Raw genomic sequence first — 55,161 nt, 5'->3', positions numbered from 1 at the left:
CGCGCTGGCGCACCTCAAGGTCGTCATCGCGACGAAGCTCCGTCGCCAGGAATCGTTCACCATGTCGTGGAAGCACGCCGACGGCGACGCCGTCGGGCGCTCCACGATCTGGGTTCACCCGTCGATCCCTCTGCGCTTCGTGTTCGACGAGCCGGAGGCCGGACCGCTGAACGCGCGATGGATCGAAGAGCTCATGCACACCGCGAATTCGACGGGTGGCATCTCCCTGATCGATGAGGTGCTCGAGACACAGGAGTGACTCGGGCTGTGCGCAGACGCGGTGTCAAGGGGCATGGTGCCGCGGCGGCGAAGCACGAGAGTGTGGGGATGACCACGCGCTCAACGGCCTTCATCCTCCGACGGATCTTCCGCGCGTTCTTGGCCGACGGCTGTGCCGACGTCGCGGCGAGCCTCGCCTTCTACGCGATCCTCGCGCTGCTTCCGGCCACGATGGTGGGGTTCTCGGTCCTCAGCGTGCTCGGGCGCGATGACGAGACGGCGCAGATTCTCGTCGATGTCACGCGTGCGATCGCGCCGGAGGAAGCAGCGAGCGGGCTCAGCGACTTCCTCGGAGAACTCGCCGACCTGCGTATGTCCGGCCTTCTGCTCGTCTTCGGAGTGCTGCTGTCGATCTGGTCGGTGTCGCGCTACGTCGGCGTGCTCGGGCGCGGAATGAACCGGATCTACGGCGTCGAAGAGGGGCGGCGTCTCTGGACGCTCGTGCCGATCCAGCTCGTCATCGCCGTGGTCACCATCGTCTGTGCCGTGATCGCGGTCCTGCTGATCGTGGGTTCCGGGCCGGTCGCGCACGCCGTGGGGAACGCGCTGGGGCTCGGGGAGAGCGTGCTGTTCGTCTGGCGCGTCGTGAGATGGCCACTGCTCGTCGTGCTCGTCGTGTTCGTCGTCGCGTTCCTCTATTACTTCAGCCCGAACATCCGGCCGCCGCGGTTCCGCTTGATCAGCCTCGGCGCGGCGGTGGCGATCGCCGTGCTCGCAGTCGCCTCTGCCGGCTTCGGCCTCTACGTGGCCAACTTCGCGAACTACGAACGTGTCTACGGTTCGTTCGCCGCAGTCATCGTCTTCGCGCTGTGGATGTGGATCGCGAACATGGCCTTGCTGGTCGGAGTGGAGTTCGACACGGAACTGGAGCGCATCCGCGAGCTTCGTCGGGGCGTGCCCGCTGAGACCCAGGTGCAGCTGCCGCTGCGGGACGCCAGCCGGATCGCCGTGGTGGTGCGCAAGGACAGGGCCGATGTGGCGGAGGCTCGTCGGATACGGGTGGAAGAGGCGCACGACGATCAGACCCCATGAACGCCGCACCGTTGTCAAGGGCTGTGAGAGCGCCCAGGGCGGCCTCTAGATTTGGGCGATGACGAAAGAGACAGAAGCGCCCTCGAGACTGCGTCGCGCGATCACCGGACCGATGCTCTTCGCCTTCATTCTGGGCGATGTTCTCGGCGCCGGGATCTACGCGCTCATGGGAGTGCTCTCCGAAGAGGTCGGCGGGATGCTGTGGGCGCCGCTTCTGCTCGCGTTGCTGCTCGCGCTTCTGACGGCAGGCTCCTACGCCGAACTCGTCACGAAGTATCCGCGCGCCGGCGGCGCGGCTGTCTTCGCCGAGCGGGCGTTCCACAGTCGCATCGTGTCGTTCCTGGTCGGCTTCAGCATGCTCGCTGCCGGAGTGGTGAGTGCGGCCGGGCTCGCGATCGCCTTCGCGGGGGACTACCTTCAGACGTTCCTCCCGGTTCCTCCCATTCCTGCCGCGATGGTCTTCCTCGTCATCGTCGCCGCGGTCAATGCGCGCGGCATCCGCGAGTCGATGGGCGCGAACCTCGTGATGACGGCGATCGAGCTGAGCGGGCTCGTGATCGTCATCGCCGTCGTCGGTTTCTTCATGGCCGGTGGTGGCGGCGATGCATCCCGTGCCATGGAGACGCCGGAGGGCACCGGGGTCGGATTCGCCGTGCTGGGAGGCGCGATCATCGCCTACTACTCGTTCGTCGGATTCGAGACGTCGGCGAACGTGATCGAAGAGGTCAAGGAACCGTCGAAGACCTATCCGAAGGCGCTGTTCGCGGCGCTCCTCACCGCGGGCGCCGTCTACGTGCTCGTGGGGCTGGCCAGTGCGGTGGCTCTTCCCGCCGACGAGCTTCAGCAGTCCACCGGCCCGCTGCTCGCCGTCGTCGAGGCGACAGGTGTCGGGGTGCCGTCGTGGCTTTTCAGCCTGATCGCGCTGATCGCCGTCGCCAACGGCGCACTGCTCACGATGATCATGGCGAGCCGGCTGGCCTATGGGATGGCGGAGCAGGGTCTCCTGCCCGATGCGCTCGGTAAGGTGCTTCCGCGCAGGAAGACCCCGTGGGTGGCGATCTTGGCAACGACGATCGTGGCGATGCTGCTGACGCTGATCGGCGACCTCGCGACATTGGCCGAGACGGTGGTGCTCCTGCTGCTCTTCGTCTTCCTTAGCGCCAACGTCTCGGTGCTCGTGCTGCGCAGGGATCGGGTCGAGCACGACCACTTCCGGGTATGGACGTTCGTGCCAGTGCTCGGGATCGCCTCCTGCATCCTGCTGCTGACGCAGCAGCGCGGGATCGTGTGGCTGTTCGGCGCAGGGTTGCTAGTGGTCGGCCTCGGACTCTTCGCACTCGCGCAATGGGCGCGGCGGCGAAGCGGGGTGTCTCATGGCGAGTGAGCCGGAGATCATCCTGTCGCGGATCTCACCGGCCGACGCCGGTGAGGTGCTCACGGTTCAGCGAGCAGCCTTCGCCTCGGAAGCCCTGATCTACGGCACGGCCGACATGCCGCCCCTCACGCAGACGCTGGAAGAGCTGCGCGCGGAGTTGGCGGACGCGAACGGCTGGGTCGCCAGGGTGGGGCCGCGACTGGTCGGCGCGATCCGCGTCAGGGAGACGGATGACCTGCTTCTCATCGGACGGATCGCCATCGCCCCCGACATGCAGGGCTCCGGGATCGGCAGAAGCCTTCTCGAGGCCGCCGAACGCGACGCGCGAGCGCCGGAAGCAGAGCTGTTCACCGGCAGCCTGAGCGAGGCCAACGTGAGACTGTACGAGAGCTGCGGATACCGGGTCGCCGAGCGGGTGGATCAGGGTGACGGAACGGCCCAGCTGTTCATGCGCAAGAGCCTCGACGGCGGCGTGGGCTGAGTTCTATACCCTCGGAAAGAGCGGTGGTCAACCCACTCGGGCGCGGTCGACGGCGGGGCTAGCGTGAGCGCATCAGACGAAAGGATGCGATCATGTCGAACCCGAACATGGCGTCGGTGCCACTTCCCGATGACGACCGAGACGAGCAGGCGACAGTGGAGGTCGACGGCGACGCCGTGCTCGATCCGGACGTTGACGAGAACCGGATCGACAGTGCCGAAGCCGACCGCCTCGCAAGCGAGGAGGAGTCGTCGCTGAGTGAGCCGGCCGTCGAGGACCAGCCGGATGTGCTCGCCGCCGACGTACCCGCGGGCGGGGCGGGAGCGGATTCCGGGTCGGTGGACGCGGTGCAGGTCGATCCGGACGACGAGGCCTCGATCCCGGATCGCTCTCCACTGAACGACGAACCGGGCGTGGGAACACGGCGTCCTGACGTGCGCGACGGAGACTCCGCATGAGGGCGCTCGTCATCAACTGCACGCTCAAGCCGTCACCTGCGGAGTCGAGTTCAGACCTGCTCGGCAGTCAGATGTCGACGTTCCTCACCGACAAGGGCGTGACCTGCGACAGCATCCGGGCGGTCGACCACGTGATCCTTCCCGGCGTGGAGAAGGACATGGGAGAGGGCGACGAGTGGCCGTCGCTGCGCGAGAAGGTTCTCGATGCCGACATCCTGGTGTTCGTGACGCCGACCTGGCTCGGGCAGCACTCGAGCGTCGCCCAGCGCGTACTCGAGCGCCTCGACGCGGAACTGAGCGAGACGGATGCCGACGGGCGCCCGATCCTGTTCGACAAGGTCGCCGTCGCCGGTGTCGTGGGAAACGAGGACGGCGCGCATCACATCACCGCCATACTCTTCCAGACGCTGAACGACGTCGGCTTCACGGTTCCGGCACAGGGATGCGTGTACTGGAACGGCGAGGCGATGCACACGACCGACTACAAGGACCTGGAGCAGACGCCCGAGAAGGTCAGCGCGTCGATCACGACCTCGCTGACCAACGCGGTCCACCTGGCAGGACTGCTGCGCGACTCGGGGTACCCCGCCGCTTAGTCCGCACTCAGTCTTCGAGCCGCGACCTGGCGGCCGCAGGGCATGCCGCCGGGGCGATCATCACACCGGTGACGCGAGTTCGGGGACGACGTCCTCCACGAGGTTCCGGCCGCCGCGGAACTGCGCAGCGGGGTGCGTATCTGGCACCCGGGGACCCGCACCATGCACGCGTTCGCGCAGTGTCTCACCCGGAACGTACGCGTCGCGCAACCGTCCGCGGCGACGGAGTTCAGGCACCGCGTGCTCGATGAAATCCCTCGCCGTGTCGTAGCTGTGGTACTGGACGAGGTTGATGCCGTCGATGTCGTGCTCGTCCAGCCAGCTCTCGATCTCGTCGGCGACGTCGGTGGCGGAGCCCACCGCCATGAACGGCTTGCGGTGGAACCCGGTCATGCTCTTCAGGAACTCGGCGATCGTCAGATCCTTCGGCAGGAACGCTGATTGCACGTCGTCACCGCGGCCCTCGCGGCGCAGCGCTTCGCCGAGCGTGATGTCTCCGTCGTGGGCGGTCGGGTCGAATGGCAGGCTCGCATGGGCGAGGACGCCCTCGATGCTGGCGTACTCGTCGTACTCACGCAGCTTCGCTTCGGCCTCCTCCCGCGTCTCCGCGACGATGACGGTGGCGCCGACGACGAACTTGATCGCGTCGCGAGGGCGGCCCTGGCGCTCCAGCTCATCGCGGATCTTGGCGATCGTTCCGCTGACCTGCTCGAAGGACGTGCCACCGGTGAAGATCACCTCCGCGTGACGGCCGGCGAACTCGATTCCGCGCGATGACTGCGTCGCCTGGATGAGGAACGGCGTGCGCTGCCGCGAGGGCGAAGACAGATGCGGGCCCGCGACCGAATAGCGCGTTCCCTCGTGGTTGATGTAGCGGATCTTCGACGGATCGGCGTAGACGTTGTTCTCGCGATCCTCGATCACGGCGTCGTCGTCCCACGAGCCCTCCCACAGCTTGTAGAGCACGTCGAGGTACTCGTCAGCGATCTCGTAGCGGGTGTCGTGGTCGATCTCGCCGGAGAGCCCGAAGTTGCGCGCCGCGTTCGGCAGATACGAGGTGACGATGTTCCAGCCGACCCTGCCCTTGGTGAGGTGGTCGAGCGTCGACATGCGCCGCGCGAATGCGAACGGCGGCTCGTAAGAAGTCGAGAACGTGATGCCGAAGCCGAGGTGCTTCGTGACCGCCGCCATCGCCGGCACCACCAGCATCGGGTCGTTGCTCGGGATCTGGAGCCCCTCGCGGATGGCGGTCTCCGGCCCGCCGCGGAAGACGTCGTACGCGCCGATCACGTCGGCGAGGAACACGGCGTCGAACCCACCGGACTCCAGCAGCTTTGCCAATTCCGTCCAGTATTCGATGTCGTTGAACCGGGTACGACTGTTGTCGGGCAGGCGCCACAGACCGTGCGTGATGTGGCTCACGCAGTTCATCTCGAACAGGTTGAGGATGAGGCGCTTGGGCTCCGACATGGCGAGGATGCTCCTTCTGCGCTCGACGAACGCGAGCCGGTGTCGATACTGCCCTGTCTCGTGGCCGTAGCGCGCGCCGGATGGCGATCTGGCCTGTTGCATGACGAACTATGACGATTCGCGGCGCCGCATGACGCTCACTCTTCGTCTGTGAGACGCACATCGCCATGCTCGGTGTCGTCCTTCACCACAGCATCCACACCTTCTGCATCCACCACGAAAGGCATCGCGCCTGATGAGAACACTCAGCATCCGCCGGTCCACAACGATATCCGTGACCCTTGCCGCGGCGTTGATCGGCCTCACCGCCTGCGGTACCGCGTCGGCCGTCGTGCCGGCGGCCGACGCCGAGCGCGTCGACGGCGGCACGATCGTCTACGCCCACCAGCAGGAGCCGCAGTGCCTCTTCGGCGGCTGGATCGAGCAGGCGTACATCTCGTACCAGTTCCTCGACAACCTCGTCTCGCTCGATGACGACGGCCAGGTCGTTCCCTGGCTGGCCGAGAGCTGGGAGGCGTCAGATGACGGCCTGACGTATACATTGGCCCTCAAGGACGACGTCTCGTTCACCGACGGCACACCCGTCGACGCGGAGGCCGTCGCCTACAACTTCGATTACTGGGTCGCAGGCGGCAACAGCACCGCCGCCGTCTGGCTCGGCGGATACTACGCATCGGCCGAGGCGGTCGACGACCTCACGGTGGCGATCCATCTCTCCCAGCCCTACCCGCGCTTCCTCGAGAACCTCTCGCAGTCGTACTTCGGCATCCAGTCCCAGAACGCACTGGAGACCCGCACTGACGAGGAGAACTGCGAGCAGCCGATCGGCTCCGGTGCGTTCGTCGTGGAGGAATGGAACCGCGGCGAGAACGTGCTGCTCGCCCGCAACGACGACTACACCTCTGCTCCGGCGAACGCGAAGCACACCGGCGCCGCCTACGTCGACCAGATCGACTGGCGGTTCGTCGCCGACGGCGTCACCCGCGTCTCGGCGCTGCGCTCCGGAGAGGCGGATGCGATCTATGACGTCCCCTCGCTGGAATGGCAGGGTCTCGAGGACGAGCAGTGGGATCTGCTCAAGTACGTCACTCCCGGCCGTCCGCAGCAGATCTCGTTCAACACGAGTCGTGAGCCGTTCTCCGATGAGAGTCTGCGCAAGGCGTTCATCTACAGTCTCGACCGCGAGAGCATCGTCGAGACCATCGGTCACGGTGTGATCCCTTACGAGGGCAACGGCTCGGTCAGTCAGGCCACGCCCGGATACAGTCAGGCAGCCGCCGACTACTACGACTACGACCCCGATGAGGCGAACCGACTCCTCGACGAAGCCGGCTGGGCCGACCGCGACGCCGACGGCTACCGCGTCAAGGACGGCAAGACGCTCGACGTGGTCTTCCCGTACAACGCCGGCACGATCATCAACGCCGACGGTGCCGCGATCTTCCAGGCGGTGCAGGAACAGGCCAAGGCGACCGGCTTCAAGGTCGAACTGATCCCCGTACCGCCGACGGAGACCTGGGCGGGCAAGTACGCCGGCCCGGACTCCTACGACATCTCGGCTGGGTACTGGACCTCGGTCAACGCCGGCATCCTCTACATCACGTGGCGGCCGAGCACCGAGGAGAACCCGAACTTCTCGAACAGCGCCTTCTATGACGACCCCGAGCTCGAGGCGCTGATCCTCGAGGCGAACTCCACGACCGACGTCGACGCGCAGAACGCGCTCTACGAGCAGGCGCAGGAGTACATCGCAGAGCACGCGACCGCATTCGGACTGTACGACCGCCTGAGCACGCTCGGAGTCAGTCCTCATCTGAAGGACGTGTGGCAGGAGAACGCACAGGGAGGACCGACGTTCTATGACGCTTACTTCGTCGAGTGACGCCGCCGAGCTGGCGGCACCGGATGCCGGGACCGCCGCTCGCCGCCGCAGTCGCCGCACCCGCCTGATCGCGTCGCGCCTGCTCGGGGCGGTGGTGGTGCTGTGGGGCGCCGCGACCGCCGCCTTCCTCGCCCAGGTCGCCCTGCCGGGCGACCGCGCCACCGCGATCCTCAACATCCGCACCGGCCAGGCGCAGGAGCGCACCACGGCGGAGCTCGCTCCCATCGTCGATGCCTACGGGCTCGATCACCCGATCGTCGTGCAGTACCTGAACTACATCGGCGGACTCCTCCGTGGCGACCTCGGCATGTCGTACCAGCAGTTCCGGCCGGTCTGGGATCTGATCGGCGAGCAGCTGGGGGCGACCGTCACACTCAGCCTGGTCGCGATCGTGTTGGCCTGGGTGATCATGGTCGTCTGGGTCACGCTCACCGCTGGTCGCGGTCCGCGGGTGCGGACAGTGGGATCGGTGATCGACACGATCAACGCGGCACTGCCGCCGTACTGGCTCGGCATCCTGCTGCTCCTGATCTTCGCACTGTCGCTGGGCTGGTTCCCGGTGATGGGCGGCAGCGGCATCGACGGCATCGTGCTTCCTGCGCTGACACTCGCCATCCCGCTGGCCGGGTTCATGGGGCAGTCGGTGCGCACCGAGTACGAGCGAGCGCTGGAACAGCCGTTCGTGCTCAGCGCTCGGATGCGCGGCATGGGCGATCTGCAGATCCGACTGCGGCACGTGCTGCGCCACGCCGCGCTGCCGGCCATCACCCTCACCGGCTGGGCGATCGGCGCGACGGTGTCGGGCGCCGTGATCGTCGAACAGATCTACTCGCGACCCGGCATCGGGAAGACTCTGGTCGCCGCGGTCGGCGCTCAGGACATGCCGGTCGTCACCGGCATCGTGATCCTCGTCGCGCTGCTGTACGTCATCGTGAACCTGCTCGTGGACGTCGTATACACGCTCATCGACCCGAGGCTGGAGCAGTCATGACCCTCGCCGCACCGAAAGCCGTCGAGTCACCCAGATCGCGGCGCCGGATCAGCCCCGGCCTGATCGTCGCGATCGCGCTCGCCGGCTTCTTCGCTCTTGCCGCGCTCGCTCCGACGGTGCTCGCCACAGCCGACCCCACCGCGCAGAACTTCGCGGATGCCCTGCGTCCGCCGTCGCTGTCGCACTGGTTCGGCACCGACGAGTCGGGCCGCGACCTGTACAGCCGGATCGTGCACGGCACACACGAGTCGCTACTGATCGGAATCGGGGCGGCGGGGATCGCGCTGATCTTCGCGCTCGTCCTGGGGTCGCTGGCCGCCCTCGGCGACCGGTTCACCTCGGCGATCGTCAACCGTGGCATCGAGGTCGTGTTCGCCTTCCCGATCCTGCTGCTGGCACTGCTGCTCGTGTCGATCCTCGGCGCCTCAGCCTGGACGCAGGTCATCGCCGTCGGCGTCAGCACCGCCCCCGGCTACGCCCGCATGGTCCGGGGGCAGATCCTCTCGGCGAAGAACGCCGGCTACGTCGAGGCGGCACGGGCGTTGGGGCACAGCCGTGGCCGCATCCTGACGCGCCACGTGCTGCCGAACGCGATCCGGCCCCTGGTCGCCGTGTTCACGATGGCCATCGGGCAGTCGATCGTGTGGGCGTCCGGTCTGGCCTTCCTCGGTCTCGGCGTCGCGCCGCCATCGTCCGAATGGGGTGCCCTGCTCGATGCGGGACGCGCCTACATCCTGCAGGCACCGTGGCTGACGTTCGTACCCGGCCTCGTCATCCTCGTCCTCGCACTGACCGCGACGAGTCTCGGCAAGCACATCCAGAACAGTCTTGAGAAGGGCGAATGACATGAACATCGCCGAACTGGCCGAAGAGGTTCCGGTCGAGGAGCAGACCGCTCCGCCACGGCTGATCGTGAGAGACCTGCGCGTCGGCTTCGCGCACGGCGGGAACGTCCGCGAGATCGTCCACGGGGTGTCGTTCGACCTGGGCCCTGGGCGCTGCGTCGCGATCGTCGGCGAATCCGGTTCGGGCAAGAGCGTCACCGCACGCACCCTCGTCGGGCTGACGGGGACCGGCGCGGTCGTGGAGGGCGAGATCCGCCTGGGCGAGGTCGACCTCGCCCAGCAGACCGACCGATCCTGGCGGAGCATCCGCGGCCGGCGGATCGGATTCATCCAGCAGGATGCGCTCGTCTCGCTCGATCCGCTTCGAGCAGTCGGTGCGGAGATCGGCGAGGCGCTGCGACTGCACGGATGGCGCGACCGGGCCGCCCGCAAGCGCAAGGTGATCGACCTGCTCGCCAGCGTCGACGTGCCCCGTCCTGAGCAGCGAGCGCGACAGCGTCCGGATGAACTCTCCGGTGGTCTTCGTCAGCGCGCCCTCATCGCATCCGCACTCGCCCTCGACCCCGAGGTGATCATCGCCGACGAGCCGACAACCGCCCTCGACGTGACGGTCCAGGCCCAGGTGCTGTCGCTGCTCAACGACGCCAAATCCCGTGGCACCTCGATCATCCTGATCAGCCACGACCTCTCGGTCGTGGCGAGCCTCGCAGACGACATCCTCGTCATGCGCGACGGTCGGGTCGTCGAGCAGGGTGCGGCTGCCGCCGTTCTCGGTTCTCCGCAGGATCCGTACACCCAGAGCCTCGTGGATGCCGTTCCCGGCGGACACACCCGCGGTGAGCGGCTGGCACCGCACGCGAGCGCGGTGCCCAACCTGCATCTGGCGCGCGCCTCGAGCGGGGAGCGGGGCGAGCCGGTGCTCGAAGCGCGTGATCTCGTGAAGACCTTCGTCACACCGGACGGACGACTCACACGAGCCGTCGATCGCGTCTCGTTCACGCTGCACCGCGGAGAGACGCTGGGCATTGTGGGGGAGTCCGGCTCCGGCAAGAGCACGACGGCCCGCATCGCGCTCGCACTCGAGAGCGCGGATGCGGGAGAGGTACGGCTGCTGGATCAACCCTGGTCGACCGTCTCCGAGCAGCGTCGCCGGGCGCTGCGGCCGCACATCGGCGTGGTCTATCAGGACCCGCTGAGCTCGTTCGATCCGCGATGGAACGCCGAGCGGATCCTGCTCGACGCGATCCCGGCGGATGCCGGGCTGAACCGCAACCAGAAGGCGCAGCGAGTGCGCGATCTGCTCGCGCAGGTCGCGCTGCCGGCTGCCATGGCGGAGAGATTCCCGTTGCGCCTTTCCGGCGGTCAGCGCCAGCGCATCGCCATCGCGCGCGCTCTGGCGACATCGCCGGAGATCCTCGTGCTCGATGAGGCCGTCTCAGCGCTGGATGTCTCGGTGCAGGCACAGATCCTCGACCTCCTCGTCGATCTGCAGAACGAGTACGCCCTGAGCTACCTGTTCATCTCGCACGATCTCGGGGTCATCCACCACATGAGCGATCGGATGCTCGTGATGAAGGACGGCGTCGTCGTCGAGCAGGGCGATGCGGACCGGATCTTCCGCGAACCGGCGCATGCCTACACGCAGGAACTGGTCGGCTCACTTGCGCGGTTGGATAGTTCGGGCGAGTAAGCCTCCGTTGCACGAATCAGGAGGAGTAGCTCGACGCGAACCGATGTCCGGCTAACTACGGCGGTGCGGTTCCACGACCGACTTGATCGTGTCGGGATCGGTCGTCGATTCGAGCGCATCCTTTACGCGGTCGAGCGAGAACGTGCCCGTGACCATCCCGTCCAGGTCCACCCGTCCTGATGCGACGAGGGAGATGGCCGCAGGCCACGTGTTCGCGTAACGGAAGACTCCCGTCAGTACGAGTTCCTTGTTCTGGATCTGCGTGATCGGCAACGCCAGCTCCGGCAGACCCATCCCTACGAGCACGGCGCGTCCGCCCGGACGAAGCGCATCGATCCCGCTGCGCACTGCGGCCGCGGCGCCCGAGGCGTCCACGAACGAATCGGCGCCGGCGGAGCGGATCGCATCCGCGTCGGCGACCGGATCCAGAGCTGTCGTCGCGCCGAAGCGAAGCGCAGCGTGTCGCCGCGCTTCGCTGATGTCGGACACGAGTACCTCCGCGGCGCCGGATGCCCTGGCCACCTGCGCGACTGCGAGGCCGACCGGCCCCGCTCCAGTGATCAGCACGCGGTCGCCGACGGAGAACGCGGCCTTGCGGCCCGTCGCCACGGCCACTGACAAGGGCTCGAGCAGGGCGGCCGCCCAATCGCTCACCGAGTCGGGAATCGCGAAGGCGAAATGGCTCTGGATCGTGACGTACTCCTGGAACGCGCCATCCGTTCCCGGCACGGCGTAGAAGCGCATGTGCGGGTCGAGGTTGTAGTCGCCCCGCAGCGTCTCGGCGGAAGTCGTGGACGGGTGCTGCGGCTCGATCGAAACCCGCTCGCCCACGCGTTCCGGCGCGACATCCGCACCCACCGCGACGATCACACCGCCGGACTCGTGGCCGAGTACGAGCGGCTCGTCCACGACCCAGTCCCCGAGACGCCCTTCGTGAAAGAAGTGCACGTCCGAGCCGCAGACGCCCACCGCGGTGACTTTGACGAGAACCTCGTCGGGTGCCGGTGTCGGCACGCGGCGTTCCTGAACTTCGACGTGGCCGGGCCGGACGAGCACGCCCGCGAACATGTGCTCGGGAATGTGCGTCGTTGCAGTCATGAAGCGGTCTCCTCGGTGCGGTTTTCGCCGATGCCATTCGCTATCGACGGCTCTCTTGACACTCGATATTACCGCGACGTATGGTGAATGTAACGTGGTCATGGTATCTGATCACGGAAACGTAACACGAGAGTCGAACCTCTCCGGTGGATCTCCGGCACGGCCAGGAGCTGCCACCCGTTACATCGACACATCCCAACGGCGAGACAGTGTTCGCGTCGCGGGAGACGCAGATTCGGGAGCAAAGATGCGAGCAGTTGTATTCACCGCCGAGGGGCAGCTGTCCCTCGAAGAGCGGCCCAAGCCCACGCCCGGTTATAAAGAGATCCTGATCGAGACGGCAGCCGTCGGCATCTGCGGAACGGACACGCACGTCTTCGACGGCGAGTTCGAAGGCACCGTCTTCCCGCTCGTCCCCGGCCACGAGGCGACCGGCACCATCGTCGCGCTCGGTGACGGGGTCAACAGCGGTGTGTTCGACTTCAAAGTCGGCGACCACGTCGCGATCAACCCCAGCACCACCTGTGGTGAGTGCGAGTTCTGTCTCAACGGACACCAGAACCTCTGCCGATTCTGGAACGGCCTCGGCGTCGTCGCCTCAGACGGAGCTTCGCAGGAATACTTCACCGCGCCCGCCGGCAACGTCTACAAGCTCAAGCCGGAGACTGATCTCTACCAGGCCGCTCTCATCGAGCCCCTCGCCTGCGCGATCCGCGGTTGGGACGTGCTGCCCCGCCGCATCGGCGACCACGTCCTCGTCTACGGGGCAGGCACGATGGGACTGCTGATGGCTCAGCTGGCCACCCGCGCCGGCGCGGCATCGGTCAGCATCGTCGACCTGAACCCCGACCGTCTCGCAGTCGCGGAGGAATGCGGCATCGAGCTGCGGTACACGTCCGCTGATGACGCCGACCGCGAGAAGTGGGACGTCGTCATCGACTGCACCGGCAACCTGCGCGCGATCGAAGACGCGCTGACCCGCGTCAAGCCCGCCGGGTTCTTCCAGGACTTCGGCGTCGCTCCCGCCGACGGCACCGCTAAGTTCTCGCCGTTCCGCGTGTACCGCGACGAGATCTCGATCGTCGGGACGATGGCGGTCCTGAACTCCTTCGGGCGCGCGGTCGAGATGTTCGAAGCCGGTGCGATCAACGCCGAGGCGATGATCAGCCACTCGTTCATCCTCGATGATTACGAAGAGGCACTGGAGCTGTTCCGTCGCGGCTCGGGGCGCAAGCTCCAGATCCGACCGAACGACACCGAGTCCAGGGTGCTGATCCCGTGAGCGCGTCGACCACGGTGAGCCCGCCGGTCAGGAAGGCGCAGCGATCGCTGTCGCGCAATGCGAAGCGCGGCATCTGGATCGGAGTGATCGTCGTCGTGATCCTCGGCCTGGTGCTGGGGACACGAGTCGTTCCGGCCGATGACCCGCTCGCACAGGGTACGGAGAAGTTCGACCCGGCCACCTATGGTGCCGAGAACTTCCCCACGGTGCAGTCCGCCATCGTCGAGAGCGCCGTCGATGCAGACGTGCTCGCGGCAGACATCGCGACGGATCCGGCAGCGGCCGCTGAGGAGTACGCCGTGCAGAGCTCCGGCGGCCCCGTCTACACCACAACGTTCACCGGCGTCGTCGGCGAAGGACAGTCCGGGATCTACGACGTGGCGGTCGAAGGGCTTCCTGAAGGGCTCCTGATCCGGGTGCAGACCGGCCCCGCCATCAACGGCACCGAGTTGCGCGATGCGACCGGTGAGATCGAGTTCGGGCAGTTCATCAATCAGATCGACTTCCAGAACGCGGCAGCGGCGCTGAATGAAGAGCTGAAGACGCAGGTGCTCGCCGATGTCGACACTGCTGCCCTGACCGGGAAGACGATCGAGGTCACCGGTGCGTTCACGTTGATCAATCCGAGCTCCTGGCTCGTGACACCCGTCGAACTGAGCGTGCAATGAGCGACGACTTCGACGATGTCGTCCTCGAGGCACGCAACGTCGTCAAGACCTACGGCGGCACCAGGGCGCTGAAGGGCGTGAACTTCGAGATCCGTCGAGGAACCGTGACGACCCTCTTCGGAGAGAACGGCGCCGGCAAATCGACGCTCATGAAGATCCTGTCGGGTGTCGAGCAACCGACGTCCGGCGAGATCGTCCTCGACGGCGAACCTGTCGTGTTCCACTCCACGAACGACGCGCGCGATCGCGGCATCTCGATCATCCACCAGGAGCTCAGTCTTGCTCCCAACCTCTCGGTGCGCGACAACATCTTCATGGGGCGCGAGATCACCGGTCCCTTCGGGATCGACTTCGCAGAGGAGGCTCGACAGACGCGCGAGCTCCTCGCCGATCTGCTCCCCGGCGTCGAACCGGAGACGCATGTCAACGATCTGCGCGTCGGCCAGCAGCAGATCATCGAGATCGCTCGTGCGCTGTCGGTGAACTCGCGAATCCTCATCATGGATGAGCCGACCTCTGCACTCGCTGCGGCCGAGGTGGAGATCCTCTTCGGGATCATCCACGACCTCACCGCGCGTGGTGTGGCCATCGTCTACATCTCCCACCACCTCGAAGAGGCGCTCGAGGTCACCGATCACGCCGTCGTCCTGCGCGACGGATCCATGACGGCCAAGGACGAACGAGCCAATATCGATCTCGAATGGATCGTGCGGAACATGGTCGGCGATAACTTCGATCTCGGCTCGCCGCCCAGCGGTTACGAGTTCGGCGAGACCATTCTCAGCATCCGGGACCTCCGTGTCCTCGATCCGGAGAACCCGGAACGATCGATCGTCAACGGACTCAGCCTGGACGTCAGGGCCGGCGAGATCGTCTGCCTCTACGGGTTGATGGGCGCAGGCCGGACCGAACTCCTCGAGGCGGTCGCCGGGCGCGATCGGATCGATGGTGGAGAGATCCTGCTGGACGGTACCGCGCTGGGCGATGATTCGATCGCTGAGCGCATCGCGCTCGGGATCGGGCTCGTACCTGAGGACCGGCAGCGCGACGGGCTGGTGCAGACGTTCGACGTCGGTACCAACCTCACGCTCGCCAGCCTCGGGAACTCGATCGTCAACGGCGTGCTCTCGCGTCGCACCGAGAAGAAGATCGCCCAGGACCTCATCCGCACCGTGACCGTGAAGACACCCGGGCCCGAACTGCCGATCGGCTCGCTCTCCGGAGGGAACCAGCAGAAGGTGGTCATCGGGAAGGTCGTCGCGACCGATCCCCGCGTGATGCTTCTGGACGAGCCGAGCCGCGGCATCGACATCGGTGCGAAGGGCGAGGTGTTCAGGCTTCTCGCCGAGCGTGCCCGCGAGGGCCTCGCCGTCGTGTACTCGACATCCGAGGTCGGCGAGTGCCTCAGCATCGCTCACCGCATCATCGTCCTGCGACGCGGCCAGATCTCCGCCGAGTTCGGTCCGGACGCCACGAAGGAAATGATCATGGCCGCCTCCGGCGAGGCCGTGGCCGCTTAGAGAATTTGAGAACGGACCGACAATGACGACGACAACGACTGCCATCATCAACAACAAGAAGAAGTTCTCTCTCGCGCGAGTGCTCATCGAGGGCAGGGCATTTCTCGCCCTGATCCTGATCATCGTGGTGTTCTCGCTGATGTCGCCGAACTACCTCACGTTCGACAACATCCTGATCATGTCCTCCCACGTGGCGATCTACGCCATCCTCGGACTCGGGATGCTGTTGGTCGTGCTCAACGGCGGCATCGACCTCTCGGTCGGATCAACGCTGGGCTTCTCCGCGGTGATCGCCGGCTTCCTCATGCAGGGCGTGCCGATCAACATCTTCGGCGTGGTCCTGTATCCGAGCATCCCCGTGGTCGTGGTCATCTCCTGCGCCGTCGGTGCAGCCGTGGGTCTCGTCAACGGAATCCTCGTGTCCAGGTTCAAGGTCGCTCCTTTCGTGGCGACCTTGGGCATGCTGTACGTGGTGCGCGGTCTTGCTCTTCTGATGACCAACGGCCTGACCATCAACGACCTCTCGGGTGACGAGGCGCTGGGCAACACCGGCTTCGAATGGCTCGGCTTCAACCGCGTCCTGAACATCCCGATCGGCGTCATCATCATGGCTCTGATCGCGATCGTGCTCGGCTTCGTACTCGGTCGCACCCGTTTCGGCCGCTGGCTGTACGCCTCCGGCGGCAACGAGCGCGCAGCGGAGCTCTCGGGCGTGCCGGTGCGCGGCGTCAAGATCTGGGTCTACGTCATCTCCGGCGTCTGTGCCGCGATCGCAGGCCTCATCCTCGCCTCCACCCTGACCAGCGCCAGCCCGACGGCGGGCAACACATACGAGCTGACGGCGATCGCCGCGGTCGTGATCGGTGGTGCATCCCTGATGGGTGGCCGCGGCAACGTGCGCGGCACGCTGCTCGGTGCGTTCGTGATCGGCTTCCTGTCCGACGGACTTGTCATCGTCGGCGTCTCCGCCTATTGGCAGATGGTCTTCATCGGCGCGGTGATCGTCGTTGCCGTGCTCCTGAACAGCCTGCAGTACGGACGGCGCCGCCGGCCGGCCTCAACAGGCCCGAAGCCGACGAAGGCGACCGACAAGACGTCGGAGCCGGTAGGCACAAAGTGACCAGCACACAGACCCTGTAATACCCACCAAGAGAAAGGACGCATCAAATGATGCGCAAGAAGGCAATTGCCTCGATCATCGCTGCAGGCGCTCTGATCATCTCGCTCGCCGGATGCGCCGGAGGCAGCACGGACGCTGCTCCGACGGACGATGCCGAAGGCGGAGAAGCCGGCGGCCTCATCACGATCATCGTGAACGACCCGGCCAACCCCTACTGGAAGACGGAGGGCGACGTCGCCGCTGCGACCGCTGAAGAACTCGGTTACGAGTCCAGTGTCGGTGCGCACAAGGGCGACACCAACACCGAGAACACCCTCATCGACACGGCGATCGCGAACAAGTCCGTCGCGATCATCCTCGACCCGGCGAACGCCGATGGTTCGATCGCGGCTGTGAAGAAAGCCGAAGCCGCGGGGATCCCGGTGTTCCTCGTGAATGCGGAGATCAACGAGGCCGGCATCGCGAAGGCGCAGCTGGTGTCGAACAACGCTCAGGGCGCCGCGATCGGCGCCCAGGAGTGGGTGACCCAGATGGGCGAGGCCGGTGAGTACGTCGAACTGTTCGGCGCTCCGTCCGACAACAACGCGCAGACCCGCTCAAACGGCTTCCAGACCGTCATCAGCCAGTACCCCGAGCTCGTCGAGGTCGGGGAAGAGGTCGCGGACTGGGACCGCACCAAGGGTCACGACAAGATGCAGTCGCTGCTGCAGTCCAACCCGTCACTGACCGGCGTCATGTCGGGCAACGACGAGATGGCGCTCGGCGCGGTCGCAGCGCTCAAGGAAGCCGGCAAGCTCGAGGGCGTCGTCGTCGGCGGCTTCGACGGCGCACCGGATGCCGTCTCCGCGGTCATCGCGGGCGAGATGGCGTACACCGTCCTCCAGCCTGTCGCCGTGTTCTCCAAGGAAGCCGTTGAGCTCGCCGACGAGTACATCCGCACCGGCACAGCTCCGGAGACCGAGAAGCAGTCGTTCGACTGCATCCTCATCACGAAGGACAACGCCGACAAGATGACGGAACCCTTCACCTACACCGAGTAGAGCCCACCGCGCTTCCATGCGGTGAACGCGGGGGCGGAAGCCCATCAGCATCCGTCCCCGCCCACACACTTCGTCCCGATCTCAAGAGGGATTGACGAGAGGCAACATGAGTTACGTTCTGAACGACCCCGCCGATTTCGCGGACGAATCCGTGATCGGTTTCGTCGCCGCGCACAGCACACTGGTGCGGCGGGTCGCCGGTGGCGTCGCCCGGGCACAGGCCACGCCGTCCGGGGAGGTCGCGATCGTCATCGGAGGCGGATCGGGACACTATCCCGCCTTCGCCGGACTGGTCGGAGCCGGCCTCGCGCACGGTGCGGCGATGGGCAACGTCTTCGCCTCGCCGAGCGCACAGCAGATCTACTCGGTCGCCAAGTCGGTCGCCACCGAGGCGGGTGTTCTCCTCAGCTATGGGAACTACGCCGGCGACGTGCTCAACTTCGATCAGGCCGAGCAGCGGCTGCGCGACGAGGGCATCCCGTGCCGAACCGTTCGGGTGACGGACGACATCTACAGCGCTTCCCCCGAGGAGAAGTCGAAGCGTCGCGGCATCGCCGGAGACCTTGCGGTGTTCCGTGCCGCGTCGTGGGCCGCCGAGCGGGGGATGACGCTCGATGAGGTCGCCGACATCGCCGGCCGAGCCAACGATCGCACCCGGTCGATCGGCGTGGCGTTCTCCGGTTGCACGCTCCCCGGCGCGTCCGAGCCGCTCTTCACCGTCCCGTCCGGGCACATGGCCGTCGGGATGGGTATCCATGGGGAACCGGGCATCTCGGTCGTGCCGCTGCCATCGGCGCGGGAGATCGCTGCGCTGCTCGTCGAAGGGCTGCTGGGTGAGGTGCCCGACGGCGTCGCCGTCGACGGCGCGCAGGCCGCGGTCATCCTGAACGGCCTCGGTGCGGTCAAGTCCGAGGAGCTGTTCGTGATCTACGCCACGGTGACCGAGCTCCTGGGTGACGCCGGCGTCACGGTCGTCGAACCCGAGGTGGGCGAGTACGCGACGAGCTTCGAGATGGCGGGCGTCTCGCTGACCCTGTTCTGGCTGGATGATGAGCTCGAGGCAGCCTGGGCTTCGCCCACCTACACTCCGGCGTACCGCAAGGGCGCCGTCGAATCGTCCGGCGTGGACGCCGTAGTCGACGTCGTCCAGGAAGCCGGCCTCGGCGCCGACGTCATTCCCGCGGCCTCGCAGGATTCCATCGAGGTCGGCGTCGTCGCCCTCGCGATCGTGGACACCATCCGCGACATGATCGATCGTGACGTCGACGAACTGGGCCGACTCGATGCGATCGCCGGCGACGGCGATCATGGCATCGGTATGCAGCGCGGTGCACGTGCCGGCGCTGCGGCGGCAAAGGAGGCTGTTGAAGGCGGCGCAGGTGCGGGCACAGTGCTCAGCCGTGCGGGAGACGCCTGGGCCGACAAGGCCGGTGGCACCTCCGGCGCTCTCTGGGGTGCGGCGCTTCGCGCAGCGGGGGAGCGTCTCGGTGACGAGATCCGGCCGCAGGCGCAGGATGTCGCATCCGCCGTGGACGCCGCGCGTGCCGCGATTCAGGGATACGGCAAAGCCGCGGTGGGAGACAAGACCATGGTCGACGCACTCGTGCCTTTCGCCGAGGGCCTGACCGCGCGCGTCGCCGCAGGCGCGACGCTGGCGTCGGCGTGGGTGGCAGCGGCCGCTGACGCCACGAGCGCAGCAGAAGCGACATCCGCTCTTCTTCCCCGTCTCGGGCGCGCACGACCGCACATGGAGAAGAGCCTGGGCACTCCCGACCCCGGCGCGATCTCGCTCGCACGGGCGATGACCGTTGCGGGCCGGCTGCTCGCAGAGCAGGACAACAAGGTGCTCGCAGACGACAGCGGCACAGAGAAGGATTGAACATGACACGTGAATGGCGAATCGTCATCGGATCCGATGACGCGGGGTTCGAGTACAAGGAAGCGCTCAAGAAGGATCTGCAGAACGACCCGCGGGTCGCTGAGGTGATCGACGTCGGCGTCGACGCGAGCGGCGGTGCGGCATATCCGGTCGTCGCGATCGCCGCGGCCGAGAAGGTGCGCGACGGCGAAGCCGACCGTGCGCTGCTGGTATGCGGCACGGGGCTCGGCGTCGCGATCGCGGCGAACAAAGTCCCCGGCATCCGCGCAGTCACCGCGCACGACAGCTACAGCGTCGAGCGCAGCGTGCTCAGCAACAACGCCCAGGTGCTCACGTTCGGTCAGCGAGTGGTGGGGCTCGAACTGGCACGCCGGCTCGCGCGCGAATGGCTCGGATACGAATTCGACGAGTCGTCCGCGTCGGCGCAGAAGGTCGCCGTCATCAACGGCTATGAGGCCACCGGGACCTGTGGCTGACGCCGACGGACCGTCCCGCTCCTCGCAGCAGGAGACTGTTCGGCCTGTTCTGCTCGGGGCCAGCCTCAAGCTCTATCTCGACGTCGACGCGAGCGTCGCGTGGGCCACGTCTCTCGCAGAGATCGCACGCGCTCATCCCGCAGTCGTCGCGGGGGATGTTCGGCTGTTCATCCTTCCGTCGCTTCCCGCGCTGGATCGCGTGATCACCGCCGTCGCCGGCTCGCCGATCTCCGTGGGGGCGCAGGACCTGTTCTGGGCTGAGCGGGGTGCCTACACCGGCGCGGTCAGCGGCGCCGACCTCGCGCGACTCGGATGCCGGTACGTCGAAGTCGGCCATGCGGAACGCAGGCACGTCTTCGGTGAAGACGATGCGATCATCCGGCGCAAGCTCGCCGCCGCCGTGCGCAACGGCCTCACGCCCGTGCTGTGCGTCGGCGAAGAGACCCAGCAGGAGGCGGACCTCGCGGGCGAGACCTGCATCGCGCAGATCGAATCGGCGATCGCGGATGCCGACGACCTCGACGATCTCGTCGTCGCCTACGAGCCGGAATGGGCGATCGGACAGGCCGAGCCCGCCGCCCCCGAGCATGTGACGGCGGTCGTCGCACAACTGCGCTCTCACCTCGCGCGGCGCGGTCTTGCCGGCGCGGCGGTGATCTACGGCGGGAGCGCGAAACCCGGACTGCTCAGTACGCTCTCCTCAGGTGTCGACGGATTGTTCCTCGGCCGATTCGCCCACGAACCACAGGCGTTCGCGAGCATCATCGACGAGGCCGTCGGGACACATCGAGAGGGAGAAGAACCGTGACGACCAGCAGTTCCCCAGCCGTGCCCTCGCGAACGGGCCGGCAGCAGTCGCGTCAGCTCGCCATCAGCGAGGCCGTGATGGCCGCGGGATCCATGCGCATCGAGCAGATCGCCGAGCGGTTCGACATCAGCGTCATGACGGTCCATCGTGATCTCGATGAACTGGAGGATCGCGGACTGCTGCGCAAGAGCAGAGGGGTGGCGACCGCCAGTTCCACCGCGCTGGTGGAATCCAGCGATGTGTACCGCGTGGGTCGTCAGCAGGCCGAGAAGGAGGCGATGGCGCTCGCCGCCATGGAGTTCGTCGAACCGGGGCAGGCGATCATCCTCGATGATTCGACGTCGACGATGCATCTGCTTCCGCATCTGCACACGAAGACGCCGCTGACGGTCATCACCAACACGCTGACGATCATGAATGAACTGCGCGGTATGCGCGGCATCGAGATGATCGGCCTCGGCGGCGAGTTCTACAACTGGTGCAGTGCCTTCATGGGGCGCATCACCGTGCGCGAGATCGCCGAGATGCGCGCCGATCTCTTCGTCATGTCGACCTCGGCGATCGTGGATGACATCTGCTTCCACCAGACTCTTGAGACCGTCGACGTGAAGCGAGCGATGTTCGAGTCTGCGAGCAAGCGCGTGCTGCTCGCGGATCGGACCAAATTCGACAAGCGCGCCCTGCATGCGATGCTGCCGCTGGCCGACTTCGACGTGGTCGTTGTCGACGCAGCCACGGAACGGCGGCACATCGAGCGAATGCAGGATGCCGGGGTCAACGTGCACATCGCGCGCCGTCCTGCCGCCGCACGCTGATTCGATCGCCCGCACTTCGTGACGCCGTTGTCCGGTCTGAGGTAACGTCTCGGGCATGGCCACCGCAACGACGCAGACCCGCAAACGTGAGGCCTTCGGCTCACGCAATGTGTTCATCCTCTCGGCGATCGGCTCCGCCGTCGGGCTCGGGAACATCTGGCGCTTCCCCTACGTCGCGTACGAGGGCGGCGGTGGGGCGTTCCTCATCCCGTATCTGTGCGCGCTTCTGACCGCCGGCATCCCGCTGCTGTTCTTCGACTACGCGATCGGACACCGCTTCCGCGGCTCTGCTCCGCTCGCATTCCGGCGCATCCATCGTGCGGCAGAGCCGCTCGGATGGTGGCAGGTGCTCATCTGCGTCGTGATCGCCGTGTACTACGCGGTCATCATCGCGTGGGCGGCGATGTACACCTGGTTCTCCGCGCAGCTCACCTGGGGAGCGGGCAACGAGAACGACTTCTTCTTCACCGACTTCCTGCAGTCCGCAGACGTCGCCGAAGGCGGGATATCCACAGACTTCGTGCCGCAGGTCGGCATCCCGCTGATCGTCGTCTGGCTCGTCGTGATCGTGATCATGGCTCTCGGCGTCAAACGCGGCATCGGCAGGGCGAACATGATCCTCATGCCGCTGCTCACCGTCATGTTCGCGATCCTCGTCGTGCAGTCGCTCTTCCTGCCAGGAGCAATGGACGGCCTCAACGCGTTCTTCACCCCCAACTGGGAGGCACTGGCCGATCCAGGAGTGTGGGCATCGGCGTACGGGCACATCTTCTTCTCCCTCTCGGTCGCCTTCGGCATCATGGTGACCTACTCGTCGTACCTCAAGCGCAAGACCGACCTGACCGGCTCCGGACTGGTCGTGGCGTTCGCCAACTCGGGCTTCGAGATCCTCGCCGGCATCGGTGTGTTCGCCGCGCTGGGATTCATGGCGCAGGCGCAGGGGACGGACGTGTCCGGCGTGGCATCGTCGGGAATCGGACTCGCGTTCGTCGCGTTCCCGACCATCGTCTCGCAGGCGACCGGTGGCTCGATCATCGGCGTCCTGTTCTTCGGAGCGCTGGTGTTCGCCGGGGTCACCTCGCTCATCTCCATCCTCGAGGTCATCGTCGCCGCCCTGCAGGACAAGTTGAACTGGGGCCGCGTGCGCACGACGCTGACCGTGTCGATCCCGCTCGCGGTGATCTCGATGGCGCTCTTCTCCACGACGACGGCGCTCACGGTGCTCGACACGGCAGATGCGTTCGTCAATGCCTTCGGGATCATGGCGGTCGCCCTGGTCGCGGTCATCGTGGTCGCGTGGGTGTTCCACAAGCTGCCCGCGTTGAGAGACCACCTGAACCGGCGCTCGAGCTTCCCCGTCGGGCGGATCTGGGTGCTGCTGGTCGGCGTGCTCGCCCCGATCGTGCTCGGGTATCTTCTGATCAGCGAACTCATCACGAAGATCTCCGAGCCGTACGGCGGCTACCCGACCTGGTTCCTCGGCGTCTTCGGCTGGGGCATGGTGATCGCCCTCGTCGTGATCGGCATCCTGCTCTCGCTCATGCCATGGAGCGGACGCTCGCATGCCAAGGACGATCCCGACTACGACGAGTTCCTCGAGGTCGAGCATTACGATGCCGACCCCGAGACCGGCACGATCCGCACCGCCACGCCGCACGAGACGTCGCACGAGAAGGGACTGGGCGCATGACCACCACAGCCATCATCATGATGATCATCGCGATGGTCACGGTCTGGGGCGGTCTGATCGCCGCGATCGTGAACCTCGCGCGTCACCCTGAGGTCGCCGAAACCGAGCCGGATACGCTGCGCGTCGAACTGTGAGCGTGGAGGCCCCCGACCCAGTTCAATCGGGCTTGTCGTAGGCGGCGATCAGGCCCCGGTCCGCCTCATCGGGCAGTCGGTCGCAGGGGACGACAACGACGTCCTGAAGCTTCCAGTCCATTGCAGCGATGCTGTCGGAGGCCTGGTCGATCTTGGCGAGCGATACTCGCCGCCGTCGAGGGATGATGAACGCCTCGACGTGGAACACCTGACCCTCGTCGCGCATGCGCACGGCCGCGTCCGCGATCCAGGACTGTGCGCGAAGATGCTCGACGATGTCGTTCGCCAGCGGATGCGGGTGCTTGTCGTCGTAGGTGCGGGCCCGCTGATCCATGAGGTCGACGACAGCGCCTTTTGCGTTGCGGAAGCCGTCCCAGATGATGCCGAGCGAGATGAAAAGCGCAGCGACGCCGTCGAGCCACCACAGCCCGACGCCGACACCGAGTACACCGACGATCGAGGCTGCGTTGGTCTGCCAATCGGCTTTCGCCATGTCGGCGTCTGCGTAGAGGATCTTGTTGTGCAGCACGGGTGCGAGCTTCGACTTCGCGTGGCCGTAGATGAGCGGGCCGACGACGATGATGGTCATGACGAGGACCATGAGCCAGCCCAACCAGATGGTCTGTCCGAAGAGATTGACGGTGCCGATTGTCGGGTGCTCCGCCGCGACCAGCCCGGAGATGGCTTCGAACGCAAGGTTCAGGCCGACCGCGAGAAGCGCGACGCCGGCGACCAGATGCCCTACACCCATCGCACGGTGCATGCCGTACGGGTGCTTCAGAGTCGGCCGGCGTCGCACGAAGATCAGCGCGATGAGGAACGCGAGCTGCGGGATGAGGGACAGCATGTCCTCGATCCACGCGGTTCGCATCGCCTGGGAGTTGCCGACGACGAAGGCGACGAGGATGATCGTCACGGTGGTGTACACGATCGTGGCGTACTCCCACCGCACCGCTTTCTTCAACGCTCGTTCCTGCTCAGGGGGAAGGTCGGCGCGGCCGAACTGGTGATAGGTGCTCACGAGCCGACCTCCGTGTCGAGAAACAGCTCCAGCTCTGACAAGAACGCATTCTCGCCGAGCGGCACCAGCATGACGATGGAACGACCGTCCGCGCCAGGGATGCCGGTGTATCCACGTGTGACGCCGGCGCGGTCGATCCACGGCGTCTGGTCGGTGAATCCACCGACCACGAGGTCGAGATCGTCCTCCTCCAGCATCCCGACGAGTGTCTCCTCGCTATCGATCGTCCATTCGACGTCGGCGTCGAGGGAGTCGGCGAACGTGTCGACGAGATCGACGAGCGGTCCGGTCGGCGCGTCTGTCGAAACGTCGGCGAGACCTTCGGCGGGGGAGACGCCCACTCGGAGATCTCCTCCGGAGACCTGCTGCAACGTGCTGTCGGGATCTGTGGGTACCGTCATGCCGCATCCCACCAGGCTCACGGTCATGGCAAAGATCAGCAGAACGCCCTGTAGTCGAGTCGCCATCTCTCACTCCGATTCGACGCTGCTGATGTGATGGGGGACGCCGACGGGCTTCGATTCGCTGGAGCCCCGCTGGCGGAGGTAGATCGAGAACGCGACCATCGCGCCGACGGCGAGGAACTCGGACTGCCAATTCTGCAGAGTGCGGTTCCAGAAGTCAGGGGAGACGATGTAGTCGCCCCACGTCTCCAGCGGCACGCCGTGCTGCGCGTTCTCCTGATTGGCCACGACATGGCCGGCGAGGGACTGCGCCAGCCACGAGAGCAGGAAGACAGTTCCCATCGCGATCAACAGGGAGTTCGAGTAGATCCACAGGCGCACGCCTCGCACCTTCGCCCAGCGGGGAGAGTCGGCCCTGGCGTGCGCGCCCACCATCTGTTCTTCATCGGTTCCGGTGCCTTCGTCGCCGTACTTCTTCGACTCGGGCGATCCGCGCTGGATCAGCCAGATCGTCGCCAGGATGAAGAGGAAGAACTGGAGGAACTCGGACTGCCAGTTCTCTGCGACATCGACGAGGAAGTCCGACGAAGTGACGAAGTCGATGTACGTCACCGGCGCCTGTCCGTGCTGCATGAGCTCTTCGTTGTTGTACGCGTGACCGGCGAAGGACTGGCCGAGGAGTGCGAGCACGAAGATGATCAGGGACGCGAGGCTGAGACTGCTGGTGCGGAGGAAATGACGCATGGCGATCAACGGCCGATCAGCGGCAGGATGATCATGACCGCGAGTCCGACAACGATGATCACCGTCCACGACCAGAACGCGGTGCGCATCGCACTTCTTGTCTCACCGTCACCTGACATGTCGGCTCCTCTCCGCCCTTGAGACGATCCTGTCGCACGAGAGCGAGCAGGGAAGCACCCTTGACAACAGCCCTCAGGGTCGGCATCTGCGGCGGGGAGCCTTCCGTACGCGAGGTCGTGAGCGCACACTGGAGGCATTCGCTCGAGTCGTGAGGAGAACCCATGTCGTACAAAGTCGGCTATTTCGTCGGAAGCCTGTCGTCGACGTCGATCAATCGCGTGCTGTCCAAGGCGCTCATCCGGGTTGCACCGGATGATCTGGAATTCACCGAGATCCCTATCGGCGACCTTGCGCTCTACAGCCCCGATCATGACGCCGACTACCCCGCAGAAGCGCGTGCTCTGAAGGACGCGATCGGCGCGAGCGACGCGATCCTCTTCGTGACACCGGAATACAACCGATCGATCCCCGGCGCGCTCAAGAACGCGATCGACTGGGCTTCGCGCCCCTGGGGAGAGAATTCCTTCGACCATATGCCGACGGCTGTCATCGGAGCATCCATCGGGGTCATCGGCACCGCCGTCGCGCAGCAGAGCCTCCGGGCGGTACTGGCGTTCTGCAACACCCGCCACATGACGGCGCCGGAGGCCTACATCCACTTCACCGAAGACGTCTTCCACGACGACGGCACGGTCACGAAGCCGGATACCGAGGAGTTCCTGCGTGCGTACATGATGGAGTTCCGCGATCACATCCAGCGCGTGCTGACCGTGCTGCCGCGGAAGTGATGTGCGACGGCATCCGGCAACCGACGGGCATCCGTCACGGCATGATGGACGAATGACACTCACAGGCCGCAACGCGATCAGCAACTGGGCGGGCAACGTCGTCTTCACGCCGACGACGGTCCTGCGCCCGCGAGACATCCCCGAGGCGCAGCAGCTCGTCGCGGATGCATCTCGGATCAGAGCGCTGGGCACCGGCCACTCCTTCAACGACCTCGCCGATGCTCCCCAGCTCATCTCGCTCCGCGATGTCGTCTCACCGTTCGAACTCGATGAGACCACGCAGACGGTCACCGTGCCCGGCGCGGCGCCGTACGGAGCCGTCGCCGCGTTCCTGCACGAGCACGGCTGGGGGCTGCACAACCTCGGCTCGCTGCCCCACATCTCCGTGGCGGGCGCGACAGCGACCGCCACCCACGGCTCCGGCGACGGCAACGGCGTGCTGTCGACAGCTGTGCGCGGCATCGAGCGCATCGGCGCAGACGGCGAGCTGACGTGGATCCACGCCGGCGACCCCGATTTCGACGGCAGCGTCGTCGCGCTCGGCGCTCTCGGGGTCATCACCAGGCTGCAGCTGGCGATCGAACCGACGTACGACGTGACGCAGCAGGTGTACACCGGCTTGGGTTGGGACACTTTCCTTGCGGAGTTCGACGAGATCATGGCGTCGGCGTACAGCGTCAGCGTGCTCGGCAAATGGGCGCAGTCGACGCTGTCGACGCTGTGGCTCAAACATCGCGCTCTCACGGATCAGGGCGGGTCAGCGGATGCTGCGCCGAGGGCGTTCGGCGGAGAGCGAGTCGCCGCCGAAGTGCACGCCATCATCACCGGCGATGCACCAGATGACAACATGACGCCGCTGGGTACGCGCGGTGCATGGTCGACGCGGCTCGCGCATTTCCGCTTCGACCGTGACCCAAGCGCCGGTGGCGACGAGATCCAGTCCGAGTTCTTCGTGCCCCGTGCGGTGGCAGTCGATGCGCTGCGCGCCATCCGCCCGCTCGGCGACCGGATCGACCCGCTGTTGCACGTGAGCGAGTTCCGCACTTTCGCGGGGGACGACCTCTGGCTCAGCGGGGGCGAGGGCGGCGGACGGCTCGCCATCCACTTCACCTGGCGCCAGCTTCCTGCCGAAGTCGCCGCCATCCTGCCGGAGATCGAGGCGGCGCTTCGCCCCTTCGCGCCGCGCGCGCACTGGGGCAAGGTCTACTCGACCGGATTCGATCAGGCTGCAGGCTTCCACCGCCTTGGCGACTTCGCGGCGCTCGCCGCGCGCGTCGACCCCGCGGGGAAGTTCCGCAACAGCCACCTCGATCGCGTGCTGACGATCAGTGGTTCCGAAGCGCGTCGATGAGCTCGGACTTCCGCTTCTTGGAGTATCCGGTGAGGCCGAGTTCCTTGGCGCGACCGCGCAACTCGTCGACCGTCCAGTCGTCGTAGTCGCCGGCCTCGCCGCCGCGTCGGCCGACCTCCGACCGCCCGCGTTTGGTCCCGCCGGTGGCGTTCGATATGCGTGCCGCCTTCTCTTTCGAGGCGCCGTCGTCGCGGAGCTCCTCGTACAGCTCCGGGTCCTTCAAACGTGAGTTCGCGCCGCGTGGCATGATTCGTCTCCTTCAGTTTCGATGTCGAGTCCTAGGTCACATCGGGTGGTGGGACCATACGCCGACAGCGTCGGCATGGTGGGCGAGCTGTTCTGCGCGGGCACGCAGGAGATGGAGGGCGGCGTCGACCGTCGCGGCCAGCACCGCGTCGGGACCACCGTCGAGCTGGAGGTGTTCATGCCCTTGCTGATCGTGCGTCGCCCAGCCCAGATAGACCGTTCCCGGGGGGTGCCCGTCCTCTGGGTCGGGCCCGCCGACACCGGTTGTGGAGATGCAGACATCGGCCGCGAACAATTCAAGGCCACCGACAGCAAGCTGCTCGGCGCATTCAACAGAGCACGGGTCGACCCCTGCCGTCAGTTTCAGCAGGTGCTGCTTGACGTCGGTCATATACGCGACGATGCCCCCTGCGAACCATCGGCTCGCTTCCTCGCCCGCACCGATCGCATGCGCCAGACCGCCCGATGTGAGCGACTCGACCACAGCGATACGAAGTTCGTGCGTGATAGCCAACTGACCGAGCCGGCCGATGTCATCGGCGGGTTGCATACTGGACACTCGGTTCCGGCCGAGAGATGCTCTCGACAGTCTCACCGGTGGTCTCCGGTGCCAGCGAACGCGCTATGTCAGCCTGACTGATGATTCCGACCAGCAGGCGATTCTCGATGACGGGAAGCCGCCGGATCCGGTGCTCTCGCATCTTCTGGAGCGCGTCCTGGATGTCATCGGCGGCATCGACGGTCACGGGCTTGCCCATTGCGAGTGCGCGTGCGGGGGTGCTTTCGGGATCGAGGCCTTCGGCGACAGCCCTGACCACGATGTCGCGGTCGGTGAGCATGCCTTTCAGCTTCGTGTCCTCGCCGCAGATCGGCAGTGCTCCCACATCGAGTTCGGACATGAGCGATGCCGCGATACTCAGTGAGTCGTTCTCGCCGATGCACCGCGGTGCAGGAGTCATGATGTCCCGCGTAAGCGTCATCTTCTTTCCTCTCTCGTCATGTGCATCCGGTTCGCGTCACGATAGGTGTGCCGGGCGGCGGGTGCGGAGGGGGTTGACAGCTTCGAGTCAGCCGTCCTTCACTTCCATCCCGCCATCGGGGCCGTCGCCGTCGGACGGGGAGTAATCCGGTCGGGCCGGCTGCGGTGGCTGATCATCGAACTCGCCGCCCTCGCGGCCGCCGAAGGGGCGGCCGTGATCCGCGAACTCGTCTCTGCTGAACACGAGGGTCCACGGCCCAGCCGTGAAGCGAGCCCCGGTACGGAGGATCTCCGATCGGTCGCCGCCGTCCGTCTCGGCGGACAGCGGATTCGCGTTCATCTCTCCCGCGCCGTGCAGGGTGAGCACGTACTCGTCCCGCTCGTCGTGGGTGATCGTCGCGTGCACGGGGTCCGTGTCGTCGAGTCGGAGCTCATTGCCGTCAGCGAGACCGATGCGCACGGTGTCGGTCGTGATGTGGTGCACGCTGCGATCGTCCTCACGCGAGATGAGCAGCCGCGGGTCGCCCGCGCCCCATTCCGCGTGGGTCGTGGTCGGCTTGTACCCTGGCGCGGTCTGATCGGTCATGTCCGGCTCCCTTCGAACTCACTGGAACCGCAAGGCTATGCGGCCCCGGAACCGCACAGGAGGGCCTTGACCGCGGGCCTACGCGGGGCTAGCGCGCAGTTGGGAGCGATGACGACTTAGTAGGCTATCCACAGGGCGCGAGCGCACTGGCGCAGGAGCACGAAACAGCACGGAAGTCGGGGCACGATGGGCAAGTTCATCTACGAGGGCGGCGTCAAGGTCGAGATCGAAGACCGTGCGCTGCTGCACATGCAGCTCGTGATCAGCGCGAAGCTGCGGCGCGGTGAGCCTTTCGCGTTCAGCTGGCGCGAAGACGCCAGTGTGGGCGGCGGCCGCACGACGGTGTGGGTGCATCCCGGCAGCTCGATCGTCTACAAGTACTACGGCGGGCGACAGCCCTCAGTGAATCGCGCATGGGTCGACGCGCTCGCCTTCACGGCGAACTCACCGGCCGGCCTCTACCTCGTGCCCGAACCTGCGGACGCCGGGGCCGCACCGGGAACAGCGGAGATGTCGACGGTCCCGCCGATCAGCTGATCCTCGTCGATGGGGCGCTCGGTGACCGAGTCGACACTCGTCATCGTGACCCACCCCTGGGCGAGGCACGCGGCGTCGCTGTCATCCGTGGGGATGTTCGGCAACTCCTCGACGGCGAGGCGCACGTAACTCTCGTCGCTCTCCGCCACGGTCGTCTGCACGATGCCGAACGGAGCCAGTGTGCACTGGCGGATGCCGCGCGGGTCGGTGCGGTTGGGCGCGTTCACGTTGAGTGCTGTGCCTCGCGGCTGCGCCATCAGCGTGGGAAGCAACGTCATGGCCGCGCGGGCGGCCGTGTCCCAGTGGAACGCCTGCGGATTCATTCCGACGTCGAGTGACACGGCCATCGCCCAGGCCCCGTTCAACGCGCCGGTGAGGGCGGCGCCCACGGTACCGGAATGCAGGATCGCCCGCCCGACGTTGGCGCCGTGATTCACACCGGAGAGCACGAGGTCAGGCGCAGGCCCGAACGCTCCGCGCGCCGCGATCATCGCGATCAGCCCAGGGCCACCGTGCACCGCGAAAGCATGCACGTCCGGCAGTGCATCCAGCGTTCGGCGGTCCACGGCTATGCGTCCATCGGATTCACTCGCCATGATCGAGGCGCTCGAACCGCTCGACTGCGCGGCGGGCGCGGCGATCGTGACCTCGAGCCCGGCCTGCACTGCGGCATCCGCCAGTGCCACGAGGCCGGGTGCGTCGATGCCGTCATCGTTGGTGATCAGCGCCCGGTGCGTCATGATTCCTCCGTCTCGGCCTCCGCGAGCGCGGCCAGTCCGTCGGGACTGACTCGTCCCCGTGGCGCTTCATCCGCGTCGCCCTGTGGAAGCTCTCGCACCTGCACGCGCTCGCGCAGCTGTGTGATCGCATCGGCGTCGCCCGTGCCGAGCCCGTGGCGCGTGACGTTCAGCGCGCCGGCGGCCGCGCCGAGCGTGACGGCATCTCGCAGATGCTCGCCGCGGGTGAGCGCGGCCACGACGCCTGCGGTGAGGGAATCGCCCGCCCCGCGCGTCTCGTTCTCCTCGAACGACGGAAGCGACACCTCGATGAGGCCCTGATCGCCCAGGACCAGCAGGGGTTCGGATGACCGCGTCACGATCACCGCGCCGGCGCCCTGCCTGCGAAGCTCATGCATCGCGTGCGTGATCTCCGGCACCGTCGCCTCGCGCACGAGGCCATCGCGACGCAGTTCCTCATGACTGACCTTGAGCACATCGACGCCCCCTTCCACGACCGCCTCCAGACGCTCACCAGCGAGGTCGGCGATGACCAGGCGCCCATCGCTGCGCAGATCGATCGTCAGCCGGCGGTAGAGGTCGGACGGCACTGTGGCGTCGCCGGCCGGACCGCTGAGAAGAACGGCCTTGGACTCGGCGCTGCTGTGCAGCATCGCCCCGTAGAGATCGTCTCGAGCGTGGCGGTCGATCGCATCCCCTTCCTCCTCGGCGATCACGAGGCGCTGGCCCTGACGGCGATCGTGCAGATACGCGGACCCGCGGCCCTCGCGCTCGACGGCGACGACAGTGATCCCCTCATCCTCCAGAAGGTGCTTCAGGGTACGGCCGACCTCTCCGATGAGGACGCAGCACATCGTCACCGAGACGTCGAGTCTGCGCAGCATCCTGGCCTGCCACACACCCTGCCCACCGGCATGCACGTGGATCTCCGAGCCCTGCGGGTGATCCTCGACGGTCACCGTCAGGGTCGGGGACGGTGCGAGGATCGTCACTTCGCTCACGTCGGCTCCCTTCGTTCGCTGTCCCCGCATCCTCTCAGGGCGACCGACGCGATGCCTCCCCGTTGACATCCGCACGTGATCTCACTAGCCCGCCGAAGTGTCAACCCCCTTGGCACGACGCCGGAAGCGAAGGAAGCTCGAATCACACTCACCGTCCCCCGAGAGGAGTGCTGATGCACACTGAAGATCCCCGCTATGCGCATCCGGACGACGGCTTCCCCGCTCAGCAGCAGAAGCAACCGGGACAGACCGAGCAGATGCGACCGACGCCCGATCACGGCGAGGACAGCTACGAGGGCCACGGGCGCCTGGCCGGACGGCACGCGCTGATCACCGGAGGAGACTCCGGGATCGGACGGGCGGTCGCGATCGCATTCGCACGGGAAGGCGCCGATGTCGCCATCGTCCACATGCCGGAGGAGCAGACGGATGCTGACGAGACCCTGCGCCTGGTCCGTGAAGCCGGACGAACCGGGCTCGGCCTCGCCGGTGATGTGCGCGATGAGGAGTTCGCGACCGAGTGCGTGCTGGAGGCGCGCCGGGCGCTCGGCGACCTCGACATCCTCGTCCTGAACGCGGGCTATCAGCACGATGTGCCGGGCTTCGCGCACCTGGACACCGAAGCGATGCGCCGCGTTTTCGACACGAATCTCGCCGGGATGCTGTTCTCGGCACGGGCGGCATTCCCGAACCTGCAGCCGGGCTCCAGCATCATCGTCACCGCATCCATCCAATCGTTCGAGCCTTCTTCCGGACTGATCGACTACGCCATGACCAAGGCCGCTCAGGTCGCGTTCGTGAAGGCGCTCGCCGAAGAGGCTGGGCCCCGCGGAGTGCGGGTGAACGCGGTCGCCCCCGGCCCCATCTGGACGCCGCTGATCCCGGGCACCGGATGGGATGAGGACAAGATCCGCAACTTCGGCGCGGACACTCCGCTGGGCCGTGCCGGACAGCCGGCGGAGCTCGCGGGCGCCTATGTGTACCTCGCTTCGGGCGAGGCGTCGTACGTATCCGGCGCTGTTCTGCCGGTGACTGGAGGGAAACCATTATGACCATGACAGCCCCGGAGCCTCCGAAGCCCGAGTCGACGACCTGGGAGGTCATCCCGCTCGGACACGGCGCATGGCGGATCAGCGACGGTTCCAGAAAACAGACGGATCCAGGACGCCTCGTCGCGTACGTCGACCGCAACGACACCGGCACACTCGAGGTTCTCTGGTTGCGGAGCCCTTGCCCGACCCGTTCCCGATACCGGGACATCGACGACCTCCTGGCCGACCTCGACGCCGCCGTGGCAATGGGCGCGACTCCCGCTCGATCGACGAGGCCGAACGAGATCCCGCATTTCCCACCCGTGTGATCCCTGCCGGCCCGACCCTGATCCCGATCAGGCCGTGAGCACGACCAGCTCACGAGTCGAACGCGTCATCGCCACATAACGATCGACCGCGCCTTCGATGCCACCGCCGAACCGCTCGGGCTCGACCAGCACCACGAGGTCGAACTCGAGTCCCTTCGACAGCGCCGGGGTGAGCGAGCGCACCCGCTCGGTGGCGGCGAACGTCTCGTCGCCGATGACGCACGCCGTGCCCTCGGAGTTCTCGGCCAGCCACGCGCCGACGATGGCGTCGCGCTCGTGCACCGCCGCATGGCGCACGGGGATACCGCTCGCCCGCACCGAGGTAGGGACGTTCGCGTCGGAGAGCGCGGCGCGGATCACCGGCTCCGCCTCGGCCATGATCTCCTCCGGCGTGCGGTAGTTCACCGTGAGGGATGCCGTGTGCACATCCTTGAGACCGGCACGCGAGAGCCTGTCCGGCCACGACTCGGTGAAGCCGTGCCGCGCCTGTGCGCGGTCGCCGACCACCGTGAAACTGCGTGAGGGGCAGCGGCTCAGCAGCATCCGCCACTCGGCATCCGTCAGCTCCTGCGCCTCGTCGACGATGATGTGCGCGAACGGCCCGGCCAGCAGGTCGCTGCCGGCCCGCGGGAGGGCGTCGTCATCGTCGAGGCTGTTCTGCACATCTTCTCCACGCAGCATCGACATGAGTCCGAGGTCGTCGTCGGAGGACTGCATCAGGTAGTCGGCGACGTCCGCGCGGTACTCGCGTTCCGCCGCCTTCGCGCGCTCGCGTTCGCGGCGCACGCGTCCGGCATCCGGGTCGCCGACCTCACGCGTGGCCGCGTCGAGAAGCGGAAGATCGGATGCCGTCCACGCTCGCGCTTCTTCGCGCTGCAGCAGCCGCACCTCGGCATCGGTGAGCCAGGGCGCGCATCGCTTCAGGAAGCCGGGGCTGGTCCACAGCGCCGCCACCAGGCCCAGCGGATCGAGCAGCGGCCAGGCGCGGTTGAACGTGTGGGTGAGTGCCTCATCCTGTGCAAGCGCACGTCGCAGTTGCGCACGGGGGATCTGCTCCTCGAACCTGTCGAGCACGATGGTCAGCAGTGCGTCCCACACCTCGTCGCGCGCCTCATTGTGCGGCGCGTCCGTGTCGATGTCGAAGGCCTCCTCCCAGTCGAGCATCTGCACGCGCAGATCTGCCCACGGGGTCTCCGCCACGGTCGCCCGTCGAGGCGGCTGCTCGTACAGGCGCACGGCCGACGCGACGGCATCGACGAGGCGACCGTCGGCCTTCAGCCGTGCGACGGCGGGCTCGGGTTCGGGCGGAACGTCCGCCGACCCGGGGACGAGATCGCGCAGCGTGCAGGTCTGCACACGGTCCTCACCCAGGCTCGGCAGCACGTCGTCGACATAGGCGAGGTACGGCTGATGCGGCCCGACCACGAGCACGCCGCCCCCGCTGCCGCGGGAGATGCGGGTGTCGGAGTACAGCAGGTATGCGGCGCGGTGCAGGGCGACCACGGTCTTGCCGGTGCCAGGGCCGCCGTCCACGACGAGCGCTCCCTCCGAACCGGCGCGGATGATCGCATCCTGGTCTGACTGGATGGTCGCCAGCACATCCCGCATCCGCGCGGAGCGAGAGCTGCCGAGGCTGGCGATGAACGACGACTGGTCATCCAGGGCGCCGCCGGCAGCCAGAGCTTCGGGTGTGAAGGCCTCGTCCCAGTAGTCGCTGATGCGTCCGCCGGCCCAGCGGTAGCGGCGACGACTGATCAGGCCCATCGGCTCGGCGAGCGTCGCACCGAAGAAGGGTTCTGCGGCCGGCGCGCGCCAGTCGACGAGCAGCTGACGACCGTCGGAGCCGGTGAGGCCGAGACGGCCGATGTAGATGTGGGCGCCGTCGGACGTGACCATGCGCCCGAGGCACATGTCGATGCCGTAGCGGCGGAACATCGCGAGGCGGGAGTTCAGCCGGTGGATCTCGAGATCGCGCTCCACCGCTTCACCGCCGACACCACTGGAGGTGCTGAGGGCGCGGTCGAGGCGAGCGGATGCGTCGGCGACGCTGTCATGGACGGTCTGAGTGATCGCGGCGAAGTGCTCTTCGTCGGACGAGATGAGGGCGGGATCGGATTTGGCGGCAAGGCGGTCGGGAAGGTGGAAAGCGCTGGTGGTGGCGAGATTCATGGCGGCTCCGAATCGATCGTGCGCACCGGGACTCGTGCGCACGATCGACAAGTATGCGCCTCCGAGGGGCCCTTGCCGCAAGCCCCCACCTCACCGGTAAACTGGAAGTGCGGGAAGATGGATCACATGACCTCTTCCGCACCGCAGAAGCAGCGCAACGCTCTCGCACCCGCCCTGCTCGCGGCGATCGCCCTCGTCGTCTCGCCCCTGTTCACCGAGGGGTTCGGTGTGCTGGTCATCCTCTTCCTCGTCGCGATCCTCGCAGTGATCGTCGCGTGGTTCGCCTGGCAGGCGGGGCAGTGGTGGTGGACGATCGTCTTCGCCGCGGTCGCCGTGATCTGGAACCCGATCTTCCCATTCGGCTTCAGCGGCCCGGTCTGGGTCGCCGCACAGATCGTCGCGGCCGTGACGTTCATCGCGGCCGGCGCAATGATCAAGAACGAGCGGACCGCGCCGTAGGCCCCCCGCTACTGGCGCGCGAACACGGCCCCTGGGTTCAGGATGCCCTGCGGGTCGAGCGCGTGCTTGATGCGCTGATTGAGCTCCAGCACGTCGGCGCCGAGGTAGTCCTCCAGCCAGGGCTGCTTGAGCCGGCCGACGCCGTGCTCGCCCGTGATCGTGCCGCCGAGTGCGATCGCGAGATCCATGACCTTGCCGTAGGCGGCGTGCGCGCGCTGCCGTTGCGCGTCATCGGCCGGATCGAACACCAGCAGCGGGTGCGTGTTGCCGTCGCCGGCGTGAGCCAGCACCGCGATCGTGATGTCGTGCTCCGCCGAGATCGCCTCGATGCCCAGCACGAGGTCGCCGAGGCGGGGGATGGGCACGCCCACGTCCTCCAGCAGGATGCTTCCCTGCTTCTCGACCGCGGGGATCGCCATGCGGCGGGCCTGCACGAATGCCTCGCCCTCGTCTGGGTCGGCGGTGAGGTAGCACTCGCTGGTGCCGTTCGCCATGCAGATCTGTTCGATGATCGCGATCTCGGCCGCGGCCACCGCCGGATCGTCGTCCGACTGGATCACCAGCATTGCGGCGGCGTCGGTGTCCAAGCCCATCCGCGTCGCGGCCTCGACGGCGCGGATCGTCGGCCGATCCATGAACTCCAGCATCGACGGACGAGTGGAACGGGTGATCGCAAGCACCGCGTCCGTCGCCCCGGTCAGCGTCGGGAAGGAGGCGACCAGCGTCGTCGGAGGCTTCTGCGGCGGCACCAGCCGCAGGATGATCTCGGTGATGACGCCGAGGGTGCCTTCGCTGCCCACGAAGAGCTTCGTGAGCGAAAGCCCTGCGACATCCTTGACGCGCGGGCCGCCCAGGTTCACGGCGCGACCGTCGGCGAGCACGACGGTCATCCCGAGCACGTAGTCGGTCGTCACCCCGTACTTCACGCAGCACAGCCCGCCGGCGTTCGTGGCGACGTTGCCGCCGATCGAGCAGAACTCGAAGGACGACGGATCCGGCGGATACCAGAGTCCCTGCGCGGCCGCCGCCGCCTTGACCTCGGCATTGAACGCACCGGGTTGCACGAAGGCCATGCGGGTGGCGGGCTCAATGCGGATCTCTCTCATGCGATCCAGCGAGAGCACGATCGCTCCGTCCGCCGCCGTGCTCCCGCCCGAGAGCCCGGAGCCCGCTCCCCGTGGGATGACTGCGATGCCGCTCGCCGCGGCGAGCCGCACAGCGGCCTGCACATCCTCGGTGCACGTCGCCCGCACCACGGCCAGTGGAGTGCCGGCATCCGGATCGTTCGCTCGATCCCAGCGGTAGGCGTCCATGGAAGCGGGATCGGTGATCACCGCGTCGGTCGGCAGCTCCGCTATGAGCCGTTCGACGAGCAGAGCGGCAGTGCTGTGCATGAGGTCCTTCCCTCTCGGACACACACTAACAACAGCTCTCTCCCGCGCCGCATGATCGAAGCCGCGGATGGCGCGTGCGCCCCAACACGCGTAGCGTTCCCGGTATGGACGATCACCGAGCCGACCCCGCTGAAGAACGCCACCCCGAGAACCTCCCCGCGCGGGACGACGAGGGCGCGCCGCTGGGCGGTGATGAGACCACCGAAGAGGAGCTCGACGCCGACAACGCGGTCGAGCAGGACGCGCTGAAGGCGCTGAACCCGGACGACTCTCCCGCCTGACCCGGCGCCACCTGCCTGACCTGGACGTCGCGGGGGCCCTCGGCGCGCGTGCGGGTGAGAAACTTGAAGCATGAGCGCTTCCCTCGATGTCACCTCGCTGGCGGATGCCGAGATCCACCGCCTCCGCGAGGACTTTCCGATCCTGCAGACGCAGGTGAACGGGCATCCGCTCGTATACCTCGATTCCGGCGCGACCTCGCAGCGTCCGCTGGCGGTGCTGGATGCCGAACGCGAGTTCCTGACGACCCTCAACTCCGCCGTGCACCGCGGCGCGCACACTCTCGCCGCCGAGGCGACAGAGATCTTCGAAGACGCCCGCGCCACCGTCGCGCGCTTCGTCGGCGCCGATGACGACGAGATCGTCTGGACGTCGAACGCCACCGAGGCGATCAACCTCGTCGCCTATGCGTTCTCGAACGCATCCGTCGGTCGCGGCGGGGCAGCGACCGAGAAGTTCAGACTCGGCGAGGGCGACGAGATCGTCACGACCGAGATGGAGCATCACGCGAATCTCATCCCGTGGCAGGAACTCGCCGCCCGCACCGGCGCGACGCTGCGGGTCATCCCGCTCGACGACGACGGCGCACTGCGTCTCGACGACGCCGCGGCGCTGATCGGTCCCCACACAAAGGTCGTCGCCGTCACGCACGTCTCCAACGTGCTCGGCATCATCAATCCCGTCGAGCAGCTGATCGCCGCGGCCCACGAGGTCGGCGCGCTCGTACTGCTCGACGCCTGCCAGTCGGCACCGCACCTGCCGCTCGATGTGAAGGCTCTGGACGTCGACTTCGCCGTGTTCTCCGGGCACAAGATGCTCGGGCCCACGGGCATCGGCGCCCTCTACGGGCGCCGTGAACTCCTCGAGGTCATGCCTCCGTTCCTCACCGGCGGATCGATGATCACGACCGTCACCACCACCGAAGCCGAGTACCTGCCTCCGCCGCAGCGCTTCGAGGCCGGCACCCAGCGGGTGTCGCAGGCCGTCGCCCTCGCCGCCGCGGTCGACTACCTCTCGGCCGTCGGGATGCCGCGGATCGCCGACCATGAAGCCGCTCTCGGCCAACGCCTCGTCGATGGACTCTTCGGGATCGACGGCGTGCGCGTGCTCGGTGCGGGCATCGATCTGCCGCGCGTGGGACTTGCAAGCTTCGACATCCCCGGCATCCACTCGCATGACGTCGGGCAGTTCCTCGACGACCAGGGCATCGCCGTGCGGGTAGGGCACCACTGCGCGCAACCGCTGCACCGCCGCCTCGGCGTGACCTCGTCGACGCGGGCGAGTACCTACCTCTATTCGACAGAGGATGAGGTCGATGCCTTCATCGAGGGCGTTGCCGCGACGATCGAGTTCTTCGGAGTGCGCTCATGACCTCCAGCGACCTGCAGAACCTGTACCAGGAGCTGATCCTCGATCATTCCCGCACCCCGCACGGCTTCGGGCTTCGCGGCGAGGTGGAGGCGCAGTCGCATCAGCTGAACCCGACGTGCGGCGATGAGATCACGCTGCAGGTGCATCCGGCTCCCGACGGCACGATCGAGGCCATCGCGTGGGAGGGGCATGGCTGCGCCATCTCGCAGGCATCGGCGTCGCTGTTCGCCGAGCTGGTCGAGGGCATGACCGTGCCGGAGATCACCACCCGCATCGACGCGTTCCGTGAGGCCATGCGCTCGCGTGGCAAGATCGAGCCGGATGAAGAGCTGCTCGGCGACGCCGCGGCGCTCGGCAGCGTCTCGCGGTATGTCGCCCGCGTGAAGTGCGCGATGCTCGCTTGGGTCGCCGCCGAGGATGCCATCCGCAAGTTGCGCTGAGCCGCCGTACCGTCCTCTTCCCGACGTCCATGTGACGTCGTGTGTCGCTTCATGAACGAGCGTGTCATCATCGCGTGACCTGAGGTGCCCCGGTGCGGATGCTGGGGACATGAGCCACCTCGTCAGCGTGGCGCAGCTGATCCATCTGCAGCGCGCCGAAGAGCACGGCACCGGCCCCGTCGTGCGGCTGCTCGACGTGCGATGGCGACTCGATCGCCCTGAGGGACGGCCGGAGTATCTCGCGGCGCATCTTCCGGGAGCCGTGTATGTCGACCTGGAGCATGAGCTCGCTCGTCGCGGCGAGCCGGCCGAGGGACGGCATCCGCTCCCGGACACTGACGACCTGCAGCGCGCGGCGCGCGGGTGGGGTCTCGACGACGGCGACACCGTCGTCGCGTACGACGACAACCGCAGCGTGCCGGCGGCGCGCCTGTGGTGGCTGCTGCGAAGGTTCGGTGTGGACGTGCGTGTGCTCGACGGCGGCATCCGCGCCTGGGCCGGCGAGGGCATGCCGCTGGAGCGCGGTGATGTGCTTCCCGAGCCGGGGGGAATCACGTTCGCGGGCGACGCGGCGGGAGTGATCCTGCTCGATCAGGTCGAGGCGTTCCGCGACGGCGGTGTGCTGCTCGATGTGCGCACACCAGAGCAGTACAGCGGCGCGCACACCGCGACCGATCCGATCGGCGGGCACATCCCAGGGGCGGTGAACCTGCCCGCGATGGCGACGGTCACCGGTGACGGCCGGCTGCAGCATCCGGATGCACTGCGCCGCATCTTCGCCACTGCCGGTGTGGATGCCGGCACCGAGGTGGCCGTGTACTGCGGCTCAGGAGTGGCCGCGATGCACACGGCGCTCGCGCTCGAACAGTCCGGCATCCGCGCGCTCGTGTATCCGGGATCGTGGAGTCAGTGGTCGAACACCCGCGGGCAGCCCGTCGCCATGGGCATCCTTCCCGAGGGCAGGCTCACGAAGGTGTGATGTGCGCACGTCATCTTCCGTCATGCGGGAATAGCGTCGGAGGGGTCATGTTGCCACTGACATGACAACTCTAGGAATCATCGGTGCAGGGCACATCGGCAGTCAGGTCGCCCGTGCGGCGATCACGGCCGGATACGACGTCGTGATCTCGAACTCACGCGGACCGGAGACTCTCTCGGATCTGGTCGCAGAACTCGGGCCGAAGGCGAAGGCCGCGACAGCGGAAGAGGCCGGCGCCGCCGGCGACATCGTCGTGGTCACGGTGCCGCTGCACGCGCTCTCGAAGATCCCGGTCGAGCCGCTGGCCGGCAAGATCGTGCTCGACACCAACAACTACTACTTCGAGCGCGATGGTCGCGTCGAGGCTCTGGACAAGGGTGAGACGACCGTCTCGCAGCTGCTGCAGGAGCACCTGCCCACGTCGAAGGTCGTCAAGGCGTTCAACCACATCCGCTCCGGCGACATCACGACGGACGTGGCTGCGGCCGGGGCGCCGAACCGTCGCGCACTGGCGACCTCGAGCGATTTCCCCGAGGCCGTGGACTTCGTCACGACGCTCTACGACGAGCTCGGATTCGACACGGTGGATGTCAGCCCGCTGAGCGAGTCGTGGCGGGTCGAGCGCGATCGCCCGGCGTACGTCGTGCGTCAGACAGCGGCCGAGCTGGAGGAGAACCTGGCCAAGGCGAACCGCCTGCCCTGAGGCGCGAGGTCTGAGGCGCGAGGCGCGAGGCGCAAGGCTTGAGGCGCACCCGAATGGGATACCAAATCTGGTGCGAATCTCAGATGAGTGAGAGAATGCCCAAATGGGGGCGGAAAACGGAGAACTCGAGTCTGCGCGCGTGGCGCGGATGCTGCGGGACGATATCGTGCTGGGGCGCCGGTTGCCGGGCTCGCGGTTGGTGGAGAGGGATATCGCGGCGGAGCTGAACGTCTCGCGCCTACCAGTGCGCGAGGCGATCCGCTCTCTCGTCGGCGAGGGCATCGTCACCACCCGGCCGCGCAGCTGGGCGACGGTACGAAGATTCACCCGCAAGGACATCGAGGACCTCGCCGAGGTGCGACTCACGGTCGAGACGCTGCTGTTCGTGTACGCGGCGCAGCGTCACGACGCCGAAGGCCTGCAGACGCTGCTCGAACTGCTTGAGCGCGAAGAGCGCGCTGCGATCGCGGGCGAGGTCCACGAAGCGATGGCGATGGCAGAGAAGTTCCACGAGTACATGACGGTGCTGGCAGGCAACGAGATGTTCATGGAACTCGGGGCGGTCTTCGTCACCAGGTTGAGGTGGTTGTTCGGGAGGCACGAGGATCTGATGGCCGAGGCCGTGGAACATCGCGCGCTGTATGAGGCGATCCAGGCTCGTGACGTCGAGCTCGTGCGCGAACTCGTGACCCGCCACCTCGAGCTCGGTGCGCTCACTGCACTCGAGCGATTCGGAGTCGCCGGAGCGTGAGGCCGGGTGTCAGCCCACCGGTGTTGTCGTATCGGTGGCCTCTCGCAGCGAACCGCGCATCACACGCCAGTACCTGGCCGGCATCAGACGCGTCAGCACGTCGATCAGCCGGGCCTCTCGTCCGACCATCGTGCGGATGCTGCGCCGTTCGACTGCACGGATGATGCGCGCCGCGGCATCCGTCGGTTCGGTGTGGTACATCGCTGCCTGCGCAGATGCGGCACGCGCGGCGACTGCCGGATCGATCGCCGCGGCGTATCGGCCGTGCAGGATTATTCCCGTGCGCACGCCTGCAGGATAGACCGCGCCCACGGTGACCGTGCTGCCCTCGAGTTCGTGACGCAGTGCTTCGGAGAATCCTCTGACCGCGAACTTGCTCATCGAGTAGGGGATGCGTCCTGCGGGTGCTGCGAGGGCGTAGACGCTGGCGAGGTGCATGATGTGCGCGGCCGGACGGGATCGCAATGCCGGCAGCAGGGCCTTCGTGATCGAGACCGTGCCCCAGAGGTTCACGTCGACCAGCCAGCGCATCTCCTCCATTGTGAGCTGCTCAAGGCTCCCGAGCATCGACGATCCGGCGCACGTGATCAGTGCGTTGATCCTCGGGTGCGCGGCGGTCGCCTCGGCGGCGATCGCGGCGACGGCGTCATCGTCGCGCAGATCGATGACGTGGGTGGTCACGGTGCCGTTGCTTGCAGCGCCGGTCAGCTCGGCGGCGACGGCCGCGAGCGCCGGAGCGTTGTGATCGAGCAGCGCGAGGTGCACGCCTGAGGCGGCGAGCAACCGTGCGAGCTCCGCACCCATGCCGCTGGCGGCACCGGTGATCACCGTGGTGTTCCCGGCAAGGGTCAGCCGGCTCATGCATCCTCCTCCTGGCACGCTTCGGGTGCGCGCCGTTCGCTTCATCGCAGGTGGGGAGAACCTGTCGCGTTCTATTCTGGCCCCCTCCGGCGTCGGTCGGTGACGGTACGATCTCCAGAGGAGGTTGTGGTGGGACGAACTGCGGATGCTGTGGCCGAAGGCGTCGCCATCGGAACGGCTGCGGCGCGCCTGACGGTGAAGAATCGTATCCTCGTCGGCACGATCGCCCAGGGTGGCGTGTTCGACGCCGCGCGATACCTCGCCGACGCTCGCGAAGCGCTGCTGGCGATGGCCGACGAGTCCGCGCAGGCGGCCGAACGGGTGACCACGTGGCGCAAGCGCGCACGGGGGCGGCACTCCGATCCGTCGAGCACACACGACTACCGTGACCGCGATGTGCGCAATCTCCGCCGCCGCGCCAAGCAGTCGGCCGGCGTGGCCGAGAAGCTGCGGGCGATCGCCGAAGATCCCGAACAGCTCGGTGCTCTCGTCGAAGGCGCACGCGAGGCGGCATGGGCAGATGTGCGCAGCAACCTCGATCGCAGACTTCACGTCGAGGGCATGCGCCCCGACCAGGATCCCGACTATGCGGTCATGCGTGAGGCGCGGATGCAGGCGCTGCGGCTCGTCGATCTGCAGGCGCTGTCATCCGAGCGGCGCGCGCGGCGCAAGCGCGAGCAGGACGCCTGACGCCCGGTTTCGCGTTGGGGTGCTTCGTCATGTATTCTTGCTGAGGCCCACTTCGAGAGATGTGGGCCGAGATATGCGCCCGTAGCTCAATGGATAGAGCATCTGACTACGGATCAGAAGGTTAGGGGTTCGAGTCCCTTCGGGCGCACAGAGTGTGAATCCCCCGTCGCGAAAGCGGTGGGGGATTCGTCGTTGGCTGCGATGCATCAAGGGCAGGCGAGATCTTCGAGGTGACGGCGCAGCATGGCACGGATCTGGGCGGCGGAATAGCTTTCTGCACGCATCGCCATGTGGAAGGCCACCCCGTCGAGGAACGCATGCAGGCGCACGGCCTCGGTCGAGGCGTCGCGCGCCGGATCGACGACTCCCGCTTCGCGCAGACGGTGGATCACCTCCGTGCAGCCTCGATTGAGGAGTGTGTGAAGTTCTCGTACGCGAGCCTGCAGCCGCTCATTCGAACCTGCCGATGACGCGACGGTGAACCACAGACGCGCTTCCGCGAGACGCTCGCCATCGAGCGGGAGTGACTGCTCGAGCTGCACCTGAGCTGCTTCGAGAGGCGAATCCGGCAGGTCGAGCGCCTCGGCGCGGGCGAGCGCGCGCCCCAGGACGAACGTCCAGGTGAAGTCGAGCAGTTCGTCCTGCGACGGGAAGTAGTAGCGCAGCGCCGCCGGCGAACAGTTCGCCTCGGTGGCCACGCCCCGCACCGAAGCGGCCGCTATGCCGTCTCGCAAGGTCACGTTCCAGAACGCGTGTGCCAGTTCGGTACGACGAGCGGCATGGTCGACGATCTTCGGCATGGCGTTAGCCTATACGGCTGTACTATTTCTTTACCGTACAGGTGTGTGGTAACGTCGCGCGGATGAATATCACCGCACCTTCCCGTGAACCCGGACCCGCGTCGCGTCCGCCTCGCGCGTTGCAGTGGCTCGCCCTCGCCGTGCTCGCTCTGGTCGTCGTGCTCGTCGCTCTTCCCATCGCGATGTTCCTGGATCCGCAGCCGTACGCAGCATCGATCGAACGTTCCGAACCCGCGCTGGGGGCCGCCGCTGTCGCGAACGCCCTGCAGACCGTCCGCATCTCGACCGCGGTGGCGCACGGGGTGTACGCCGTCGTGGCCGTATGGCTGACGGTGAACGTGCTTCGGGGGCGGAACTGGGCCCGCATCACACTCACGATCGTGGTGGCAGGGGCAACTCTGAACAGCGTGACCTCTGCGTTGGCGGGACCTGAGTACTACCTCCCGGTGATCGTGGGTGACGTGCTGCATGTCGCGATCGTGTGCCTGCTCTGGTTCCCGAGACGGGTCCGAGAATTCTTCACTCGTCAGCGAATCGCTCGCGGCAGGACCAGAGCGTAGCCTGGAGGAGTGACTGCGTACGTCTCGGCTTTCGACTTCTTCTCCATCGGCGTGGGACCGTCGAGTTCGCACACGGTCGGACCGATGCGTGCGGCGCTCGACTTCGCTCGACGCCTGAGCGCCGGCGCTGTACTCGGCGACGTGGCGCGGGTGACCTGCACGCTGTACGGCTCGCTCGGGGCGACGGGCATCGGGCACGGCACACCGGATGCCGTCGTCGCGGGACTGCGCGGACTCACCCCCGAGACCTGCGAACCTGCAGAAGTGCGTTCGGCGTGGACGGAGTTCCCCGCGGGCGAAACGCTGCTCATCGGGGGGACGCATGCCATCGCGTTCGAGAAGGGCGACATCAGGTTCGCTCCGCGCACGCGGCTGCCCGGGCATCCGAATGCGATGACGCTCACGGCCCTCGGTGCCGACGGAAGCGCGCTGGCCGAGGAGACGTACTACTCCGTCGGTGGTGGGTTCATCCGCCGCGAGGGCGAGGACGCGCAGGTCAGCGCCGCACCTCTGCCGTTCGGCTACGCCGATGCCGCCTCCCTGCTTGCCCTCTGCGATGAGCACGGCTTCACGATCGCCGATGTCGCGCGCGAGAACGAACTCGCGATGCGCTCGGAGGAAGAGCTCGCCGCCGGCCTCGACGCGATCTGGGATGCGATGGCCGCTTGCGTGGACGCCGGACTGCACGCCGACGGTGTGCTGCCAGGCATACTCAAGGTGAAGCGTCGCGCCGGCGCGATCCGTGCGCAACTGGACGCCGTCGAGGCAGAGGGCGGCCGCGAGATCCCGGGCGAGTGGCTCGGCGCCTTCGCGCTCGCGGTGAATGAGGAGAACGCCGCCGGCGGACGGGTCGTCACTGCTCCGACGAACGGCGCCGCCGGCATCCTCCCCGCGGTCGCGATGTACTGGTGGCGGTTCCTCGCCGACTCCGGCCTCGGTTCCGGCAACGCCGTCACGCCTTACGGCGAACTGGTCGGCAGTGCCCTCCTCGGCTTCTCGCAGGGGGCCACCCGCGGGTCGTTGAGCGAGGACAGTTTCCACGGGTCGTTGAGCGAGCGCAGCGAGACGAAACGCGTTGAGCGAGCTGAAGGCGAGTCGAAACGGCAGAACACCGATCCCGGGCAGATCGCCGAGGCGAACCGTCGCCGCGGCATCCGTCGATTCCTGCTCACGGCCACCGCTCTCGGATCGCTGTTCAAGGCCAACGCGTCGATCTCCGGGGCCGAAGGCGGATGCCAGGCGGAGGTCGGATCCGCCTGCGCGATGGCCGCCGGTGGTCTCACCGCCGTGATGGGCGGTACCAATCGGCAGATCGAGAACGCCGCGGAGATCGCGATGGAGCACCACCTCGGCCTCACGTGCGACCCGATCGGCGGTCTCGTGCAGATCCCTTGCATCGAGCGGAATGCGATCGCGGCATCCACCGCGGTCACGGCCGCGCGCCTCGCGCTGCGCGGCGACGGCGAGCATTACGTGTCACTGGACGCTGTCGTCGAGACGATGCGCCAGACCGGGATCGACATGTCGACGAAGTACAAGGAGACGAGCGAGGGCGGTCTCGCGGTCAACGTCATCGAGTGCTGATTCACGGGTTCTCCGCGACGTCGCGAGCACAACTTCGGATGACGGATGCGACGCGCCGTACGTTCTGCGAGATTCGCGGCGTGTCGGATGCCACGTCCGAAGTTGTGCACGATCGCGAACGCGTGACCGGCTACTTCTGGGCGGCCCGGCGCTTCGTATGCCGGGTGGGAGCGGTCGACCAGGGGTCTTCCGGCCACGGATGCTTCGGGTACCGGCCGCGCATCTCCGCCCGCACCTGGGAGTAGGGACCGGCCCAGAACGACGCGAGGTCGTCGGTCACCGCGAGAGGGTGCCCGCCGGGGGAGAGCAGGTGGAACAGCACCGGCACCCGCCCGCCGACGAGGCGCGGGGTCTCCGCCCACCCGAAGCACTCCTGCAGCTTCACGGCAACGACAGGGCGAGCCGAGGGATCATCGATCGGCGGATACGTCACGCGGATCCGTGATCCACTGGGCACCTCGAGCCGTTCGGGCGCCAGGGTGTCGAGGTCCGCCGCCGCCGGCCATGGCAGCAGCCGTCGAAGCGCCGTGGCCAGGTCGATCCGCGCGGCCGGTGTGCCGGTGGCAAGTGTCGCCAGCTCCGGACCGAGCCAAGAATCGAGGGCACCTAGGAGCGCAGCATCCGACACATCCGGCCACGGGGAGCCGATCTCGCGATGCAGTAGCGCCAGCCGCCGCCGCAGCCCCTCCGCCGACTCCGACCACGTGAACACTCCGAGCCCTTGTTCCTCCAGCGCGCGTCGGATGGCATCCCGGCCACCGTCGCCGGCCTGAACCCGCACCGGAACGGATGATCGGACGATCGCGCCGATCCGGCGCTCGCGGCGGGCGACGACGCGCCCGTCCGCGAACTTCGCCTCGACGCGGTCGGTGATCAGATGGGTCGCCGCCTGTTCCGCCTGGCTCTCCGAGATGACCGCTGCCGAACGGATGACCGCCCCGGTGCCCGCCGCCGCTCGGCCCTGCGCTCGAGTGACGTCTGCCACCGCGAGCCACTCGGCACCAGCGAGTGGACCGGTCAGTCCCGCGCGGGTGCCGGATGCGAGCAGGAACGTCGCACCGCCGGCCGAATGATCGACGCGACGGGCGATCCGCTCGGGGAAGGCGAGAGCGATGATGAGGCCGGTCTGGTCCGATCCTCCTCGAACGTCGCCGGCGTGAGAGGTGAACTGCATGAGGCGACGAACCTCCTGCTCCCAGCGGCGCGCGTCGGGGCTTCGCCTGTTCCGCAGTGCGGTGAGCGTCGATGTCACGTCGCCGTCCGCGACGCGGAGCTCGCCCCCGATCAGCGCCACCACCTCGGCAGCCGCCGGCCCGCCGACCAGCGCGCCGCCGTCGCGGAGTGCGCGAGCGGGGCGCGGGTCGGTCGGGACGCGGGCGAGCTGTCGTCCGTCGTCGGTCGCCCGTCCGTCGGCGTCGATCGCGCCGAGTCCGTGCAGTACAGTCGTGGCGTCGTTCAGGCTGTCGGTCGGAAGCGGATCGACCAGTCGAAGCCCCGCTCCGCCCGGTGCGCCCCAGCAGGCGAGGAGCAGTGCGGCGTCGGTGAGATCCGTCGTTGCGATCTCCGGAGCCGGCCGCGCTGGTGCAGCGGCGAAGGTGCGTTCGTCGACGCAACGCACCACGACACCTGGCCCCTCACGGGTCGCGCGGCCTGCGCGCTGAGTCGCAGAGGCGCGGGATGTCGGGCCGGTGACGAGGCCGCTCATGCCCCGCCCCGCATCCCGTTGCGGTGCGCGGGACAGGCAGGTGTCGACGACCAGTCGAACGCCGGGAACGGTCAGCGATGATTCGGCGAGCGAGGTCGTGACGATGATCCGGGCGGGGTCCGCCGGCCCGCGGCCGCCGATGACGGCATCCTGCTCGGCGGCGGGGACCTGGCCGTGCAGCTCGCGGACGTCGAGCTCGGGGGCGAGATTCCGGATGCGGCGAGCGATCTCTGAGACCTCGCGCGCACCAGGTGCGAACACGAGGGCGTCGGCCTCGGGAGTGTTGCCTGCCAGGCCGCGATGCGAATCGACGGCGGTGCGCGCGACGTGGTCCAGGAATGCCCAGGTCACGCCGCGTTCGTCCAACCGCGCCGAAGGACTCGGGGCATATCGCACATCGAGCGGATGCGCGGGAACCGTCTGGGTCACGATCGGGGTGGGCGCGGCATCCGTGCCGAGGACTGTCGCAAACCGATCGGCATCGAGCGTCGCCGACATGGCGATGACCACGAGGTCGTCGCGCAGCTCGCGCACCTCGCCGAGCAGACCGATCAGCAGATCCGTCTCGAGCGCCCGCTCATGCACCTCGTCGATCACGACCGCGCCGACACCGTCGAGCCCTGGATCGTCGAGCAGGCGGCGCAACAGCACACCGGCGGTGACGAACTCGATCAACGCGGAGCGCTCCACCTGGCGCTCGCCGCGGACGGTGAATCCGACACGGGAGCCGATAGGCGATCCGTCCAGCTGCGCGAGTCGTCGGGCGGCGGCGCGAGCGGCGACGCGGCGGGGCTGCGTCACGATCACGCGACCGGAGACGCGACCGGCGATGATCGGCGGGACGAGCGTCGTCTTGCCCGTGCCAGGGGGAGAGCTGACGACGACAGAGGTGCTGTGGTCGAGCGCCGTGCTCAGATCGTCGACAGCGGACGCGAATGCGAGTCCGCGGCCGATCCTCGACAGGTCGAACGGGGCAACGGTCATCTCTCCAGTCTCTCGCGTCGCTGCCCGGCGTCGTGCAACAGGTTCTGCGTGAGACCCCACGGCGGGGTTGGGGTCTCATGCAAAGGGTGGTGTGGCTGTGGACGGCGCTGCGGGACGCAACATGCTGGGCGTGAGATACCACGCAGGGGATGGGGTCTCACGCAGCGAGTGGTGCACGGCGAATAGAGCGACGGCAGTGAGCGGATGGTGAGCGCACATCGGCGCGTAGGCTGAGCGACATGGCCACGGTGAGGCGGCGCGGGCGCCCGCGCGGAGAGACGGATTCCCGCGAACGGATCATCTCGGCCGCTGTCGACGAGTTCGGCGAGCACGGCTACGACGGCTCGACGATCCGCGCGATCGCCACCCGCGCCGGTGTCGACAGCGCGCTCGTGCACCACTACTTCGGCACCAAAGCCGACCTGTTCGCGGCCGCCATGGGCATGCCGATCCGGCCGGACGTGGCGATCCCGGAGATCCTGGCAGGTCCGCGTGACGAGGTCGGCGAGCGCGTGGTGCGCTTCGTTCTGCAGGCGTTCGAGCAACCCGAGGTGCGCCGCCGTGGTGTCGCCCTGATGCGCGCAGCGATCGGCAGCAAGCTCACGACTCCAGTGTTGGCGGGGTTCCTCTCGCGCGAACTGCTCGGGCGGATCGCGCGCGCACTCGATACGGATGACGCGGCACTGCGCTCGACGCTCGCGGCGTCGCAGATCGCGGGTCTTCTGATGGCGCGCTACGTGCTGAAGCTGCCGCCGATCGCGGATGCCGAGGTCGACGAGCTCGTGACGCGGATCGGCCCCACTGTGCAGAGGTATCTCTTCGACTGACCGCTGTTCGACTGACCGGGGGCTTGACGCCGCAGCATCCGAAGCGCACAATTCATCACATGATGAATAAATCGAGCGTTGAGGTGTCGCAGCTGCGCGTGCGACGCGGGAAGGTGCGCGTCTTCGACGGCGTCGACGTGTCGATCCCGCGCGGACAGATCACCGGTCTGCTCGGCCCATCAGGTTGCGGCAAGACCACCCTGATGCGCTCGATCGTCGGGGTGCAGCGCGTCGAATCCGGCACGGTGACGGTGCTCGGCGAACCCGCCGGATCGCGCGTGCTGCGGCACCGCGTCGCCTACGGCACTCAGGACGCGTCGGCGTACGACGACCTGACCATCCGGCAGAACCTCCGCTACGTCGCGACGCTGCTCGGCGCGCCACGCGATGCCGTCGACCGCGTGATCGCCGACGTCGGGCTCACAGGGCAGGCGGATCAGCTCGTATCCTCACTCAGCGGCGGCGAGGGCAGCCGCGTGTCGCTCGCCATGGCGCTGGTCGGATCTCCGGAGCTCGTCGTACTCGACGAGCCGACCGTCGGCCTCGACCCGGTGCTGCGCGCGGAGCTGTGGACGCAGTTCCGTGGTCTCGCCGAGCGCGGAGTGACGCTGCTGGTGTCGAGTCATGTCATGGATGAGGCGCTGCGCTGCGACCGGCTGCTGCTCATGCGTGCAGGCCGCATCATCGCCGACACGACCCCGAAGGGGCTGCTCGCCGATACGGGAGCGGAAGATCCGGATGCTGCCTTCCTCGCCCTGATCGAACGGGATCAGCAGCACCATCTGGATACGCGCAGATCGCGCCGCGAGGAGACCGGAGAATGAACGGCATCCGGCTCTTCGCCACCGCGGGGCGCGTGCTTGCGCAACTGCGGCACGATCCGCGGTCCATCGCGCTCATGCTCATCGCGCCGAGCCTGCTGGTCGGCCTGTTCGCGTGGCTCTTCAGCGATCAGGAGGGCGTGTTCGACCAGTTCGGCGGGCCGATCCTCGCGCTGTTCCCGTTCATCGTGATGTTCCTGATCACCTCGATCACGACACTGCGTGAGCGTCGCTCGGGAACGCTGGAGCGGCTGATGACCACGCCGCTGGCGAAGAGCGACTTCATCCTCGGCTACGCACTGGCGTTCGGTCTGATGGCGCTGCTGCAGGCCGTGATCACCGTCTCGTTCGCGGTGTGGGTCTGCGGGCTGGAGACCGACGGCCCGCTGTGGCAGCTGGGGTTGGTGGCGGTCGTGGACGCCCTGCTCGGGACCGCGCTCGGACTGCTGGCGAGTGCCTTCGCACAGACCGAGTTCCAGGCCGTGCAGTTCATGCCGCTGCTCGTGTTCCCGCAGATCATCCTCGGCGGACTCTTCATGCCGCGCGACCAGATGCCAGACGTGCTGCACGCGATCTCGGACTGGCTGCCGCTGAGCTACGCGATCGACACGATCAACGCCGTCTCCGCGGGAGACGAGGGGTGGGACGTGTTCGGCCCGCTGTTGATCGTCGTCGCGTTCATGCTGGGCGCGCTGGTGCTGGCATCGCTCACTCTGCGCCGGCGCACCCCGTAGACGCGAACAGAAAGAGCGGATGCCGCGGCCGATGTGGCACGCGGCATCCGCTCTTCGTCTGCCGACTACTCGGCCGATGCGGGCGGGGGCGGGGGAGCGGCAGCCGAGTCGGCCGCCTTCGCCTTCGGTTTCTTCGCCGGAGCAGGAGCCTGGGCATTCGAGATGCTCTCTCCGATGCCGCGGCCGACGGCCTGACCCTGGATGATCGCGGCGAGATCGAGGCCGGTGGCCGAACTCACGCTGTCGAACACAGACTTCAGCGCCTTCGCACTGTCGGCGCCGACGACATCCGAAGCGCCGTCGTTGCCGGAACCGCCGATGATCGAGACGCTTCCGATCGTGGCGTACCCCTTCGCGAATTCGCTCATGATGTTCGGCAGCACGTCGAGAACGCGCTGGGAGAGGAACGCCTCCTGGTTGGATGCGATGGCCTTCGCCTCTGCCTCGAGCGCGGCCGCACGTGCGTCACCCTCGGCGCGGATGGCGTCTGCCTCCGCGTTGGCGCGCAGACGGCGGGCCTCGGCTTCTGCCTCGGCCTGTGCGCGCAGCGCGTCGGCGTCACCGGTGGCCTTCGCGACGGCGGCCGCCGCTTCACCGTCGGCGCGGGCACGGTCGGCCTGGGCCTGCTGCTCGGCGATGCGGGTGCGGGCCTCGGCCTGCTTGACCTGCTCGATAGCACCGGCCTCTGCGGCCCGTTCACGTGTGTAGAGCTCGGCCTGGGCGCGGGTCTCTGCCTCGTAGCGCTGGGCGTCGGCGACACGCTTGACGTCAGCATCCAGCTGCGCTTGACGGTTCTCGGCCTGCTGTTGCAGCACGGCCTGCTGCGCCTGCTCGCGGGCGAGGTTCTCTGCCTGCTCCGCCTCGGCGCGAGCTCGACCGATGCCGGCGTTGGAGTTGGCCGTGTTCGTGTCGAGAGCGGTCTGCTCGATCAGATTGGCTTCTTGGTTGGCGATGTTCTTCTGGTTGATCGCGCGGTCGGCGTTGGTCTGCGAGATCTCGGCCGACTGGCGCTTCGCCTGGATCTCGGGGGCGCCGAGGGACTGGATGTAGCCGACCTTGTCGGTGATGCCCTTGATCTGGAAGGAATCGAGGATGAGGCCCTGTTCGGCCAGATCCTGCGAGACGTCGGCGGCGATCTGGTCGGAGAACTTCTTGCGGTCGCGCATGAGTTCGACGACTGAGAGGGTGGCGACGATGCCGCGGAGCGCACCTTCGAGCTGCTCGGTCGTGAACTGCTCGATAGCGGCATCCTGCGAGGCGAATCGCTCGGCGGCACGGCGGACGTACAGGGGATCGGAGCCGATCTTCACGATCGCGACGCCGTCGACGTTCAGCGTGACGCTGTCCAGGGACTGCGCCTCGGCGTTCAAGGAGACCTGGCGCGAGCGCAGCGAGATGATCTCGTGGCGCTGGGTGATGGGGTTGACGAGAGATTTGCCGTTCACGATCACCGTGACGGGCGAGTCGACGCTCTCCGAACTGCTCGTGCCATCCGCGTTCACGATGGCGCGTTGCACCTTCTGCTTGCGACCCGATATGACGAGCGCCTCATCGGCGCGCGCGACCTTGATCCAGCTGCGCGCGAACAGCAGCACGATCAGCCCGACCACGATCAGTACGACGACAGCAATGCCGACGAGAATCAGAATGCCGACAGCTCCGGCGATCTCCATGAAAGTTCCCTCCCTGCCCCCGCTTCTGCGAAGGCTGCTTCTGCATCGACTATGTCAGAGATCGACATGTCGTCGAAGGGGAGGAATGCCGTCAGAGGCCGCGGAGCTTCTCAGTGAGTGCGTGCAGCGTGCGCAGTTCGTCGTCGTCGAGCTTCGACATGCGTTGCGCGATCGAGCGCCCGTGGACGGTCGCGACTGCGCGGAACGCACGGGCGCCGTCTTCGGTCGCACGGATCAGTGCACCCCGGCCGTCTTCCGGGTCGGGGCACTTCTGGATCAGTCCGCGCGCGACCATCCGGTCGACGAGCCGCGAGACGCTCGGCTGGCTGATGAGCATGTTCGAGGTGACATCGCGGAGTCGCGCTGTCATCTCGGGTGAACGGACGACCGTGAGCAGCACGTCGTACTCGGCCTGCGTGATCGCGGTGCCGTCGAAATCAGCGGCCATGGCCATGAAGAGTTCGTGCTGGGCACGGAAAAGGCTCTCCCAGGTCTCGAGCGCCAGCTTGCGATCCGTCATGAATACAGATTAGTAGGAATGGTGAAGGGCCGGTCGGAGAGGCTCCCGACCGGCCCTTGTCCCTTGCACCAAGAGTGTCCTGCAATCACATGCGGTGGATGCCACAGCAAACATTCACCGTGTGATCACTGTATAACGGGGCGGTAACGAATGCAACGGTTTGGTCACGGAAATTTTGGCGCGGTTCGAGTGTCCTGTCTCACTCGAGTTGGCAAAATCTCATTCGAGTTGACGGCCGTCTCATTCGACCTGGCATATCTCACCCCAGTTGGCACGACGCGGCGTGTCTACAACAGGCGGCCTCTCACGGAGGCGTAGCTTGCGTTGCAAGTCGGGACCGCTCCACGGAACCCCCGCGGAACACCGGGCCCCGGTTGGGAGCTCCGCCGTGACTCTAACCACTGATTGGCTTGCCGCGCTCGATGGCACGAACGCCCTTGATGCCGCGATCCGGTATTCGCTGCACGGATTTGAACTCGAGGTCGACTCTTCGGACGCCGCGGGAATCTCTTTCGAGGATGCGGATCAGGTCCGATCGTTCGTCTCGTACCCGCAGAAGCGGAATTTCGAGGGCAGGTTCTGGCTTTCCTCGACCGACGAGCACGTCCCGTTCGAGTCGTTTTGGGAGCGAGCCTTCTTGGCAACTCTAGATAGGACGGGCACTGCACGAAGCGTGATTGCCCAACCTATGTGGATCGATTGGCGTAGCACCCGACGATCTCACGCCCCGGACTACTTCGTACGTCGCGACGACGGAAGTGCTCTGTTGGTCGACGTGCGCGAACGGTCGAGGATCAAACCACTTGATGCCGCCAAGTTCGAGCTCACTCGTCGGTTGGCGGCAGCGCTCGGATGGGACTACCTCGTGTTCGACTCCCTTCCGGGCGCCACGCAAGAGAACCTTCGATTCCTCCTCCGCTACCGAGACCCGATCTGGCTCGATGGTATAGACCTCACGAAATTGCCGTCGAACGGTTCGATGTCTCTCGGTGCACTCGTCAGAACGCTCGGCGACGCCACGCATTCGGCACGGGGCGCCGCATACGCACTTGTCTGGCTCAACCGCGCCAGAGCGGACCTGGGCCGCCCCCTGTCCATGGCGTCGACCGTGCACTTCGGGTCTGAGCGATGATTGTCCACCCCGGGGATCTCCTCCGATGGCGCGGTGAAGATCACCACGTGGTGCTCGTGCGTCCGTCGTACCTGACCCTTCGCCCAGTGGACGGCGACGACGACATCGAGGTTCTCGCCATCGACCTGCAAGTCGAGGCAGAGCCGGCGACAGCACGGACAGTCGCCGAGGTCTTGGACCTTCGAATTCTCGATGAACTTGAACCACCCGACCGCAAAGTCGTCGACGTCTGGCTCGACGAGCTCGATCGGTATGCCGACCTCATAGACAAGGGCATTCTGC

59 protein-coding genes and 1 tRNA gene (2 of these 60 only partly in view) are annotated in these 55,161 nt (G+C 67.0%); 42 read left to right on the top strand and 18 right to left on the bottom strand.

The window, feature by feature from the left end:
* From IEV67_RS17250 to IEV67_RS17225, 6 genes are all read left to right on the top strand, one after another.
* On the top strand, positions 1-259 hold the 3' portion of the coding sequence (locus IEV67_RS17250) for a DUF7882 family protein (RefSeq protein ID WP_188437937.1). The gene continues 53 nt to the left of window position 1, outside the view; 259 of the gene's 312 nt are visible here — the last part of the coding sequence; its start codon lies beyond the left edge, outside the window; it ends in the stop codon at positions 257-259.
* Between the two features lie 68 nt (positions 260-327).
* A complete protein-coding gene (locus tag IEV67_RS17245) occupies positions 328-1,311 on the top strand; it encodes a YihY/virulence factor BrkB family protein (RefSeq protein ID WP_188437936.1) in 984 nt (327 codons plus the stop codon).
* 58 nt (positions 1,312-1,369) lie between these two features.
* A complete protein-coding gene (locus IEV67_RS17240; protein WP_188437935.1) occupies positions 1,370-2,695 on the top strand; it encodes an APC family permease in 1,326 nt (441 codons plus the stop codon).
* Positions 2,685-3,167 carry a GNAT family N-acetyltransferase gene (locus IEV67_RS17235; RefSeq protein WP_188437934.1) on the top strand — a complete coding sequence of 161 codons (483 nt, stop codon included), beginning with the start codon at positions 2,685-2,687 and terminating at the stop codon, positions 3,165-3,167. The genes IEV67_RS17240 and IEV67_RS17235 overlap by 11 nt, the downstream gene beginning before the upstream one ends.
* A 92-nt stretch (positions 3,168-3,259) precedes the next feature.
* Entirely contained in the window at positions 3,260-3,625 is a 366-nt protein-coding gene (locus IEV67_RS17230; protein WP_188437933.1) for a hypothetical protein, read from the top strand.
* Positions 3,622-4,221, top strand: a complete 600-nt coding sequence (locus tag IEV67_RS17225) for a flavodoxin family protein (protein ID WP_188437932.1) — start codon at positions 3,622-3,624, stop codon at positions 4,219-4,221. Before IEV67_RS17230 ends, IEV67_RS17225 begins: the two co-directional genes overlap by 4 nt.
* A 60-nt stretch (positions 4,222-4,281) precedes the next feature.
* On the opposite strand, the gene IEV67_RS17220 is transcribed toward IEV67_RS17225, so the two are convergent.
* Positions 4,282-5,793, bottom strand: coding sequence for an LLM class flavin-dependent oxidoreductase (locus IEV67_RS17220; RefSeq protein WP_229703292.1), 1,512 nt, complete (start codon positions 5,791-5,793; stop codon positions 4,282-4,284).
* Positions 5,794-5,965: 172 nt separating this feature from the next.
* Here IEV67_RS17220 and IEV67_RS17215 point away from each other — a divergent pair, with 172 nt between their 5' ends.
* Genes IEV67_RS17215 through IEV67_RS17200 form a run of 4 tightly spaced genes read left to right on the top strand, consistent with a single transcriptional unit; the run spans position 5,966 to position 11,099 of the window.
* The gene (locus tag IEV67_RS17215) at positions 5,966-7,573 is read left to right on the top strand and encodes an ABC transporter substrate-binding protein (RefSeq protein WP_229703290.1); all 1,608 of its coding nucleotides are present in this window, start codon (positions 5,966-5,968) and stop codon (positions 7,571-7,573) included.
* Positions 7,551-8,564: an ABC transporter permease gene (locus tag IEV67_RS17210; protein WP_188437930.1), complete on the top strand. Its 1,014-nt coding sequence runs from the start codon at positions 7,551-7,553 to the stop codon at positions 8,562-8,564. The genes IEV67_RS17215 and IEV67_RS17210 overlap by 23 nt, the downstream gene beginning before the upstream one ends.
* Positions 8,561-9,409 carry an ABC transporter permease gene (locus IEV67_RS17205; RefSeq protein WP_188437929.1) on the top strand — a complete coding sequence of 283 codons (849 nt, stop codon included), beginning with the start codon at positions 8,561-8,563 and terminating at the stop codon, positions 9,407-9,409. Before IEV67_RS17210 ends, IEV67_RS17205 begins: the two co-directional genes overlap by 4 nt.
* A gap of 1 nt (position 9,410) precedes the next feature.
* Positions 9,411-11,099 (top strand): dipeptide ABC transporter ATP-binding protein, encoded by a 1,689-nt coding sequence (locus tag IEV67_RS17200; protein WP_188437928.1) that lies wholly within the window; start codon positions 9,411-9,413, stop codon positions 11,097-11,099.
* A gap of 51 nt (positions 11,100-11,150) precedes the next feature.
* On the opposite strand, the gene IEV67_RS17195 is transcribed toward IEV67_RS17200, so the two are convergent.
* Positions 11,151-12,197, bottom strand: a complete 1,047-nt coding sequence (locus IEV67_RS17195; RefSeq protein WP_229703288.1) for an NAD(P)-dependent alcohol dehydrogenase — start codon at positions 12,195-12,197, stop codon at positions 11,151-11,153.
* A gap of 247 nt (positions 12,198-12,444) precedes the next feature.
* Between IEV67_RS17195 and IEV67_RS17190 the strand changes: the two genes are divergently transcribed.
* The 11 genes from IEV67_RS17190 to IEV67_RS17140 all read left to right on the top strand — a co-directional run bounded on the left by IEV67_RS17190 (position 12,445) and on the right by IEV67_RS17140 (position 23,629).
* Positions 12,445-13,479 carry a zinc-dependent alcohol dehydrogenase family protein gene (locus IEV67_RS17190; RefSeq protein ID WP_188437927.1) on the top strand — a complete coding sequence of 345 codons (1,035 nt, stop codon included), beginning with the start codon at positions 12,445-12,447 and terminating at the stop codon, positions 13,477-13,479.
* Entirely contained in the window at positions 13,476-14,147 is a 672-nt protein-coding gene (locus IEV67_RS17185; RefSeq protein ID WP_188437926.1) for a DUF2291 family protein, read from the top strand. The genes IEV67_RS17190 and IEV67_RS17185 overlap by 4 nt, the downstream gene beginning before the upstream one ends.
* The gene (locus IEV67_RS17180; protein WP_188437925.1) at positions 14,144-15,667 is read left to right on the top strand and encodes a sugar ABC transporter ATP-binding protein; all 1,524 of its coding nucleotides are present in this window, start codon (positions 14,144-14,146) and stop codon (positions 15,665-15,667) included. Before IEV67_RS17185 ends, IEV67_RS17180 begins: the two co-directional genes overlap by 4 nt.
* A gap of 22 nt (positions 15,668-15,689) precedes the next feature.
* Positions 15,690-16,787: an ABC transporter permease gene (locus IEV67_RS17175; RefSeq protein ID WP_188437924.1), complete on the top strand. Its 1,098-nt coding sequence runs from the start codon at positions 15,690-15,692 to the stop codon at positions 16,785-16,787.
* A gap of 47 nt (positions 16,788-16,834) precedes the next feature.
* Positions 16,835-17,827, top strand: coding sequence for a D-ribose ABC transporter substrate-binding protein (locus IEV67_RS17170; protein ID WP_229703286.1), 993 nt, complete (start codon positions 16,835-16,837; stop codon positions 17,825-17,827).
* A 106-nt stretch (positions 17,828-17,933) separates the two neighbouring features.
* Positions 17,934-19,706 carry a dihydroxyacetone kinase family protein gene (locus tag IEV67_RS17165; protein ID WP_188437923.1) on the top strand — a complete coding sequence of 591 codons (1,773 nt, stop codon included), beginning with the start codon at positions 17,934-17,936 and terminating at the stop codon, positions 19,704-19,706.
* Positions 19,707-19,708: 2 nt separating this feature from the next.
* Positions 19,709-20,182: a ribose-5-phosphate isomerase gene (locus tag IEV67_RS17160; RefSeq protein WP_188437922.1), complete on the top strand. Its 474-nt coding sequence runs from the start codon at positions 19,709-19,711 to the stop codon at positions 20,180-20,182.
* Positions 20,175-20,990 (top strand): triose-phosphate isomerase family protein, encoded by an 816-nt coding sequence (locus tag IEV67_RS17155; protein ID WP_229703284.1) that lies wholly within the window; start codon positions 20,175-20,177, stop codon positions 20,988-20,990. Before IEV67_RS17160 ends, IEV67_RS17155 begins: the two co-directional genes overlap by 8 nt.
* Complete coding sequence (locus IEV67_RS17150; RefSeq protein ID WP_229703282.1) at positions 20,987-21,805, top strand: DeoR/GlpR family DNA-binding transcription regulator; 819 nt, start codon at positions 20,987-20,989, stop codon at positions 21,803-21,805. The genes IEV67_RS17155 and IEV67_RS17150 overlap by 4 nt, the downstream gene beginning before the upstream one ends.
* A gap of 55 nt (positions 21,806-21,860) precedes the next feature.
* Positions 21,861-23,495: a sodium-dependent transporter gene (locus tag IEV67_RS17145; protein ID WP_188437920.1), complete on the top strand. Its 1,635-nt coding sequence runs from the start codon at positions 21,861-21,863 to the stop codon at positions 23,493-23,495.
* Positions 23,492-23,629 (top strand): methionine/alanine import family NSS transporter small subunit, encoded by a 138-nt coding sequence (locus IEV67_RS17140; protein ID WP_188437919.1) that lies wholly within the window; start codon positions 23,492-23,494, stop codon positions 23,627-23,629. The genes IEV67_RS17145 and IEV67_RS17140 overlap by 4 nt, the downstream gene beginning before the upstream one ends.
* A 22-nt stretch (positions 23,630-23,651) precedes the next feature.
* Here the strand turns inward: IEV67_RS17140 and IEV67_RS17135 are convergent, their stop codons facing one another.
* The 3 genes from IEV67_RS17135 to IEV67_RS17125 all read right to left on the bottom strand — a co-directional run bounded on the left by IEV67_RS17135 (position 23,652) and on the right by IEV67_RS17125 (position 25,798).
* The gene (locus IEV67_RS17135) at positions 23,652-24,650 is read right to left on the bottom strand and encodes a cation efflux transmembrane domain-containing protein (RefSeq protein ID WP_229703280.1); all 999 of its coding nucleotides are present in this window, start codon (positions 24,648-24,650) and stop codon (positions 23,652-23,654) included.
* Positions 24,647-25,051 (bottom strand): type 2 periplasmic-binding domain-containing protein, encoded by a 405-nt coding sequence (locus IEV67_RS17130; protein WP_229703278.1) that lies wholly within the window; start codon positions 25,049-25,051, stop codon positions 24,647-24,649. The genes IEV67_RS17135 and IEV67_RS17130 overlap by 4 nt, the downstream gene beginning before the upstream one ends.
* Positions 25,052-25,120: 69 nt before the next feature.
* Positions 25,121-25,798: a DUF6766 family protein gene (locus IEV67_RS17125; protein ID WP_188437918.1), complete on the bottom strand. Its 678-nt coding sequence runs from the start codon at positions 25,796-25,798 to the stop codon at positions 25,121-25,123.
* A gap of 281 nt (positions 25,799-26,079) precedes the next feature.
* Here IEV67_RS17125 and IEV67_RS17120 point away from each other — a divergent pair, with 281 nt between their 5' ends.
* Entirely contained in the window at positions 26,080-26,646 is a 567-nt protein-coding gene (locus tag IEV67_RS17120; RefSeq protein ID WP_188437917.1) for an NADPH-dependent FMN reductase, read from the top strand.
* Between the two features lie 52 nt (positions 26,647-26,698).
* On the top strand, positions 26,699-27,997 hold the full coding sequence (locus tag IEV67_RS17115; RefSeq protein WP_188437916.1) for an FAD-binding protein: 1,299 nt from the start codon (positions 26,699-26,701) through the stop codon (positions 27,995-27,997).
* On the opposite strand, the gene IEV67_RS17110 is transcribed toward IEV67_RS17115, so the two are convergent.
* From IEV67_RS17110 to IEV67_RS17095, 4 genes are all read right to left on the bottom strand, one after another.
* Positions 27,972-28,244, bottom strand: a complete 273-nt coding sequence (locus IEV67_RS17110) for a DUF7218 family protein (protein ID WP_188437915.1) — start codon at positions 28,242-28,244, stop codon at positions 27,972-27,974. The genes IEV67_RS17115 and IEV67_RS17110 overlap by 26 nt on opposite strands.
* A 36-nt stretch (positions 28,245-28,280) precedes the next feature.
* Complete coding sequence (locus tag IEV67_RS17105) at positions 28,281-28,793, bottom strand: CinA family protein (RefSeq protein ID WP_188437914.1); 513 nt, start codon at positions 28,791-28,793, stop codon at positions 28,281-28,283.
* Positions 28,777-29,223 (bottom strand): CBS domain-containing protein, encoded by a 447-nt coding sequence (locus IEV67_RS17100; RefSeq protein ID WP_188437913.1) that lies wholly within the window; start codon positions 29,221-29,223, stop codon positions 28,777-28,779. Before IEV67_RS17100 ends, IEV67_RS17105 begins: the two co-directional genes overlap by 17 nt.
* A gap of 87 nt (positions 29,224-29,310) precedes the next feature.
* Entirely contained in the window at positions 29,311-29,808 is a 498-nt protein-coding gene (locus tag IEV67_RS17095; RefSeq protein ID WP_188437912.1) for a hypothetical protein, read from the bottom strand.
* A gap of 186 nt (positions 29,809-29,994) precedes the next feature.
* On the opposite strand from IEV67_RS17095, the gene IEV67_RS17090 reads away from it, so the two are divergent.
* Positions 29,995-30,345 carry a DUF7882 family protein gene (locus tag IEV67_RS17090; RefSeq protein ID WP_188437911.1) on the top strand — a complete coding sequence of 117 codons (351 nt, stop codon included), beginning with the start codon at positions 29,995-29,997 and terminating at the stop codon, positions 30,343-30,345.
* Here IEV67_RS17090 and surE read toward each other — a convergent pair.
* On the bottom strand, positions 30,267-31,085 hold the full coding sequence (surE, locus tag IEV67_RS17085; RefSeq protein ID WP_188437910.1) for a 5'/3'-nucleotidase SurE: 819 nt from the start codon (positions 31,083-31,085) through the stop codon (positions 30,267-30,269). The two genes, IEV67_RS17090 and surE, sit on opposite strands and share 79 nt — an antisense overlap.
* On the bottom strand, positions 31,082-32,083 hold the full coding sequence (locus IEV67_RS17080) for a 1-phosphofructokinase family hexose kinase (RefSeq protein WP_188437909.1): 1,002 nt from the start codon (positions 32,081-32,083) through the stop codon (positions 31,082-31,084). Before IEV67_RS17080 ends, surE begins: the two co-directional genes overlap by 4 nt.
* Before the next feature lie 173 nt (positions 32,084-32,256).
* Between IEV67_RS17080 and IEV67_RS17075 the strand changes: the two genes are divergently transcribed.
* Positions 32,257-33,135, top strand: a complete 879-nt coding sequence (locus IEV67_RS17075) for an SDR family oxidoreductase (RefSeq protein ID WP_188437908.1) — start codon at positions 32,257-32,259, stop codon at positions 33,133-33,135.
* A complete protein-coding gene (locus tag IEV67_RS17070) occupies positions 33,132-33,443 on the top strand; it encodes a hypothetical protein (RefSeq protein WP_188437907.1) in 312 nt (103 codons plus the stop codon). Before IEV67_RS17075 ends, IEV67_RS17070 begins: the two co-directional genes overlap by 4 nt.
* Positions 33,444-33,470: 27 nt before the next feature.
* On the opposite strand, the gene helR is transcribed toward IEV67_RS17070, so the two are convergent.
* The gene (gene helR / locus IEV67_RS17065) at positions 33,471-35,612 is read right to left on the bottom strand and encodes an RNA polymerase recycling motor ATPase HelR (RefSeq protein WP_188437906.1); all 2,142 of its coding nucleotides are present in this window, start codon (positions 35,610-35,612) and stop codon (positions 33,471-33,473) included.
* A gap of 126 nt (positions 35,613-35,738) precedes the next feature.
* Here helR and IEV67_RS17060 point away from each other — a divergent pair, with 126 nt between their 5' ends.
* A complete protein-coding gene (locus IEV67_RS17060) occupies positions 35,739-36,071 on the top strand; it encodes a DUF6804 family protein (protein ID WP_188437905.1) in 333 nt (110 codons plus the stop codon).
* 8 nt (positions 36,072-36,079) lie between these two features.
* Here the strand turns inward: IEV67_RS17060 and IEV67_RS17055 are convergent, their stop codons facing one another.
* Complete coding sequence (locus IEV67_RS17055; RefSeq protein ID WP_188437904.1) at positions 36,080-37,465, bottom strand: FAD-binding oxidoreductase; 1,386 nt, start codon at positions 37,463-37,465, stop codon at positions 36,080-36,082.
* A 104-nt stretch (positions 37,466-37,569) separates the two neighbouring features.
* Between IEV67_RS17055 and IEV67_RS17050 the strand changes: the two genes are divergently transcribed.
* From IEV67_RS17050 to IEV67_RS17025, 6 genes are all read left to right on the top strand, one after another.
* Positions 37,570-37,746, top strand: coding sequence for a hypothetical protein (locus tag IEV67_RS17050; protein ID WP_188437903.1), 177 nt, complete (start codon positions 37,570-37,572; stop codon positions 37,744-37,746).
* A gap of 70 nt (positions 37,747-37,816) precedes the next feature.
* Positions 37,817-39,115 carry a cysteine desulfurase gene (locus IEV67_RS17045; RefSeq protein WP_188437902.1) on the top strand — a complete coding sequence of 433 codons (1,299 nt, stop codon included), beginning with the start codon at positions 37,817-37,819 and terminating at the stop codon, positions 39,113-39,115.
* Positions 39,112-39,555, top strand: coding sequence for a Fe-S cluster assembly sulfur transfer protein SufU (gene sufU / locus IEV67_RS17040; protein ID WP_188437901.1), 444 nt, complete (start codon positions 39,112-39,114; stop codon positions 39,553-39,555). Before IEV67_RS17045 ends, sufU begins: the two co-directional genes overlap by 4 nt.
* Positions 39,556-39,664: 109 nt before the next feature.
* Positions 39,665-40,534 carry a sulfurtransferase gene (locus IEV67_RS17035; RefSeq protein WP_188437900.1) on the top strand — a complete coding sequence of 290 codons (870 nt, stop codon included), beginning with the start codon at positions 39,665-39,667 and terminating at the stop codon, positions 40,532-40,534.
* Positions 40,535-40,595: 61 nt separating this feature from the next.
* The gene (locus IEV67_RS17030; protein WP_188437899.1) at positions 40,596-41,237 is read left to right on the top strand and encodes an NADPH-dependent F420 reductase; all 642 of its coding nucleotides are present in this window, start codon (positions 40,596-40,598) and stop codon (positions 41,235-41,237) included.
* A 103-nt stretch (positions 41,238-41,340) separates the two neighbouring features.
* Entirely contained in the window at positions 41,341-41,988 is a 648-nt protein-coding gene (locus IEV67_RS17025; RefSeq protein WP_188437898.1) for a GntR family transcriptional regulator, read from the top strand.
* 9 nt (positions 41,989-41,997) lie between these two features.
* On the opposite strand, the gene IEV67_RS17020 is transcribed toward IEV67_RS17025, so the two are convergent.
* A complete protein-coding gene (locus tag IEV67_RS17020; protein WP_188437897.1) occupies positions 41,998-42,849 on the bottom strand; it encodes an SDR family NAD(P)-dependent oxidoreductase in 852 nt (283 codons plus the stop codon).
* Positions 42,850-42,978: 129 nt separating this feature from the next.
* Here IEV67_RS17020 and IEV67_RS17015 point away from each other — a divergent pair, with 129 nt between their 5' ends.
* Both IEV67_RS17015 and IEV67_RS17010 read left to right on the top strand, forming a co-directional pair.
* On the top strand, positions 42,979-43,539 hold the full coding sequence (locus tag IEV67_RS17015) for an asparagine synthase (protein ID WP_188437896.1): 561 nt from the start codon (positions 42,979-42,981) through the stop codon (positions 43,537-43,539).
* A gap of 75 nt (positions 43,540-43,614) precedes the next feature.
* A tRNA-Arg gene (locus IEV67_RS17010) sits at positions 43,615-43,687 on the top strand.
* A 58-nt stretch (positions 43,688-43,745) separates the two neighbouring features.
* On the opposite strand, the gene IEV67_RS17005 is transcribed toward IEV67_RS17010, so the two are convergent.
* The gene (locus IEV67_RS17005; RefSeq protein ID WP_188437895.1) at positions 43,746-44,339 is read right to left on the bottom strand and encodes a TetR/AcrR family transcriptional regulator; all 594 of its coding nucleotides are present in this window, start codon (positions 44,337-44,339) and stop codon (positions 43,746-43,748) included.
* A 62-nt stretch (positions 44,340-44,401) separates the two neighbouring features.
* Here IEV67_RS17005 and IEV67_RS17000 point away from each other — a divergent pair, with 62 nt between their 5' ends.
* Both IEV67_RS17000 and IEV67_RS16995 read left to right on the top strand, forming a co-directional pair.
* Positions 44,402-44,899 (top strand): hypothetical protein, encoded by a 498-nt coding sequence (locus tag IEV67_RS17000; RefSeq protein WP_188437894.1) that lies wholly within the window; start codon positions 44,402-44,404, stop codon positions 44,897-44,899.
* A gap of 9 nt (positions 44,900-44,908) precedes the next feature.
* A complete protein-coding gene (locus tag IEV67_RS16995; RefSeq protein WP_188437893.1) occupies positions 44,909-46,483 on the top strand; it encodes an L-serine ammonia-lyase, iron-sulfur-dependent, subunit alpha in 1,575 nt (524 codons plus the stop codon).
* A gap of 130 nt (positions 46,484-46,613) precedes the next feature.
* Here IEV67_RS16995 and hrpB read toward each other — a convergent pair whose 3' ends face one another.
* Positions 46,614-49,172, bottom strand: coding sequence for an ATP-dependent helicase HrpB (gene hrpB, locus IEV67_RS16990; RefSeq protein WP_188437892.1), 2,559 nt, complete (start codon positions 49,170-49,172; stop codon positions 46,614-46,616).
* 239 nt (positions 49,173-49,411) lie between these two features.
* Here hrpB and IEV67_RS16985 point away from each other — a divergent pair, with 239 nt between their 5' ends.
* The 3 genes from IEV67_RS16985 (at position 49,412) to IEV67_RS16975 (ending at position 51,554) form a co-directional block, all read left to right on the top strand.
* On the top strand, positions 49,412-49,999 hold the full coding sequence (locus IEV67_RS16985; protein WP_229703276.1) for a TetR/AcrR family transcriptional regulator: 588 nt from the start codon (positions 49,412-49,414) through the stop codon (positions 49,997-49,999).
* A 62-nt stretch (positions 50,000-50,061) separates the two neighbouring features.
* Entirely contained in the window at positions 50,062-50,823 is a 762-nt protein-coding gene (locus IEV67_RS16980; RefSeq protein WP_188437970.1) for an ABC transporter ATP-binding protein, read from the top strand.
* Positions 50,820-51,554 (top strand): ABC transporter permease, encoded by a 735-nt coding sequence (locus tag IEV67_RS16975; protein ID WP_188437891.1) that lies wholly within the window; start codon positions 50,820-50,822, stop codon positions 51,552-51,554. The genes IEV67_RS16980 and IEV67_RS16975 overlap by 4 nt, the downstream gene beginning before the upstream one ends.
* 65 nt (positions 51,555-51,619) lie before the next feature.
* Here the strand turns inward: IEV67_RS16975 and IEV67_RS16970 are convergent, their stop codons facing one another.
* Positions 51,620-53,227: an SPFH domain-containing protein gene (locus IEV67_RS16970; RefSeq protein ID WP_188437890.1), complete on the bottom strand. Its 1,608-nt coding sequence runs from the start codon at positions 53,225-53,227 to the stop codon at positions 51,620-51,622.
* A 91-nt stretch (positions 53,228-53,318) separates the two neighbouring features.
* The gene (locus tag IEV67_RS16965) at positions 53,319-53,747 is read right to left on the bottom strand and encodes a MarR family winged helix-turn-helix transcriptional regulator (RefSeq protein WP_188437889.1); all 429 of its coding nucleotides are present in this window, start codon (positions 53,745-53,747) and stop codon (positions 53,319-53,321) included.
* Between the two features lie 319 nt (positions 53,748-54,066).
* On the opposite strand from IEV67_RS16965, the gene IEV67_RS16960 reads away from it, so the two are divergent.
* Positions 54,067-54,879: a TnsA-like heteromeric transposase endonuclease subunit gene (locus IEV67_RS16960; protein ID WP_229703275.1), complete on the top strand. Its 813-nt coding sequence runs from the start codon at positions 54,067-54,069 to the stop codon at positions 54,877-54,879.
* A gap of 47 nt (positions 54,880-54,926) precedes the next feature.
* Positions 54,927-55,161, top strand: the 5' end (the start) of a protein-coding gene (locus IEV67_RS16955; RefSeq protein WP_188437887.1) for a TnsB C-terminal domain-containing protein. It continues 1,727 nt past the right edge of the window; 235 of the gene's 1,962 nt are visible here — the first part of the coding sequence; the start codon lies at positions 54,927-54,929; its stop codon lies off the right edge, out of view.

This window comes from Microbacterium murale, assembly GCF_014635185.1.
Lineage (GTDB): Bacteria > Actinomycetota > Actinomycetes > Actinomycetales > Microbacteriaceae > Microbacterium > Microbacterium murale.
This window is presented reverse-complemented; position numbering and strand designations above follow the sequence as displayed.

Bases quoted from the DNA above. Each gene is read 5' to 3' on its own strand.
- IEV67_RS17245 (WP_188437936.1), top strand. From the start codon at position 328: ATGACCACGCGCTCAACGGCCTTCATCCTCCGACGGATCTTCCGCGCG.
- IEV67_RS17240 (WP_188437935.1), top strand. From the start codon at position 1,370: ATGACGAAAGAGACAGAAGCGCCCTCGAGACTGCGTCGCGCGATCACC.
- IEV67_RS17235 (WP_188437934.1), top strand. From the start codon at position 2,685: ATGGCGAGTGAGCCGGAGATCATCCTGTCGCGGATCTCACCGGCCGAC.
- IEV67_RS17230 (WP_188437933.1), top strand. From the start codon at position 3,260: ATGTCGAACCCGAACATGGCGTCGGTGCCACTTCCCGATGACGACCGA.
- IEV67_RS17225 (WP_188437932.1), top strand. From the start codon at position 3,622: ATGAGGGCGCTCGTCATCAACTGCACGCTCAAGCCGTCACCTGCGGAG.
- IEV67_RS17220 (WP_229703292.1), bottom strand. From the start codon at position 5,793: ATGCAACAGGCCAGATCGCCATCCGGCGCGCGCTACGGCCACGAGACA.
- IEV67_RS17210 (WP_188437930.1), top strand. From the start codon at position 7,551: ATGACGCTTACTTCGTCGAGTGACGCCGCCGAGCTGGCGGCACCGGAT.
- IEV67_RS17205 (WP_188437929.1), top strand. From the start codon at position 8,561: ATGACCCTCGCCGCACCGAAAGCCGTCGAGTCACCCAGATCGCGGCGC.
- IEV67_RS17200 (WP_188437928.1), top strand. From the start codon at position 9,411: ATGAACATCGCCGAACTGGCCGAAGAGGTTCCGGTCGAGGAGCAGACC.
- IEV67_RS17195 (WP_229703288.1), bottom strand. From the start codon at position 12,197: ATGACTGCAACGACGCACATTCCCGAGCACATGTTCGCGGGCGTGCTC.
- IEV67_RS17190 (WP_188437927.1), top strand. From the start codon at position 12,445: ATGCGAGCAGTTGTATTCACCGCCGAGGGGCAGCTGTCCCTCGAAGAG.
- IEV67_RS17180 (WP_188437925.1), top strand. From the start codon at position 14,144: ATGAGCGACGACTTCGACGATGTCGTCCTCGAGGCACGCAACGTCGTC.
- IEV67_RS17175 (WP_188437924.1), top strand. From the start codon at position 15,690: ATGACGACGACAACGACTGCCATCATCAACAACAAGAAGAAGTTCTCT.
- IEV67_RS17170 (WP_229703286.1), top strand. From the start codon at position 16,835: ATGATGCGCAAGAAGGCAATTGCCTCGATCATCGCTGCAGGCGCTCTG.
- IEV67_RS17165 (WP_188437923.1), top strand. From the start codon at position 17,934: ATGAGTTACGTTCTGAACGACCCCGCCGATTTCGCGGACGAATCCGTG.
- IEV67_RS17160 (WP_188437922.1), top strand. From the start codon at position 19,709: ATGACACGTGAATGGCGAATCGTCATCGGATCCGATGACGCGGGGTTC.
- IEV67_RS17145 (WP_188437920.1), top strand. From the start codon at position 21,861: ATGGCCACCGCAACGACGCAGACCCGCAAACGTGAGGCCTTCGGCTCA.
- IEV67_RS17140 (WP_188437919.1), top strand. From the start codon at position 23,492: ATGACCACCACAGCCATCATCATGATGATCATCGCGATGGTCACGGTC.
- IEV67_RS17130 (WP_229703278.1), bottom strand. From the start codon at position 25,051: ATGACGGTACCCACAGATCCCGACAGCACGTTGCAGCAGGTCTCCGGA.
- IEV67_RS17125 (WP_188437918.1), bottom strand. From the start codon at position 25,798: ATGCGTCATTTCCTCCGCACCAGCAGTCTCAGCCTCGCGTCCCTGATC.
- IEV67_RS17120 (WP_188437917.1), top strand. From the start codon at position 26,080: ATGTCGTACAAAGTCGGCTATTTCGTCGGAAGCCTGTCGTCGACGTCG.
- IEV67_RS17115 (WP_188437916.1), top strand. From the start codon at position 26,699: ATGACACTCACAGGCCGCAACGCGATCAGCAACTGGGCGGGCAACGTC.
- IEV67_RS17110 (WP_188437915.1), bottom strand. From the start codon at position 28,244: ATGCCACGCGGCGCGAACTCACGTTTGAAGGACCCGGAGCTGTACGAG.
- IEV67_RS17105 (WP_188437914.1), bottom strand. From the start codon at position 28,793: ATGCAACCCGCCGATGACATCGGCCGGCTCGGTCAGTTGGCTATCACG.
- IEV67_RS17100 (WP_188437913.1), bottom strand. From the start codon at position 29,223: ATGACGCTTACGCGGGACATCATGACTCCTGCACCGCGGTGCATCGGC.
- IEV67_RS17095 (WP_188437912.1), bottom strand. From the start codon at position 29,808: ATGACCGATCAGACCGCGCCAGGGTACAAGCCGACCACGACCCACGCG.
- IEV67_RS17090 (WP_188437911.1), top strand. From the start codon at position 29,995: ATGGGCAAGTTCATCTACGAGGGCGGCGTCAAGGTCGAGATCGAAGAC.
- surE (WP_188437910.1), bottom strand. From the start codon at position 31,085: ATGACGCACCGGGCGCTGATCACCAACGATGACGGCATCGACGCACCC.
- IEV67_RS17075 (WP_188437908.1), top strand. From the start codon at position 32,257: ATGCACACTGAAGATCCCCGCTATGCGCATCCGGACGACGGCTTCCCC.
- IEV67_RS17070 (WP_188437907.1), top strand. From the start codon at position 33,132: ATGACCATGACAGCCCCGGAGCCTCCGAAGCCCGAGTCGACGACCTGG.
- helR (WP_188437906.1), bottom strand. From the start codon at position 35,612: ATGAATCTCGCCACCACCAGCGCTTTCCACCTTCCCGACCGCCTTGCC.
- IEV67_RS17060 (WP_188437905.1), top strand. From the start codon at position 35,739: ATGACCTCTTCCGCACCGCAGAAGCAGCGCAACGCTCTCGCACCCGCC.
- IEV67_RS17055 (WP_188437904.1), bottom strand. From the start codon at position 37,465: ATGCACAGCACTGCCGCTCTGCTCGTCGAACGGCTCATAGCGGAGCTG.
- IEV67_RS17050 (WP_188437903.1), top strand. From the start codon at position 37,570: ATGGACGATCACCGAGCCGACCCCGCTGAAGAACGCCACCCCGAGAAC.
- IEV67_RS17045 (WP_188437902.1), top strand. From the start codon at position 37,817: ATGAGCGCTTCCCTCGATGTCACCTCGCTGGCGGATGCCGAGATCCAC.
- sufU (WP_188437901.1), top strand. From the start codon at position 39,112: ATGACCTCCAGCGACCTGCAGAACCTGTACCAGGAGCTGATCCTCGAT.
- IEV67_RS17035 (WP_188437900.1), top strand. From the start codon at position 39,665: ATGAGCCACCTCGTCAGCGTGGCGCAGCTGATCCATCTGCAGCGCGCC.
- IEV67_RS17030 (WP_188437899.1), top strand. From the start codon at position 40,596: ATGACAACTCTAGGAATCATCGGTGCAGGGCACATCGGCAGTCAGGTC.
- IEV67_RS17025 (WP_188437898.1), top strand. From the start codon at position 41,341: ATGGGGGCGGAAAACGGAGAACTCGAGTCTGCGCGCGTGGCGCGGATG.
- IEV67_RS17020 (WP_188437897.1), bottom strand. From the start codon at position 42,849: ATGAGCCGGCTGACCCTTGCCGGGAACACCACGGTGATCACCGGTGCC.
- IEV67_RS17005 (WP_188437895.1), bottom strand. From the start codon at position 44,339: ATGCCGAAGATCGTCGACCATGCCGCTCGTCGTACCGAACTGGCACAC.
- IEV67_RS17000 (WP_188437894.1), top strand. From the start codon at position 44,402: ATGAATATCACCGCACCTTCCCGTGAACCCGGACCCGCGTCGCGTCCG.
- hrpB (WP_188437892.1), bottom strand. From the start codon at position 49,172: ATGACCGTTGCCCCGTTCGACCTGTCGAGGATCGGCCGCGGACTCGCA.
- IEV67_RS16985 (WP_229703276.1), top strand. From the start codon at position 49,412: ATGGCCACGGTGAGGCGGCGCGGGCGCCCGCGCGGAGAGACGGATTCC.
- IEV67_RS16980 (WP_188437970.1), top strand. From the start codon at position 50,062: ATGAATAAATCGAGCGTTGAGGTGTCGCAGCTGCGCGTGCGACGCGGG.
- IEV67_RS16975 (WP_188437891.1), top strand. From the start codon at position 50,820: ATGAACGGCATCCGGCTCTTCGCCACCGCGGGGCGCGTGCTTGCGCAA.
- IEV67_RS16970 (WP_188437890.1), bottom strand. From the start codon at position 53,227: ATGGAGATCGCCGGAGCTGTCGGCATTCTGATTCTCGTCGGCATTGCT.
- IEV67_RS16965 (WP_188437889.1), bottom strand. From the start codon at position 53,747: ATGACGGATCGCAAGCTGGCGCTCGAGACCTGGGAGAGCCTTTTCCGT.